This is a genomic window from Hymenobacter norwichensis DSM 15439 (assembly GCF_000420705.1).
In the GTDB taxonomy this organism is placed as follows: domain Bacteria; phylum Bacteroidota; class Bacteroidia; order Cytophagales; family Hymenobacteraceae; genus Hymenobacter; species Hymenobacter norwichensis.
The window spans coordinates 78,251-135,921 of sequence record NZ_ATVL01000013.1 but is presented as its reverse complement, the minus strand read 5'-3'; the positions used below and the strand labels follow the sequence as shown (position 1 = coordinate 135,921).

Genomic DNA, 57,671 nt, shown 5'->3' with positions numbered 1-57,671 from the left:
AGCGAATGGATCACCAAAGAAACCAACTGGCCAATTGCTAATATTTCCGTAATCGTCCAGCGCTAATGGAGTGAGCTTAGATCGGCCTGCCTCAATATCTGTGAAGTAAAGAGCCGCTTGATCGGAATCAAACCCCTTTTCATCCTCAACACCAAATTCAGCCATGCGGCGCTGTAAACGCTGTAACAAGTGTTCTGAATGACTTTCTAAGACAATTTGTAGACGCCGACGCTTAATGGCATCAATAAAAACATCAGCTAAACCAGCTTGGACAGCAGGATGTAGATGAATTTCCGGTTGCTCCAGAATCACAGTGGAACCCTCGGGTACATAAAAAAGCAAAACTAATACTGGCAAAATTTGTGAAATGCCAAAACCTACATCTGTCAGAAACACGCTAGCTGATTCTGCAGTGCGCTGGATACGGACTTCATACTCTTTACGATTAGGCGCTATAGGCTGAACAATAAAAGAATGAATTAACCCTAATTCCTTAAGCCAATAGGCTACGTGCTCCTCTACAGTACGCTTGATATTTTTTTCTTCTATATTAATAGTAGCTCCCCTATTCCTCGAGGCTAATAAAGCGGCAACTGCTTTTTCCCCACGATTACCTACCCCTTCTGGCTGTTCTCCCCCCCATATATATAATCTATTTGGATACTCGCGTAGTGGGCCTAAGTAATATGTTCTAGTAAAGAGAAGTTCGAAATCGAAAATCCATTTTGCAATTTCATCATATTGATCCGAGGGCAAACCAAAGCCAGATGGTAAACCATAGAATTTATTTACTTCAGTAAAGCGCTGTGGGAACTTAATAGCATCATGAATTTCAGTGCCAATGAATCCTTGTGTTGTAAAAGAGTAAACAGGATTATTGCTAATATCCTCTTTACCAGTCATTTTTAATTTTACTGATTTATTTTCTACTTCGTAAGAATAGTTTTGCAAAGAAATATTGTCTCCTCTTTTTCTAATTGTACTGCTAAAGATGCTATCGTAATCTGACCATTTAAACATGCGATTCTGTTTTGTTGAAAACAGCCTCTCTATCATGGATCTCCACTCAATAACGAAATGAATTGTGGATGGATCTTTTCGCATATATATAACATCAAATAGGGTTCCTAAATCAGTGTATGACCTATTATCACCTAAGTTCAATAGTTGTGATCTATCTGATGACTCCACTGTTTGTTTCAACATCAAGAGAAATTGCAGGATACTAGATTTACCAGACGAATTAGTACCAAAGAAACCAGTGAGGTTGCTAAAGTGAATATTACTGGTATCCTGCCAAGATTTAAAATTTTGGATACGAAGATTTTTTAACATAAAAAGGGCGAGTTAATCTGAAACTACAGTTTTCTTCTTAAGTGTTAGGTTATTGGAATTTGTTGCCGTTTAATCAATATGCTACTCTAAGAGCTAAGTAATGCATTTCTGTAAGCAAATATAGGGTAGAGTGTTACGCCTAAGGAATGTCGCTTGAGAAGAAAACTTCAATGGAAGAATTATCGGAATGGGATTGAAAAGATGATAAATTAAGCTCTTTCAATATAATAATGGTGAAAAATCTGGACTCGTTTAATAAAGTCCATCAGCTAGTGTCGGGGTATTCGTATTTAATAAGCGAAGAACAGAGGTTTTGTAGAACGCCTTACCCCGCCGTGTGTGGTACCCGTGAGAATTCAGTTCAGCGGCAATACTCTCCAGCGTGAGACCATCACGCCTTAACAACGTAGCTAGTCGTCGTGCCTGCTTGTTAGCTACGGCTTCAACAGCGTTCTGTTTGACAACCGCCCGTCCCATTGCCCGGGAAACGTCGGTAAAGTTCTCGGGGTTACCTAGCGTAAAGCCCCTCGCTTTCTTGGCGGCTAGTCCCCGCTTGGTTGAATCCGAGATATCCTTGGCGGCCTTCTGGGCCACGGCCGCCAGGATGTTAATGGTAAACTCGTCGGCATGGGGGATGTCACAGGCCTTGAAACGTACTTTCTCCTCCATCAGCTTGGAAGTAAAGTACACACTTCGGGCCAACCGCGACATTTCGGCCACGAGTAGCACCGCCCCCACTGCTTTGCTCTCGGCAATCGCCTCGGCCATCTCGGGCCGGTTGTTCTTGCGCCCACTCTCGATCTCTATGTACTCGGCCACGATGCGGTCCCCGTCCTGCAGGAACCGGTGCGCAATCATTCGTTGCCCTTCCAACCCCAGCCCGCTTACGCCCTGCCGTAAGGTCGATGCCCGTAGATACAACACATAGTCCATAGAGGGAAATCATCTAAAATCCCCCGCAAAATACGGAAGTTACATGTTAAAGACGTTACCCTAAGAACGTTACTTTATATTTATAACAAGTTGATATAAAGCTAATTAACAAACTAATTTTTCGCTCAATACGATGTGCAGTATAGCACTTTCAGCAAAGGGAGGAAGGTGGATCGGGAAAAGTAGCAGAATCCCGTTGAGTGGCTGTCATTCGTCCATTAGGTCTGGAATCTCCTGCACGGGTTGGCGCTGACAGATCGCTTCAATTGCCGCTTCGCCGCTACTAGCTAGGATGCAGAGGTAGTCATCATACCCGCCATACACCTTCCCGGTGTCGTCCATAAAGAGCAACAAGTAATTGGCATAAGCTTGGCCAATAACACACAGGGTCGGGTTACCGAGACGTTGGGCGTAGTTCTGCAACACCCATGAGCTATCTACGTCACCGGCCGCTTTGCGCGCGTGGAAGTGAAACGTGTCGTTGCTTCCCGCTTCAGTACACGAAACCTGTAGCCCGCCAAACGCTTGTAAGAACTGCTCTACCGCCGCAAACCAGGGATAACCTTCTACCGCCAGCGCTAGCCGATAGCCTAGGGTGATGACCCGCCGGCCCGGGTGCCAGCCCGCTGTTGTCAACACCGAATGGGTAGAAGCAGAGAAGGTCGTCATAGAGGTGATGAAAGGAAGCGTGCTTTACTCTGTCGATTGCTGGTATTTATCAAGTCAAAGGCAGCAACCAGTGCTTACCTTATACGAGGGTGCTGCTTTCTACTGTAGGCAGCAAGCGCTTGACGCCCATGGGATGGAAGGCCTTCCCTCGCCTCGTTCGGTACCCCGACTCATTGAGCTTGTTGGCAATCTCGCGCAAGCTCACCCCAGTCGCTCGTAATAGCACGGCTAATTGGGCGGCTTGCCGATTGTTCAGATTGGTCTGGGCATTGTGCTGAAGCGACACCCACGATTTCTCTCGCGCTGCTGTCGTCAGGTTAGCGGGCGTGCCGAGCTGAAAGCCCCGCGCCTTCTTGGCAGCGAGCGCATCCTTGGTTCGGGTAGAAATAGCGGTCGCCTCCTTCTGCGCGACGGCTGCTAGGATGTGCAAGGTAAACTCATCGGCTTCCGGCAAGTCCACGGCTTTGAAGCGAACGTGACTTTCCATCAGCGCAGCTAGGAAGGCCACGTTGCGCGCCAAGCGGTCGAGCTTGGCCACGAGCAGTACGACTCCCTCCTGCTTGGCTCTCGTAATGGCAGCCTGTAACTGTGGCCGACTGTTCTTGCGCCCACTCTCGATTTCAATGTACTCCGCCACGATGCTCGCCTCGGTTCCCACGAAATTCCGCACCGCCGCTTGCTGCGCTTCGAGTCCCAACCCGGACTGCCCTTGGCGGGCAGTGCTCACGCGGAAGTAGGCGACGTAGCACGTCATCGAGTAGAAATCAGAGGAAAACAGTGCAAGATACTGCTTTGTCACATTTCTTAAACGTCCGTTCAACTAATGTGACACGCTAAGATTTGGGTAGTTTTGAGCCGATATCCTGCTTCTGTATAATCGAGACCCGTGCGTATAACGGACAAGCCGTGCTCGTTCTTAACCGCTCGTTTCCTCGGGGGCTAAGCAATAACTGGTGCTCCGGCCACCTGCGCCTTCTTTGCGCAGAATCCCCTTATCGATCAGATCGGCAATGTCGCGTCCGGCCGTGTCCTGGGAGCACTTGGCCATGCGGGCCCATTTCGAGGTAGTGAGTTTGCCCTCAAAGCCGTCCAGTAGCCGCTGCACCAGCCGGCGCTGCCGCTCCGTGAGCGGCGTGAGCCGATGCTGCTCCCAAAACTGGGCCTTGGCCAGCACCTGCGCCAGGGTGTGTTCAGCACTGGTGAGCGCTCTGCCGAGGCACTGCAGAAACCACGTCAGCCAGGGTGTCAGATCGAGCGGGCCGCGCTGGCTGGTTTCCAGCAGGTCATAGTAGGTTTGGCGTTCGGCCTGAATCTGGGCCGACATGCTGTAGCAGCGCTGGGCGGTGCCATCGGCCCGGGCGAGTTGCAGATCAGCAATGGCGCGGGCGATGCGGCCATTGCCGTCGTCAAAGGGATGGATGGTAACAAACCAGAAGTGGGCGAGGGCGGCTTTGAGGACAGGATCTAGCCCCAACGGGGTGTTGAACCAGGTCAGGAACTGCTCCATCTGCGCGGCCAACTCGTCAGCGGCCGGGGCCTCGTAGTGCACGCGTTCCCGCCCCATCGGACCCGAGACGACCTGCATGGGCCCCGTACGCCAGGCGCCTACTCGTAGCGGGTACAAGCCACTGTGCCCCATAGGAAATAAGGCGTGGTGCCAGCCAAACAGGCGTTCGGCGGTTAGCGGCGCCTCGGCCTGCTGCGTGGCGTCGAGCATCATCGCCACCACGCCTTCCACCCGCCGATCAACCGGCGGCAGGCCGGCCTGCTCCAAGCCCAGGCGATAGGCGAGCGAGGAGCGCACGGAGGCGGGGGGGAGCAGTTCCCCTTCAATTTCACTGGACTTGAGCACGTCCAGCGTGAGCGTCTGCAGGGTCGCTTCCGCTCTCACCTCCAGCCCCAGGTTATCGAGTCGGCCCAGTAGACGCCCTTGCTGGTGCCGCACAGCACCCAGCAGGCTTTCCAACGCGGCCGGCTGCCAAGTGAACTGCGGCCACGTCGGCAGTTGATGAATATAAGGCTGTATTCTCCGCATATGATGCGGTAAATATAGCCCCTATTCTCCGCACGAGGTCCCTGGTTTTTATACTATCGCCTGCCTCTGAGGCCTTATAGCAGGTCATAACGAACGTCTGATAGCGCTCTTACTAGTTCGCTAAATCCCTTTTTCTATCTCAAAAAAACGGTCCATTTCATGGACCGACGAGACATACCGACGAAGAGAGGAATGGAGCAATTTTTGCACCGCAAAGCAATACCATTCCATCTTGTTCTATTCCTATTATGAAAGCACGTGTACTCGTTCTCCTGTTCTCGCTCTTCTTCTGCTATACGCTCCCGAGCGCGACGGCCCAAGTTCTGCTCAAGCAGTGGGACCACACCTTTGGCGGCACGGGCTACGACTACTGCTATACCGCGCAGCCCACCAGCGACGGCGGCTATATTCTCGGCGGCGAATCCACCTCGGGCCGCAGTGGCGATAAAACGCAAGCCGGGGCGGGAGACTGGGACTACTGGGTGGTCAAGGTGGATGCCGCCGGCGTCAAGCAGTGGGACCGCACCTTCGGCGGTTCGGCCTGGGACTACCTGCCGGCCGTGCGGCAAACCAGTGACGGCGGCTATATCCTGGGTGGCAGTTCCATCTCGGGCATCAGCGGCGATAAAACGCAACCCAATCTGGGCGCGCATGACTACTGGATCCTCAAGCTCGATGCCAATGGTACGAAGCAATGGGACCGCACCTTCGGGGGCAACAATTCCGACATGGTCTCCGACATCCAGCAAACTAGTGATGGCGGCTATGTGATTGGGGGCTACTCTCACTCCGGCATCAGCGGCGATAAAAGCCAGGCCAATCTGGGCGCCTATGACTACTGGGTGGTAAAGATCACGGCCACTGGCGTCAAGCAGTGGGACCGCACCTTGGGCGGCGGGGGCATCGATTTTCTCAACTGCCTGCAGCAAACCAGTGATGGGGGCTACATTCTAGGCGGCGAATCGCGCACGGATCCGAACCCGGAGATCACGGCAGCCAACCTGCTCTTGTTTAACATGTGGGTCGTCAAGCTCGATGCCAACGGCACCCGGCAATGGGACCGCACCTTCGGGGGCAGTGGCTTTGATGGCGTATCTCGGGTGCAGCAAACGGCCGATGGCGGGTATGTGGTGGGGGGCAATTCCACTTCCGGCATCAGTGCCGATAAAACGCAGCCCAGCCAGGGCAGCACGGATTATTGGGTGCTCAAACTGACGGCGAGCGGGGTAAAGCAATGGGACAAAACGCTGGGCGGCAGCGGCTCGGATGGGCTGAGTGCCCTGCAGCAGACCGCGGATGGCGGGTACCTGCTTGGCGGCACCTCGGCCTCGCCCGCCAGCGGCGACAAGACGCAGGCCAGCCAGGGCACGAACGACTTTTGGCTCGTCAAGCTCGACGGCAACGGCACTACGCAATGGGATCAGGCCGTGGGCGGCAGTGGCTCGGACGCGTTGTGTTCGCTGCAGCCGACGGGCGATGGCGGCTATATTCTGGGGGGACATTCCGACTCGGGCATCGGCGGGGACAAAACTCAAGCCAGCCAGGGGCAGAATGATTACTGGCTCGTTAAACTCGGTGCCGGGCCACTGGCCACCGCGTCCGCGACCAAACCGACCCCGTTAGCGGCGTTTCCCAATCCCATGACCGTGCAGGTAACGGTGCAGGGGCGGGTCGGCACCCCATACCAGCTGCTGAGTCCCGTGGGCCAAGTGGTCCACACGGGGCAGGTGGGGGATCCGCCGCTGAACGTGCACGCCCTGCCGGCGGGCCTGTATCTGGTGCGCGACCAAACCACGGGCCGTCTCAGCAAGCTGGTCAAACAATAAGCCCGGGCCAGGCCACCAGACGAAGGGGCCAGCACGTCTGGAACTGGAAGGGAAACGGATGGTAGCGCCCACCAACCGGTTGTCGGGCGAGGCAATGCCTTCCCGTTCTCTTTCTTGAACCTTCCTCCTTAGCATGTAACTTCCTCCCTCCCCCACCCTTCTTCTGTTGAGTAGCACTTGCGTGATGAAAAGTTGGCCTTGGTTAAGAGTTTGGTTCAAACATTAATCGGCGAGTTTATCCGGGGTCTCCCTGCAAAGTGTCTCCACTGCAGAATCAGGCGTTCAGCAGTATTGGGCAGGTATGTTCAGCAATCACAGTACCGTTAACTCATCTTGATAGATGAGTTAACGGTACTGTGATTGCTGAACAGGTTTTCTGTACCAATTAGGCCTGTTTTCTATGCCATGTGCTGAGGGGCAAGTGATTGACAGAGTTGTTCATTTATAGGGGGGGGTGTGACTGAACAAACAACCGCGCCCGCAGCCGACTGACGAGAGACTTTTTACGCGTTCCCGCAATTTGTGCTGCGTAAACCGCATTTTGAATGGCTTGTAATGGGCTGTGACGGGAGACTTTTGTGGTGGAAGCAGCCGCCCCGCATTCCAATTTTTCTCCGAAGATTTACGCCCATGAACGACTTACTCAGTAGCCTGTCACTCAGCGCGCCGGCCCCGGTTATTTCCGTTAGTCCGGTCGTGATTGCTGCGCCGGGGCGGGGCCAAGAACTGCACGTGCGCGTGTCCGCACCCTTAAGCGGGGGCGAACTACCGGTTATCCTCTTTTCGCACGGCAATGGGTCTTCTTTGCAGGGCTACGGCCCCCTGGTCCAGTTTTGGGCGGCGCACGGCTTCGTCGTAGTGCAGCCCACGCACCTGGATTCGCGCACGCTCGGCCTGCCGCCCGACGATGCCCGCCGGCCGGCTATCTGGCGGCACCGGGTGGCGGACCTGCGCCACATCCTCGACAACCTAGCGACGGTGGAGGATGCCCTCCCAGGCCTGCGCGGCCGCCTCGACCATGCCCGCGTGGCCGTGGCCGGGCACTCCTACGGCGGGCAGACGGCGGGCATGCTGCTGGGGGCCCGCCTGCCCGACCCGGCCGACGGGAAGGAAGTCAACCTGTTGGATGCCCGCGTCAAGGCAGGCATCTTGCTGGCCGCGCCGGGCGGGGGCGGGGCCGATTTAAGCCCGGCGGCCGCCCGCAATCACCCCTTTCTGCAGCCCGACTTTCGCTACCTGACGACCCCCACGCTGGTCGTGGTGGGTGACCACGACGTGTCCAGTATGAGTCCGCGCGGGGCCGACTGGCGGGCCGATGCCTACCAACTGAGTCCACCCGGCGGCAAGTGCCTGCTCACGTTGTTTGGGGCCGAGCACTCGCTGGGCGGCATTGCCGGGTACGAGTCGCGGGAGACCACCGACGAAAGCCCAGCGCGCGTCGCCGCCCTCCAGCAGCTGACCTGGGCCTACCTGCGCAGCACCCTTTACCCCACCGACCCGGCCTGGCCGGCTGCCTGCGCGGCCCTGCGGGCGCAGCCCCAGCCGCTCGGGCAGGTCGAGTGCCGCTAGAGCCGCCCCCTCCCTCCTGGCCAGCGCAAAACGCTAAGCCGGCACTGCAAGGGCCGCCTCCGTGGCCAGTTGCTTGAATTCGGTGGGGGTAAGGCCGGTCTTCTGCTTGAAGAGGCGGCCCAGGTAGGAGGGGCTTTCGAAGCCCAGGCGAAAGGCTACCTCGCGCACGCTCAAGGGCGTGCTCAGTAGCAGTTGCCGGGCTTTTTCGAGCAGCGCGGCGTGCAGGTGCTGCTGCGCATTCTGGCCCGTGTGCCGGCGCAGGACCTCGCCCAGGTAGGCCGGCGCCACGTGCAAGGCTTCCGCCAAGTGCTGCACGGTGGGCAGGGGCTGGTCGGCGGCGTGGTCCTGGTACGTCGCTAGCAGGGCCTCGAAGCGACTGAGCAGGTCGGGGCCGCCCACTGGCTCGGTGGGAAACTGCCGGTGGTAAGCCCGGTTAGCCACTTGCAGCAGCACCTCGAGCTGCGTGCCGAGCAGTTGCTGGCTGAAGGCATCGGCGGGCAGTTCGCTTTCCTGCCGTAGCCCCAGCACGGCGTGGCGGATTCGTTGCTCGTCGGCGGCCGAGAGTGCCAGGGCCTGCCGCACCCGGTAGCTAAAGAAGGGATAGCGGCCCAGCGGTGAGTTGACCGACGGGCGCCCCAGCAAATCAGGGTGAAAGACGACCAGCCAGCCCGCGCCGGCCTGGGTAGCGGCGGGGCAAAACGTCACGGGCTGGCCGGGCGCGTAGAAACCCAGCTCGCCCGGCTGGTAGTCGTACTCCTGCTGCCCGTAGGGGAGCTGCCCGTCGAAGTGCCGCTTGAGCAGGATAACGTAGAGCGCGCGCCAGGCGGGGGCAGCGGCCACCCCAGTAGGTGGGTGCTGGGCTAGGTCCACGACCGTGACCAACGGGTGGGCCGGAACAGGAAAGCCGTAGTGCCGCGTGAAGTCGGCCACGGTGGACAGGGTAGCGAAGGGCGGAGTACTCATGAGGGCTTAAGCTACGAAGAAACCCGTTCTACCCGCCGGCTACCAGGTGGTAGCGAGCGGGTAGAACGGGCACCCGGCCAAGTGGCGGGGTGGTGCGGCGACTACCCAGCGGGGCAGCCTGAACGCGAAGCTACTTAGTGCCCTAGCGCATCCAGAACCCGCATATCCTCCGCCGTAAGGGACAGGTGTAGGGACTGCCTATTCTCGGCCAGGTGCGCGAGGCTGGTCGTGCCCGGTATGGGCAACACGTTGGGGGCGTGGTGGAGCAACCAACTCAGAGCAACTTGCCGGACCGACACCTGGTGCCGGCCGGCGACTTGCTGGAGTGCGTCCGTCTCCTGTACCTGCCCCCCGCCAATGGGGAACCACGGAATAAAGGCAATGCCCTGCGCCCGGCAGTACGCCAGCACGGGCTCGGCCGCCCGGTCGAAGAGGCTGTAGCGGTTCTGCACGGAGGCCACGGGAAAGTGCTGCTGGGCAAGCTTAATCTCCTCTACGGATACTTCCGATAGGCCCAGGTGCCGCACCAAGCCCTGCTGCTGGGCCTGCGCCAAGGCGGCAAACGTGCGTTCGGCGGGCACCCGCGGGTCGAGGCGGTGCAGTTGGTAAAGATCTAGGCGCTCGAGCTTAAGGCGGCGCAGGCTGCCGGCCAGGGCCTCGTGCAGGTGCTGGGGGGTGGCATCGAGCAGCACCTCCTGGCCGGGGCCGTAGCGCACCACGCCGCCTTTGGTGCCCACCACCAGCCCGGCGGGGTAGGGATGCAGCGCCTCGGCAATCAACTCTTCCGAAACGAAAGGGCCGTACATATCGGCCGTATCAATAAACGTCACGCCAAGTTCGACGGCCCGTCTTAGTAGCGCGAGCATTGCCGGCCGGTCGGTGGGGGGGCCATAAAGCCCGGGACCGGTGATGCGCATCGCCCCGAAGCCGAGCCGGCTAATGGGTAAGTCGCCCCCAAGGGCAAAAGTGGTTTCTAGTGGCAAAGAAGTGGTCATGACTGAGGAGAATAGGGGGGGGTGAACTGCGGCGGCGCGGGGCCGAAGAGTACCACAAAGTTCAGCGGCCACCTCAGGCAGCGAGCCATTCAAATGCGCGTTTGACTCGCACAAATTGCGGAACCGGGTGCTTCACTCCCCAGCCATCATCGCGGGTACACGCTACTGGGAGCAGACACTTGACGTCAACCAGCTTGCCCAGTATCTAGGCAACCCGAAGGGCACGCGCGACGAAGTAGCTAAGGCAATGCAGCCTAGTAACGCACAGCCACCAGAATGCGGGGGGCTGGATGAAGGCCACTACTGGAGTCCTTCTATCACGAAGTGCAGCGCATCAGTGAGCGCGCTATTCATCCTGAATTGGGAAACCGCTGCATGCTTAGAGATGGTCTCTTACTTGTTTGGCTGGGGGCTGCTCATTAGCTGGCGGGGCTTGCTTGGCCGAAGTGCTCCTGGAGCACCTGGTTGACTTTGTCGCGGGTGAGGGGCTTGATGAGGTAGCCGGCGATGGGCAGGCCCTGCATCTGCTCGACGTCGTTGGGGTTGAGGGAGGTAGTGAGCATGATGATGACCACCGAGGGGTTTTCCCGTTCGGGCCGTTGGGCGTAGGCCTGCAGGAACTCGAAGCCGTTCATGCGCGGCATTTTCATGTCGAGCAGGATGAGGGCCGGGCAGGTGGGCGAGGTGGGCAGCTCGCAGTGCTGGTGCAGCAGGTCCAGCGCCTGCTGGCCGTTTTGGGCTACCAAGACGGTGTCGCTGATGGCCATGCGCCGGAGCAGGGTTTGGTTGAGGTAATTGGTCGTGTCGTCGTCGTCGACGAGCAGCGTGCAGGAAACGGCGGCCATATAGTTAGGAGGGGAGGTAAGCGGGGAAAGGGAGCGCGCCGGCAGTAGGTGCGTCGTGGGGCAGGAAGACGAAAAAGGTGGTACCGGCGCCGAGCTGGGAGTGCACCTCAATGCGGCCCCCGGCGTTCTCGACCATGCGCTTGACCATGTAGAGGCCGATGCCCGTGCCCTCGACGTGGTCGTGCAAGCGCTGGAACATGCCGAAGAGCTTGGGCAACTGCGCTTCGGCAATGCCGAGGCCGTTGTCGTGCACTTCGAGCACGGTGTGGCCCTCGCGCACGTGGCCCCGCACGTCGACGCGCGGCGGCCGGTCGGGCGAGTGGTACTTGACGGCGTTGCTGAGCAGGTTGTAGACGATGCTGCGCAGGTTCTTTTCAGAAAACTGGATGGGCGGCAGGGCGTTCACGTCAACGAACAGCTTGGCCCCGGCACCCTCCAGCAGCGGCGCCAGGTCCAGGCGCACGTCCTCAATGACGGCGGCCAGGTCGACTCGGGTGGTGGCCGGGGCGTGCTCTTTCTGCAGCTTGGACACGTCGGTGAGGTGGTCGATGGTGCGCGTGAAGCGCTCCACCGCGTCGTGCATGCGCGTGAGCGTGGGGCCCACTTCCTCGTCTTGGGCCACGGCCGGGGGCAGCCCTTCCTGCAGCAGGTAGAGCAGGCCTTCGATGTTGGAGATGGGCGCTTTGAGGTCGTGGCTGGCCGTGTAGATGAAGTTGTCCAGGTCGACGTTGGTGCGCGTGAGCTGCTGGTTACTGTCGCTCAACTCCGCGTTGGTGGACTGCAACGCTTGGTTGAGGACGTCGACCTGCTGGCGGGCCCGGACCTGGGCGGTGACGTCCAGGGCCACGCAGGAGATGCGCGTCACCTGCCCGTGCTCGTCGCGCAGGGGCTGGAAGGCAAAGGTGAAGTAGCCCACCTCGTCCGGCGCCTGGGGGTCCAGCTGCGCGGCAAACTCTTCGACGAACAGGGACTCGCCCTGTTCCCACACCCGCCGCAGCAGTTCGGGCACGCCCTGGCTGGTCAACTCCGGCAGCACCTCGAAGTAGGGCCGCCCCAGGCACTGCTCCGCGGTGCGCTTAATAACGTGCGTCATGGTCGGGTTGATGACCTCAAACACGTAGTCCGGGCCGCGCACCACCCAAATGCCGGCGGGGGCCTGCGCAAAGACGTCCGTGAGCAGCTGCCGCTGGATTTCGCGCTCCCGGCGGGCGAGCACCTGCTCGGTGACCTCGAAGGCAAAGATGCTGACGCCCGCTATCTGCTCGTTTTCGCGGTAGGCTTGGTAGGTAAAGTTGAAGTACAGAGTGCGGGGGGGCTCACCGTTCACCGGCACGGGCGCAAAGGGCGCCTCGGCCCCGAAGTAGGTTTCGCCGGTGTGGTAGACACGGTCCAGCAGCGCCTCAAAGCCTTGCGCGGCCAATTCAGGCGCGGCGTCCGCCACCTCGCGGCCCGCCAGTGGCCCCGCGGAAAACAAGGCCTGGTAGGCGGCGTTGACGTACTCAAAGCGGTGGCCGGGGCCGCGCAGCAAGGCAATGGGGGCCGGGGTTTGCGCGAACACCTCGTAGAGCAGGGTTTGCTGGTCGGCCTGCCGCCGGGCGGCGGCGAGCAGGTCAGCCTGCAGGATGAAGGCTTCCTGGGTGCGCGCCTGCACGCGGGTCTCCAAGTCCTGGTTGAGCTGCTGCAGCTGCTGGCGGGCGCGGACTTGCTCGGTGACGTCGGTGCCCACGGACCGAATGCCGATGACGCGGCCGTCCGGCAGGAATTCGGACTGGAACACGAAGTTCCAGTACACTTCCTGCCGCTGCCCGTGCCGGACGAGGGTGGTGGGCTGCTCGTGGGCCGTGTGGGCGGTGCCGGTGGCGTAGACCCGGTCGAAGAGGGCCACCACCTCGGGGGTAGCTGCCTCGGGCAGCACCTCGAACACCGGCCGGCCGAGCACGTCGGGGAGCGGGCGGTCCCAAATGGCCAGCGTGGCGGCGTTGGCCAGCTCCACGCGGTGCTGCGGCCCGCGGTACACGGCCACCGCCACGGGAGCCTGCTCTACGAAGCTGCGCAGGGAGTTGCGCTGCTCCTCGGCCTCGGAGCGCAGCGCTTGCTCGCGGGCCTGGCTGTCGCGCAGGGCCAGCTCGACGGCGCTGCGGTCCTGGTCAGACGTGTCGGTGAAGCTGACGACGAGCCAGTCGCCGGAGCGCCGGGCGGCCAAGCGGAAGTAGTTGTCGAGCCCGTCGGCCTGGTAGTTGACGTCGTAGGGGCCGGCGGTCTCGTCGGCGTAGGCGCGCCGGTAATAGGCGAGAATGCCCGCGGCCAGGGTGGCGGGGAAGCGGGTGAGCAGCGTGCCGCCGGGACGCTCGGCCAGGCCGGTCATGCGCTGGCCGGCGGGGTTGACGTACTCGAGGGCAAAGTCTTCGATTTCCCCGGCCGGGTCGTACACCGGGCGCAGCACGTTGACGCCGGTGAGCGAAATGTCCAGCAGGTCATGCAGGAGGCTGTCGGGAAAGGGCAGGGAAGTTGAGGCGGGGGAACCGGGAGCCATGAAGCGACGGGGAAGGCGGGAAGAAAGGACAGCGCAACGTAAAGGTTACCAGCAGTCATTTAACAATCAGGAAGTACGGAAGCTGGGCTGCAGCAACCGGACTAGCCAGGAAAGAAAACGAGAGAACCAGTCCAAAGCTCGGCCGTTTAACTTTTGTGCCAAACTTTTAACCGAGGCCAAGCTTGCGCAGGCCTAGCGTTTCCGCCACCCGCAGGTACTGGGCGGCCGACAGCGTAGCCGCGACCTCCACATGCAAGGGCCAGCGGCCGTCGAGGTCCGCAAACACCTCCTCGCGGTGTTGGGCGTGGATGACGCTGAGCACGGGCACGTCGGGCGCTAGCTGCCGGTGCAACGCATAGAAGTGCGAGAGGCAGGAGACATCCCCCAGGAACACGTGCGCGGGGGCCGCGGGGTTCAGCAGGAACTGACCTCCCGGGCCGTAGAAATGCACCGTATCGCCCGGCCGGCACTGCGCCGCCCAGTGGGCCCCCGGCCCGTCGGAGAAGGTGCAGACGGCCAGTTCCACCTCTTGCCGGGCGGGGTCGTAGCCCCACACGGAATACGTGCGTTTACGCAGGCTGGTCTCGGCGGCTGCCAGCCCGAAGAAGACGTTCAGCGTCTGACCTGGCGTATACGTCCAGTGCTGTAGGGCCAGCCCGGCGAGGGTGATCCGGTAGGCGTGCGCGGCCAAGCGCGCAGCCCCCACGACGGTCGCTTGCTGCATTACCTGCCGGGCCAGAGAAGTAAGGAGGCTCATAGAATACAACCCGTGAATCAAGGTAGTCGCATAGTGAGGCCCAATACTTTAAGGGTACACACCGCAACCGCCTAACTGGGCTGAATTTCACCGCCGCCTGGGCTCTCATGTACCGCCAGGGTAAGCAACGCATCCTCGCCGCTGACCGCTGCCTTTCGGGTCGTGCCGTAAGGGCAGGGCCACTACCGCTAGTTCACCCCCCTGGCTGCACGATCCCGCTTACTTTCGGATGAAACAGATACTACCCGCGTTCGAGAGGAGATGAGCGGAACTCCTAGAAAGCCATACAGAGGAACCTAGCACCGCATAGATTTTAGTAGAGAATGTATGTCGGCATGACGACCGAAACCAGTTGGTGTACTTCCGTAGTAATCCTAGCTGCTTCCCACGGGATGCTACCGTTCTACGGTATTTTATTTTAATTGCTTGATGCTCCCTGCCCTGCGCCCCCTGCTGCTCACCGGTTTGCTGGCCCTGTTGCCGCTGCTTTTTGGCCTCGTCATCAACACCGCGGCCCCGCACCCGCCCACTGCGGCCCGCACCCCCACACACTGCACCCGCTATTGCCACAACCACGCCTGCCCGCATGCGACGCCGGCCAACAGCCCAGCATACTTCCAACTGCGTCCGCTCTACGGATCTATTGTCCGGGCGCTGGCAACTGGCGGCGGCGGAACAACCTATATACTGGCTAATCTGCTGGTGTTTCTGGTAGCCATCCCGCTACTGCTACTGCGTCTGACTTACGCCGTCTTGCGCGATGCACGCACCATTCGCCGCCTGCAATCTACCCTACCTCATGCCTGACCTGTTTCTCTCCCTGCTGTACCGCCTGGGCCGGCTGACGTACTGGTACTGCGTGGATTTCATGGTAAACCTGGCTAACCTCACCGGCACGAGTTATCCTGAAGCCAATACATGGGTACTGCTCCTGTTTATTCCTGGGCTGCTGTGCCTGTTGGTGCTCGTGCGCCTGTGGCAGGGCCACCGCCTGCGTCACTTGCGTCGTCGGGTAGCAGCTACCACGGCCCCCGAATAGCCTCACTTCGTTCCAATCACCATTTGGTTACTGCCAGATAACTACCTCAAGCGGAGGCAGTCATCTCACGCAGAATAGAGTGGGCCTCTAACACCACGAATTCTTGCTCCTGGTGTTAAAGACCCAGGCTTTGAGCGGCATTGTAGGACACGACGTTGTTGAGCTGGGTATAGCGCTCAATCATGGCATCGGTCTTTTGCTTAGTCTGGTTCTTGATGGCCTTGTGCGATTGCCCGTTGAGCACGGCCGTCGTCACAAAGGACACCCGCAGTGAGTGGGCCGAATAGCCAGACCCCAGCCGCTTTTGCACCAGCTTGTTAATCGAAATATCCGAGAGCCGCTTGCCCGACGGAGCCGCCATTAGCCCCGGTGTGGTGCGCGGAATCTTGACAAACAGCGGCCCGGTGGTGCGACCCAGCAGGTTCAGCCACGCCCGCAAGCAGCGGACGGGGCAGAAATCCAGCGTGGGCGCGTAGAACAGGGCTTTGTCCTCTACTGCACCATATTGGTTGGTTTTGCTTTTAGCCAGATGCACGAGCAAGGCTCGCTCGGTAAACTCCAGCTGCTCAATGTTGAGGTCCACCAGTTCCGAGCGGCGGAAAGCTCCGGCGAAGCCCAGCAGCAGCAGGGCACGGTCGCGGATGCCGGCGGACGTGTCTAGGTCAATGCGCCGAATGGCCTGCTTCAGCTCTTCGACCGTAAACGCCTGCGCTTGGACTTGCCGCTTGCCCAGCGTGCGGGTAATGCCTTCCATCACGAGGTTGAGCGCATCCAGGGTAGCTGGCAGTTTGTAGCCCGCGAGTTGGTGGGCTTTGCGGATGGCCGCCAAGTGCCGCTTGATGGTAGCCAGCGCGTGTGGCCCGGTGAGCGGTTGTTGTCCCTTCTTCTTCCCTCTCCCCTCTCTGGGTGCAGACTCGGGTTTCTCGGAGGCCAGGTGGGCAACGTACTCGGTCAGGGTATCCACGTCGGCCGGCACGGCTTGCAAGCCATGCTGCTCGCAGAAGGTCACGTAGCTTTTCAAGTCCGAGGTGTACGCCCGCTCGGTGTTGGCCGCCCCTTGCAGGCCGACTTCCAAGAAGCCCGCCACCTTGGCGGAGGCCCGCGCGAGTTGCGCGCTGACCGATTGGTTGGTGTTGGTCGACGGGACGAGCGACAGGTCTTCGTTCATAGAGGAGGTCGAGGCGTTACTTGGACGAGCGATTCAGAAAATCAGTCTGACCAAGTCTCCACACTTTATAGAAAGGAGTGGAAACCGGTGGAAAAGCCCCCGATTTCGTGAGCTAAATATGAGTTATGATAAGTAAAGGTTATCATAACTTATATCATAGCCTACTAAATGACTTCTTTCGAGTTGCTAAAGAAGCAGCATCCTTGTATTACAGACTGCCTATCTGCTTGGCCCAACTGCCGCCGCGGATTTGCTGCTTCATCTCCTCTCGTTGGCGAGGCTAGTACTTATCACTAGCGCAAGTCAGCTACCTTGCCCGCTGCCTAGACTAGTACGCCGCACCCCCACTACCTCAGAGGTCCGGGTACTGCGCTCTGACCTACTCGTCAATGCCCGGCTCTTACTAGGTGGCGAACGATGATAAACGCCACTAGGAGGCCTACCGCTGCTCGTCGAGTTATTGGCTGACGCAACTAGTAGCGTAATTGATCGTGGCCCTTTCCCTCAACCAACGCCAAATCGCAGTGGCACGCCAACGCTCGCCTTATCCCCCTCGTTCTGCAAAAGCACAGGCACCGCGTGATCATCATACGAGCCAGGCCTACACCATCGCTGTAGCAGCCTTCGTCAGGGTCGCCTTGCGGTTGTCCTACTCATGCCATCGTTCATCTTGTAGCGAGGTCACCTCAACTGACAAGTTAATGCGCCACCTCAGGAGTTGCTTTAACTAAACAAGTAGCACAAACGGGAACGCGTAGAACATACCCCAGCACCGCCTCTGCGCTACGCGCAGTAAGTTTTCTGGGCATGGCCACCCCGCATGCCTACACGAGTAGACATGCGTCATAAAGCAGCTTATCCTCTCCTACATTCCTTCTTTCCCGAGCCCAACCAAGCAGAAGAACTTGTTGTTAACCCTCAAGCATGCCGGCGAAACGGGGTAACTCTTTTTACCATGCTAGATGCCCGTCTATGCGTCATGGTAAAGTACTGAATGCGTCCGTGGACACTCCTAACCCTGGGCGGTTGCTCTCCAGCAGAGCCGCTTGCGTTTCAGAGCGTATACAAATGTAGTACTTTTTCACTAAAACGCCACTATCCGAGCTGCTTTTTTTATAGAAATTTATATGCTTTTCTGCTCGTCCTGAAAGGTGGTTGCCGGGTGTCGTTAGTGCAGAGATGGTCGGCGGGCATGCGGGGTGGCTATGCCCAGAAAACTCACTGCGCGCAGCGCAGAGGTGGCGCTGGGGCCTTTCTTGGTGGAACGGATCCGGGGCCAGCTGTCGGCGCGTGTACAGGCACTAAATGGGCCTGTATCGCTCTGTATTCTGCCTTTTTCGCTCGCGAGGTGAGCCGTTAGGATATCCCGTTAGTGTGGTATTTAAACTCCGGGGGCGCCGCAGGCGTCACCGAATCGGAAGGTAAATGTGTTGGGTGTTGGTAAAGGAAGAAAGAAAACCCAATGAGAGGCGAGACCGGCGCTAGTGGGTCGGCGCACCCAACCCAACCGCCGGTCCGGCCGGGTCGAGATGCAATGGTATTTATCTAATAATACTGCTGCCACCAGATACTGGAATCAATGACGGACCAAGTCAGGTGGCACCCAGGGGACTTTTAGGAGGGCAGCCCACCGTCTCGCCTAGGCGACGACTGTGCTGGTACCAACGGCTCAGCTCTGGTTTAAGGACGAAGCAGCAAAAAGTCCAAGTGCTTGACAGCAACAATACTCAAAGGTAAAAAGCCGGTTTCATGTACCGTATGTCCTACTAAATATCGTTTTACCTGTTTCTCAGCTAATTGCCTGGTTGTCAAGGGAATTATTTTTCATCTGTTTTCAATACTATCAGCCTACATGCTAGTGAAGGTGAACAACTAGGTATCTGCATAACCAAGCCGGAGTCGCGTCCAAGTTTGGACGTGGCTCCGGGCAGGATGACAATGAATGGTTTATTCGTAAGCGGGACTTAGTTGAACCCGGACCAAAGGACTATCCATTGTAATAGTTATATAATAAGGAATAGGCTTGTTGCTACCCGGCTCTTGTTTGCAAGAACTGAGCGCGAAAAAAATTAAAAATTTTTATACATCAGGGCTGGGGTCACCCCCAGTACCTCTCCCCGGCTAGGAGCAAAGGGGAAACTGCCTCCCGAAAAGGACGCTGGGGAAATTTCCATTTTCTCGTGCCATTGCGTTTTTTACGAGAAAATGTGATCTACACACCATTAGTTTTCCGGCGGTGCTGCGGCTCCATAAGCGCAAAAGACAGAGCAAGAATAAGAGCCCATTTAGGGATGTAGACCTTCTTCTAGCAGGCGTTCTAAGTCTGTGACGACTACACCTAGATTTACCTGGTAATAGCGGCAGAGTACGGCGACCGTCAGCAAAGCAACGTTCCGCCGGCCAGACTCGAGCCGACTGACGTGTACGCCCGTAGCATCATACACCTCTTGCAAGGTAAGGCGGCGTTCCTCCCGGACGGCTTTTAGGCGACGGGCAAGTTCGCGCAAAAAAAGAGACTGTTGCTGTACCGGCATGCCGCGACAAAGGCCGGGATTGCCCAAACGAAGCACAAGGACCGAACGGTCCTTATTTTATTGCCTTTTGTACATTTGCCTCCATTCATCTCTCTACAGTCTATCGCTATGCTCACAAGCGCATCTGTTTTTCATTTTTCTCCTCCTGCCACCCCTTCAGAAGGGGCATGGTGCCTAGCCGTCATCCTGATTGCTCGAGCGAATCTACGTGTGCCTTCCACGTATGAAACCGCCTTGGATACTGTCTTTGACTTAAGTGCAAATAGCCTCGCGCCTAATCTAAAGCGAGAAAGTATCCTTTTGCTTACCAGTTTCAAGTTCAGCACGTTCGTGCTAGATGAGGATGTGCCAGAATACTTTGACGAGATGGGGCCCTTCACCTCCATGTTGTTATTTAGTGTAGTAGAATTTGATGGGGGCTATCCTGGTAGCATCAAGGTCAGCCTTCAGGCAAGTGCTTTGCCATTCCTACGACAGTTGCAGCGCGGCATTCACGAGCTTTTGCAACAAGATGCCCTCTCCCCTACTGCCTTGATAACGCACATGCAAAATAGTGCTCCACTTACGGTGCTAGAGCTACCTGGGGCTCCTCCCTACCAACTGGGTTTCTTTGACCGATTTATCTATCGCCTAGGACTGCCACAACGCTGGGCCAGTGCGCATGAGGCACAGAATACCCAGCAGCAAGCGCTGCCATCCAGAAAAGTTCTGCGTTCCCTTCCAAGACCATAGGTCAACTATGAGGCTCTCTAGCACTCATTCCTCTTATGCTTCCGCTTTGCGCGGCAGTCAGTGGGCCTGCCCACTTGGCTGGGGCTTCATCCCTTGCATTCATAGGCCACTGGTCACCTAGGGAAGGGACTGCTTGGTGGTGCTCTGCTTCCGGTGCGCTGGGCCCAACGCACCGAAAGCAGGGAATTTTCCTCCCCCTGGTGGGGCTCGCCTATTCGGCACCATACAACGATGCCTTGGCATAGCCAAGTGCGAGTAGGCTGCCACTAGCCTCCTAGGCCGTTCCTCGTTGACGAGAGCCCTATGGCATCACGTCAGCCAGGCTGAGGTAATACCCTGCTCCTATCGACTTGTGCAGGTTAGGGACACTGGCCACCAACTAACCCACATACCGTATCCATATCTGACCCCGGCAGCTGAACGGCCTGCCTTTGGGAGAGACCAACCAAGCTGCCTATCTGATGGCTGGGCCTCTTGCCTTTCGTAGAGCTGGGACTGCATCCTATCGCCTTTGGAGAGTGAGCAGCTAATGCCTTTCGGAGAGTTGGGCCTAGCCTGTCGGGGAGTGAGGCAGTTGGCCTTCCGGAGAGCAGGGCCCGCGGCCTGCCCAGAAGTATGGTCTCCTGTGTGTTGGGGAGGGAGGCAGCCCTGCATCCCCTCTTTTCGCCGCCTAAGCTCGTACTTGAACCGGAGCAGTGCATAGCTGCCCGCGTAGCGGGCATGAGTGCTGCGATTGCCCCTTTGCACGCCGATGCTCCCTTCTGTTGTTCCCCGTTGCGCCTACGCCTTTCGCCAGGGCAGGATAGACCAAGTTCATGAGCGAGGAATAGCATCTGACTGAGCTAAAAAAGGAGACTTAGCCCAATGAAAGGCGAAGGCAACTCCTGTATATATACTAGATAAGAGAAGCGACTTGCCAGACTGCTGATTATTAATTTGTTACAATAAACATCTGCACACCTTAAGGAGTGTGCAGATCTGCCTATTTCTAGGGTGTGCAGATAGGCACAGTGCTAGGGTGTGCAGATCTGCACACTGTAGGGAGTGTGCAGACACCCTCTTCTTAGTTGGTAGTTTAGCCAGCCTTTCTTATTTTTGTGCAGTTAACATTGTTTCCTTTTCTAATGGGACTCGCTATAAATACTGCTACTTTTCCTATTACTGCTTCTGATTCCGCTGATTTGCATTTGTATCTCCAGTGGTACAAAGCGTACCTATCCATTATGCGCGAAATGGTCACCGATAATCCCCGAGCGCTGGAGGTGTTGTTACTGCTAATGGAAAAGTGCGACAAGACCAACACGTACGTGGGGAACCAGGCCCAGCTGGCCAAAAGCTTAGGTAAGCATCGCAATACTGTCTCCAAGGCAGTGGAGTACCTACAGGCCCACCAGTTGATTCAGCTCTTCAAGCTAGGCACGACGAATGGCTACCGGCTCAACGCGCAGTTGGTGTGGCAGGGTAGTGTGAGCGAGCGTAGTAAAGCAAAGTTCTCCGAGGAGCCGTTACCGGTAGGTCGCAAGAAATTGGTGCAGCACTTCAAGCAGGTGCCGGCCCGCGCTCAAAAAGCCGCGCAGGTGGCTGCTTCGGAAGGCAAGCAGAAGCGCCGCGTTAAGGTCACGCCGATTGCTACGAGCGAGCCGCCTACGTTCAACGCTAAGAGAGTGGCCGCGCTTTTATAGTAAGTACGCAAACTCTTGCCTATATAGGTCTAGTCCTACAAACCAGGAACTAATGGTATATGGGTTACTACCGCTAAGGCATCTAAGCACAGTACTGGCCGGTTTTGCACAGAGAGCGTGTATACTCCAGCACGTTCGGTTAATCATCGTATTACGACTTTCTTGATAAAGGAGCAACATCACCGCGGCAAATGCTCACCCAACACGATGAAGAATTGCTGCGATAAGAGCTCTAGCTACCTTGAATGCTGCATGTGTGGATATCTGACAGCATTGCTTGACATACTCGTATAATAGCTGTTACTGCTAGCTTGGCGTGCGCTCTTACCGTTTCCCCACGCTTTCTTAGCTATGAGCGCCGCCTTAGTCCGTTGGAAAAAGTCTAGCACTCGTGTTGGGTAATGAAGATGGGAATGTCGGCCGTAAGGATATTAGCATCGGCGTATTACTGTAAGTAAAGTCTACTCAACTTTCCCGAAGTACTGAAATAAAGCCTGTATTCCGTGAGACGGGTCGACTTTGCCCATAAGCAAGGTGGCTTGGTGTTGGCAGGAAGTCAGTAGTTGAGGCAGCTGATTAGGAGCTTGTTGCTCTACACTTCCACAAGCTCCTAATCAACTTTATTGCAAAATATACAGAGTTTACATAAATCTATGTATAACATTAATTCTGATCATTCTCAGAATTCTGAGAATGATCAGAATTAATGTTATACATAGATTTATGTATTTGCTAGATATTATCATAATGTGTATTATTACACATATTATAAAAATTCCTCATGCAAATAATCTCCTTTGCCAACCACAAGGGTGGTGTGGGTAAGACGACTTCAACTCTTGCAGTCGCACAGTGCTTAGCGAGTCAGGGCAAGCAAGTATTGCTGTTGGATTGTGATGCCCAGTGCAACCTATCCATGTCTTTTTCTCCAAGCCATGATAAGCACATAGGTCACTTGCTGACTGGTCAAAGTGGCCTAGATCAAGTGGTGCAGCAAGTGGGAGCGGGGCTGTATTTAGTTTCCTCAATGCCCAAGCTTCATGACTTGGAGCGCGAACTAGCAGGACAGCCTGGAAGCGACTTCGTGCTTCGTGAAATTCTGGAATCAGTGGAGGGGATCGACTATTGTCTAATCGACACGCCACCTAACCTCTTCACTCTTACTCACGCGGCTCTTACTGCCAGCGATGCAGTTTTTATTCCTACCCAACCAGAATACTATTCCTTTGAAGGGCTGGCTACCTTATTGGAAACTTGCACCATGATCCGTAAAAGGGTAAATCCAAAGCTGATTCTAGGAGGGGTTTTTTTTACCAAATATTCGCCCACTTATCGCAAAAAGCTTCACCATGATATGGTAGGAGTGATGCAGCAGCACCCAGAACTGGGGAAGCTCTTGATGCAAACCTCGATTCGGGAAAACGTCTCTCTGGCCGAAGCACAAATTCAAAAGGAGAGTGTCTATGACTACGCCCCAAACAGCAACGGGGCCCGCGATTATTTCTCTCTCACAACAGAAATTCTCTCCCGACTATGAGTAAGCCAAAATTCGGCAGCAATCTACTCTCAGTAAATGAGAAACTAAGAAGTTTGCAGCCAGAAGAACCTAAGCTAGCATTGGAATCACCTACTGATGCTACGCCAATAATAATCGCCGAGAAATCAGATAAAGATCAGGACCCTTGGGTTTCGTTCACCGTGCATATCAAGCGCTCAACCTATATGCAGATAAAGCAGGCGGAATTCTGGGTATCTGGCTTTGGTGAAATGCGCGAACACGCGGATGTTGCTTGGCAAGAGTATCTATTGAAACTTCCTGAATCTCAGAAAGCACTCCCAGAAAAGGTACTGGATAAGTTATTGAAGACAAGCAAAAAGCTACAATAAATAGTATTAAAAAGTAATAAATGTCGTTAAAAACAACCTTGTGATATACTTTATTATACTATTTTAAGTTACCTGGATGACCTATCTCCCGGTTAAGCGTTTTTCTCTAAGGTTTAATACCCCATTGCTTATAAGAGTTATGGGGTATTATGTATATACATGATTCGCCTAACCTATTTCGCTCACCTAAATCGAAAAGCTCACAGATTGTCCTTTGGTTTACAATGATTTATATGGTGTATTTAAATAAATTGAGATAGCTCAAATAGGAAGCCATTACCTCTGAGATAGGAGCCCGTTACCTTCATGAGATAATTTCAGATAGGAAGCCGTTACCTTTTGAGATAGTTTTTTTATCTCATATCAAATTTTAAAACCCTGAGTCTTATTTCAACTTTTAATATTAACACTTATTATAATATTAAGAGCGGTGCAACCAACTGATCATCAAGAAATTACAACCACTAAACAGGAGCCGGTTACCTCTGAGATAGGAGGCCGTTACCTCTGAGATAGGAGGCCGTTACCTCTGAGATAGGAGGCCGTTACCTCTGAGATAGGAGGCCGTTACCTCTGAGATAGGAGATGAGATAATTTGTTTTACTATCTGAAATTGCTACTTTAGCTGCTGATTATTTTTTGGATCATGGCTAAGAATCAGTATCCTGGTACAACCTTCGAAAAAAGCCGGAATCGATGGAAGGCACAAGTACGTATCAACGGTAAAACCAAGAGCATCGGCTATTTCGATACGCAGCCTGAAGCTTACGCAGCAGTAGTCACTGCCAAGCGAGACACGGCTGCCGCTATTGAACAGGGGCAGTTACAGCAGCCGGAGAGTGCCACTTATCGCTTGGAGATTCAGGATAACCGGCGGACGACCACTGTTGCTCAGAGTAACGTGCTGATCGAACACCCCTGGGCGATGACCTTACTTGAGGCTCGCATCTTTGTACTGCTATTGCGTGGCCTACGCCGCGACGAGGCTGACAGTAAGCGTATCGTTATTCCTCTGTCCGATTTAGTGGGTGACCAGCCTATCGGTGGACGCGGCTATCAGTATCTGCATGTAGCCATGGACGGACTCGATGCCATTCGCATTGATCTACCCATGCCGAACCGCAAGAAGGACTATCACAAAGTACCGTTAGTTCACTCTCTTAAACTCGACAGCGGGCAGGGGACCATTTCCGGTTACTTTTCCAACGATGTTATTCCTTACCTAACAAACCTGACTGAGAACTTCACGTTGGGCCAAGTCGCAGACCTTCTTAGTATCAAAAGCCCCAATACCCACAAATTCTACTGGATTATGCAGATGTGGAAGTTTAAGAGTCCACATACCGTTGATGTTGAGACGCTGCGAGATTTAACTACCGGAGAAGCCTATCCTCAGTTTGCTGACTACCGAAAATACGTACTCAAACCGTCGCTGGAAGAACTCAACACGCTCAACTTCGACATCTCCTATATAGAGAAGAAGAAAGGTCGCAGTGTAGATTCCATTGAATTTCATATTAATTACAACGGTCCTAGTAAACTACAGCCTAAACAGTTACAACTTCAATTGGGTGATGCTACTTTACCTGTGGAGACCCCACAACAACCTCAACTGACAACAACTTCAACTGACTTTCGTGGCCGAGTAGCTGGGCGCATGCGCAAGTTTAAGTTGGAAGAGTACCAAATTGACCGGATACTCACGCTTACTGAGAACGAACTGCAAAAGATGATGAAAGACACGCATCAATTGCTAAAGGAATACGAGGCCGGTACCAAAGTTTTCGATAACATCGCTGCCTCCGCTATGAGCAAGATTAACAGCTTGTTCCCACGACTATACCCTAAGGCTAAATGAAGAGCACCACTTTCAACAGGCTAACTAGTGGACGTGCATGTAGCCGAAAATTTCTTCTTAACGGGTCAGAAAGTTGGGGCCAGAAAGACAAACCATGTTTTCTTTCTGGTCCTACTTCTTAGCCCTGTTTTTAAGCACCTTTCCAGGGAATTAGTAGAACTAGACTATAGGCTCAGAAATCTATGACTAAATGGACGGCCTTTACTAAAGGCCCAAGCGCGTTTTTACTTGACTGCCTCCATCAGCCATTGCGGTAGTCGATGCGGCGTTCTATCCCCCTTTCGTGTCATAGCGCGGGGCACCTGGGGGTGCTACCTTTGGCGTATGCAAACGCGCCTGCCCCTGGCCATTATCGAAGACCAGACGCCCATCCGGGAAATGCTGCACCAGTACCTGAGTGCGCAGCCGGAGTTTGAGTGCGTGCTGACGGCGGCGTCGATGGAGGATTTCTTTCGGCAGCTACCCGCGCTCGGCACCCCGCCGGTGTTGGTGCTCTCTGATATTGGGCTGCCGGGGCGCTCGGGCATCGAAGGGTTGCCCCTTATTCTGGCCCGGTTGCCCGCGGCGCAGGTACTCATGCTGAGCGTATACACCGACGCGGCCCGCGTGTTCGAGGCCATTTGCGCCGGGGCGGTAGGCTACCTGGTCAAAAACACGCCGCTGCCCCTCCTAAAAGCCCACCTGCTGGAGGTGGCCGCCGGCGGTTCGCCCATGTCGCCGGCCGTGGCCCGGCACGTGCTGCAGGCGTTTCGGCGGCAGCCACCGGTGGCAGTGGCGGCTACGGCCGAGGCCCGCCTCACGCTCCGCGAGCAGGAAATCGTGACGGCCGTAGAGGAAGGCCTCAGCTACAAGCTCATTGCCGATGCCTGCGGCATCAGCCTCGACACGGTGAAAAATCACCTGCGGGCCGTCTACCGCAAGCTGCACATCAACTCCAAGGGCGAGCTGCTGGCTCTGGCCCTGAAGCGACAGAAGTAAGCGGCCTAGCACCAGATAGTACTACACTTTCGTGTCATTGTGCCGCAAGGAAAGAAGGGCGTGCTTTGGAGCGTTCCACGGCGATGGCCGTTGCACGCCATTTCTTCACCCCCTTTCCCCCTACTCTTATGCGCCTTCCTTTACTCAATTGGTTGAAACGCGCGGGGTGGTGTCTGGCCCTGCTGCTGCCGCTAGCCGCTCACGCCCAAGCGCCCGCCAACGACAACCCCAGCGGGGCCATTGCTCTGCCGCTGGCCACCAGCTGCACCCCCTCCAGCGGCACGAACGTGGGGGCTACCCCCACCGTTGCCAACGGCTACGCCAACCCGGGCTGCGGCATTGCCACCACCCCGCTGGACGTGTGGTTCCGGTTCACGACCGATGCCACCGGCCCCGGCAGCACGGCGGCGGCTATTACTGTGGCGGGCACCGCCGCCGGTCAGGTGCGGCTGTTTTCCAGCGCGGGTGGGGCAACGGGACCGTTCACTGCCCTTGGCTGTGCGTCCGGTGGATCCAACAACGCCCAAGCGGCCCGACTGGTGGTGGTGGGGTTGACGCCCGCCACCACGTACTACGTGTCCGTAGCAGGCTACGGCTCGACCGATACGCAGGGGGCCTTTACTATCTGCGCCACGGTGCCGGTGGCCAACGACGCGGCCGTGGAGTCCGTGCTCACGCTCGCCCAGCTGCCTATTCCGCCGGGCGCCCCCCACGTCGTGCGGGCCGTGGTGAGCAACCAGGGCAGTAGCGTCCAAACCAACCTGCCCGTGACGCTGACCGTGACGGGCGCCAATGCCTTCACCAACACCCTGATTGTGGCCACACTGGCCCCCGGGGCCTCGGCCACGGTGAGCTTCGCTGCCTTCACGCCCACGGCCACCGGCACCAACACTCTGGCTGTAACGACTCCCGCCGACGACACCAATACCAACAACAGCCGCAGCGTGCTGCAAGAGGTGAACACCACCACTTACTCTTATGCCAGCCCCGGCGTGGCTACGGGGGCTTTTCAACTGGGATTAGACGCAATCGACCGGGCCTTTGCCTGCCGCTACCGCGTCAACAGCCCGGTCAGCGTGGTGCAGGTACGCTCCTATGTCGTCAATTTTGGGGGTTTGCCCGCCGGGCAAGCCGGCAGCAGCATTGGCAAAACGGTGTACGGGGTGCTGCTCGATTTCGCCACCGGCACCCTGCTAGCCCGCTCGCCCGATTACGTGCTAACGGCCGCCGACATCAACACCTATGTGACCCTACCCCTCACCACGTCCGTCGCGCTGCCGGCGGGCACGGACGTGCTGGTGGGCATGGTGGCGTTGTACCCAGCCGGCCCAACGGCCAACTACGCGCCCTTCGGTACGCAGGTGGATGAGCCCGGCCGAACGGATGCCTTCTACAACGTTTCCGCCATTTCCCTCGTTTCCCCCCAGCCCGTAAATAGCAATACCGGGGGCTACAAGCGGCTGATGCTGGAAGCCGTGACGGCCCCGGCCATCGCCTGCCCCGGCCCCACCACCCTGACGGCTACCGGCATCACCCCGACCGGGGCCACGCTCGCCTTCACGCCGCCCGTCGGTGCCAGCGGCAGCTACTCCCTGACCTACTTTGCCAATGGTGTCTCCGCCACGACGGTGGCCGTCACCACTTCACCGGTTACGCTCAGCGGCCTTACCCCCGGTACTACCTACACGGTGAGCCTATCAGCCAGCTGCGGCGGTGGTCAGGCTTCGTACCCCACGTTTACCACCTTTACTACCCCGCTGCCCGCCCAGGACGCCGCCGTGGAGGCGGTGCAAGCGCTGACCCAGCTGCCCATTCCGGCGGGGGCGCCCCACGTCGTGCGGGCCGTGGTGAGCAACCGCGGTACGGCGGCCCTGGCTAACCTGCCCGTGACGCTGACCGTGACGGGCGCCAATGCCTTCACCAACACCCAGACCCTGGCCACGCTGGCACCGGGGGCTACCACAACGGTGAGCTTCGCGGGCTTCACGCCCGCGGCCACCGGCGCCAACACGCTCACGGTGACCGTGCCAGCCGACGGCCTCAACACCAATAACAACCGCAGCGCGACGCAGGTAGTGAACACGACCACCTTCTCCTACACCGACCCCGGCGTGGGGGCACAAGTTGGCTTGGGCTTCGGGCCGACCAGTGTCAATAATGCGGGGGTTGTGCGCCTCCAGACCAGTACCTCCCTGCGTGTGACGCAGGTGCGGGCCTACCTGCGAACGGCCGCCGCGGCCCCCGCGCCCAGCGCTACCGTGGGCAAAACGGTGTACGGGGTGCTGCTTGACGCGGCCGGGGCCGTGCTGGCCCGCTCACCCGACTATGTGGTGGTGGCCAGCGACCTGAATACCTATGTGACGTTTACGCTGACTACTCCCCCAATCCTGCCTGCCGGCAGCGACTTCTACGTGGGGGCCGCCCAAACCTACCAATTGGGCCAGAATACCGGCTACTCCCCTTTGGGGGGGCAGGCCAATGGGCCCGGTCAGCCCAACACCTTTTACAGCGCCTCCACCAACCAGGTCGTGGCACCCACCGACTTGATTACGTCGGGACCCTACAAGCTGATGATAGAGGCCGTTACCCAGGTGGTGCTGGCGACCCACAACGAGGTGCTGGCCGCCACGGTGGTCCTCTACCCCAACCCGGCCCACCAAGCCTTCACCCTGGTGGTGCCGGCCGGCTCGCTTGGCTCGGCTTCGGCCACGCTGATGAACGCGCTAGGGCAGGTGGTACAGACCCGGCAGCTGCACCTGCCCGCTGCTGGCGGCACCACCGAGTTTGACGTGCGCGGCCTGGCCGCCGGCGTGTACTCGCTGCAACTCCAGACCGGCGAAACCCGCGTAGTGAAGCGGGTAGTTATTAACTAAACATACGCTACTGGATGGCAATCAAAAGGGCTGACCCGTGTGGGTCAGCCCTTTTGGTTAGCGCGGGTCGTAACTGTTTCCGCATTGGTTGCAAGCGGTGGTCGAGTCGTAAGATGGCCGGAAAACAAGCTGGTTTCAGCAAGCGAAACAGATCTAGCAGCCCACGTCTCGGCAGTAGGTCCGCAAACGTTGAAGCTCAGTAGTTAATGGGCGCACCAGCCAACCCAAAATTGACTATCTATACACCGTTGGGATTATATATTAAAGTGGTAGTATTGCCAAGAAATGTATTATTTATTCTTGTGAAGATGAAAGTAGTGGCTACGTTGTTTGTGGTTCCGGCTCCTCCGGCTACTAGTTGCCCTGATCACGAAAGTACTATAGCGCCGCGCGCAGCCACTTCTCCTCCTTACCGCCTGATGCTACTGGATGCCCCTGCTGGGTGTTCTGGATTCTTCTCTGTTCTTACCCGCCCGGCATGTGCTTGAAGCACCCTAGCCTCTTGGGGTGGCTGATAGGGTGCTGGCTGCTCGTAGCGAGCCCGGGAGCGTACGCCCAGCAACTGGAACAGCAACCGGACCACGTGCTAAGTACGGTCGGTATCCGCGCCGTAAGCAGCGACCCGGTGGGCTTTGCCTGGGTGGCCACCCGACAGGGCATGTTTCGCTACGACGGCCGGCAACTCGTTTCCCTCAACCAGCTGGTGCGGCAGGGCCCGCCCCTGCGTGGTGAGGCCTACCGGGTGGTGGCCGATTCCTCCGGCACAGTGTGGATCGGCATGCACGACGGTCTCTACGCCTTTGTGCCCGCCACCGGCGAGCTGCGCCAAGTGCCGCTGCCCCCGCTCATCGGACGGCACAGCCACATCAACGCCTTGCTGCTGCATCGGGGCGCGCTCTGGTTTGGCCGGGGAATAGACCCGTGCCAGCTGTTTCAACTCGCGCTGCGGCGGCCCCGGCAGCCTCCCCGGCTGGTGTGGCAGTACCCGCAGGGCCTGATCATGGCCATCGAGCCCGATAAGGTGGGGCAGTTGCTACTCTTTAGCTTCGAACGCAGCTGGCGGCTAACGCCCAGTGGCCGGGTGTACCCCTTAGCCGACCATAGCCACCGCTACCGCGTGCAGCAGGCCAACCAAGCGCGCCGTACGCAGCTGGCCGACCAGCCGCTGCGCTTGCCCCACGGCCCTTACTCGTTAACCGACAGTACCCTCCTCGAGCAGCGGCCTGGGCAGCGCCCGCGGGTGCTGGCCCGCTGGGCGCGCCACCGATCCTCCGCCGCAGTGCCCCACCTGGACGTGCTGGAGCTCGACAGCACCTGGTACTGGCTGGGGCAGGGGGAGCTGCTGGCCTTGTCCATTCGGCGGCAACAACAGCCGCCTGGGCTCATACACCATCCAGCCCCTTTAGCCCCGGAGTGGAACGCGTGGCTGAGCTTCAACCGGGCCCGGACAGGCCTGTGGGCGTTTGCCGAGGGCATGCCGGGCCTGCTCCAGTTGCGGCCCCGACCGGTGCCCATTCAGGCCCTGCCCGTGGCCGGCGGGCCCCGCCTGAGCACCCGCACCATCAACCGGCTGCCTGATGGCCGGCTGGTGGTGGGCAGCTACGCGGGCACTTTCACGCAAGCGGCCGACAGCCCGCTGGCGATGCTGCGCCGCTGGCAGGGGCCAGAACCCGGACCGGTCTGGTTTTGCAGCCTGCGCCTGCCCGATGCTCGTCTGGTTATTGGGCTGGAAAACTACGGTATTGTGCTGCTGACCGGGCGGCAGTTCACGGAAATCACCTGGGTGGGCCCGCATCCTGACCCGTCAGGCAAATCCACCTTCTGCTTGCTGCGCGACCGGGCAAGGCGGGTGTGGGCCGGAGGGCAGCAAGGCCTGTTTCAGCTTGACCTCGCGCGCCGCACCCGCCGACGCTACCGCGAAGGTGACCCCACCTGGCCGCTGCACCGCTGCGAGATAGAAGCCCTGAGCGAAGGAGCGCACGGCGAACTGTGGCTGGCCACCAACCAGGGGCTGTATTGCCTGCAGCCCGCTACCGGCCGGCTGCGCCACTACGGCCCCGACGAGCCGCCGTCCTACCGCTTGCCCACCAGCTTGGTGCGCACGGTGCTGGTTGCCCACCCCGACAGCATATGGGTGGGCACGCTCGATGCCGGCCTGCTGCTGCTGCACCCGCGGCGGGGCGTGCAGCGGCAGCTCACGCTGGGCCAGGGGCTACCCAGCGAAGCAGTGGCGTTTGTGCTGGCCCCTCGGCCAGGCCGGGTGCTGTGGGTGGGCACCCACAACGGGCTGGTGCGCTACGAGCCCCGCACCGGCCGGCGCAGCGACCTGACCACCACCGAAGGGCTGGCTACCAACGAGCTGAACCGCCAATCGGCCTGGTACGACGCGGCGCAGCAGCGCCTGTACATCGGTGGGGTAGGGGGGCTGAGCTTTCTGGCCCCCTCGATCTTGGCCAAAGCCGGGCACGCGCCCCGGTTGCTGCTCACCAGCCTTACTCAGCACCATGCCCAGCCGGACACCATCCGCACCGAGTATCTGACTGGCACGTTGCCGCAGGGGCTGACGCTGGCCCCTGGCGACGCCTTTGCCGACCTGACGCTGGGCGTGAGTGACGAGGTGGGCCCAGAACTTGGGCGCTTCACGTATCGCCTGTTGGGGGCCGGCTCCGCGCTCTGGCAGGAGCTGGACGCGGGCAACCGTCTGCGCCTGCAAGGGCTGGAGCCGGGCGACTACACGCTTGAAATTCGCGGCGAAACCGGGCTGGGCACTTCTACTTGCAACGGGCTGCGCGTGCCGGTGCGGGCGCGCACTTACTGGTGGCGCCGACCTGGCGTGTGGGTCACCCTGACGGGCCTGCTGGTGGTGGTGGCCGCCGGCGTGGTGTACCTGTGGCAGCAGCGTCGCGCTCGGCAGCGCGAGCAGGCCTGGCGAGCGGAGCAAGCTTTGCGCCAGCGCTTGGCGGCTGACTTGCACGACGACGTGGGTAACCTGCTTACCCAGATCAGCTTGCACAGCAGTTTGCTGCGCGAAACGCCCCACAGCCCGGCCCAGACCGCGGCCCGGCTCGACGCATTAGCCGCCGCCTCACGTCAGGCCGCTCAGCAGATGAGCGACGTGGTATGGGGCCTGGAGGTGGCGGACCTGCGCCTGCGCCAGCTGCTGGATCGGATGCGTGACCACGCGCAGGAGGTACTGCCCCCGGCGGGCCTGGACGTGCGCTTCCAGGTGCCCGCCGATTTGCCCGACCCCGAACTAGCAGCCGACCTGCGGCACCACCTCTACTTGATCTACAAAGAGGCCCTGCACAACGTAGTTAAGCACGCCCGAGCTACCACCGTGACGGTGCAGCTGGCGGCTACCACTGCCGGCCTAGCCCTGACTGTAACCGATGATGGCCGGGGCCACGATGGCCACTGCCGCCCCGGTGGTCACGGCTTACCTAACATGCAGGCCCGGGCCCGGGCCGTAGGTGGCACTGTGTGCTACACACCGCAGCCAGCGGGCTTTGCGGTGGTGATAACTGTGCCACTTGGCTAAGCGGAGCAAGCCACTGTGCGAGCATAAAGGCTCTAGCCATACTCAGCCTCCAGGCATTGGTGTGTGCATGGCGGCCATCTCTGGCTTTTTTCCAGAACCAGCAACTGTAGTGTGGGCTACTGCTGCCCTGCTCGGCTGATGCAAGTTGGGTAGTGGTCGCTGTGGGCAGTGCCGATCAGCAGTTCTACACCCAGGGGGTAGGTTGCATAGGGCAGTAGCGTGCTGGCTCCTTTCCAAAAAAGGAAGCCGTCGTCCCAAGTGGGGTGGCGGCTTTCTCTCTTCAGTATGGGTCCTTACCTGCTTGATACGCTATTCTCAATATGACACTTTCGTGTCATAGCGCGGCATTACCAAATACGATAGGTTTGTAGAATTAGTGGATGCGATTGTACTTAACAAGTGCCTCCACTTGCGAAAGGGGCCATCTAGTGAATGGCTATGGCACTATTCATCCAATACCCTGCTTCGTGCACGCCTAACCCAGCCTTCATCTGGATCTCGCTCAACAAGAATTTGACTGACAGGTAGTTGGCTAAGTACGACGTGAAAGGGGGCCGGCGGAGCAAATACACTGCTTGTTTACCGGTTCGCCCTAATGGCTAGCGTGCATCCCTATTTTACCTGACCTCTGCTCTTTCTATTATTCACGCTGCCCTTTTACGCTATGAAAGCCCAAATCCAGCACTTTTCGGAGCCTAAGAATTCCATGATTCAGTCGGCGGTTAACGAGCGGCTCAACCTCACCAAAAACAGCCAAGGACTAAACTCGCAACATCCTCACATTCATGTGCTTAATAAGGTATTAGAGTTGAGGCAGGAAGGTAGTGAGGCCGGTGAGACCCACGAAAGCTTGGTGCAGCGGGCGCTGAATTGGGTAAAAGACTTGGTGGAGAAAGTCGAACTGACGGTTGAACATTCCAACTACACGCAAGGCTTTGCCATTTTAGAACAATATGTTGCCGCCTTATTAACTGGCGATACGGGCTTGGCCTCCCAGAAGCGGGATGAATTGAAATTTTCAGGATGTGACCCTAAGTGGGTAGAGTCCATGGTGGTGTGGTTCAACTCTTATAAGGTCAAGATGGATAAACCACAATATGTGGCGTATACCTCCCTCGACGACTATGCCTACGAGTTGCCGCCCACAGCCACCGGCACTTTGCGGGTAGGCATTATAGGCGACTGGGGCACCGGCGAGCACCGCGCTGTGGACGTGCTCACGCGGTTATTTGCGCTCAAGCCGGACCTGATCATCCACCTAGGTGACATATACTACTCGGGTACCGAGCACGAGTATGAGGTCAACTTCCACGCTATTATCAACCAAGCCCGCCAAGCGGCGGGTTCTGCCGTTCCGGTCTACAACCTGCCGGGCAACCACGATTATTATTCTGGTGGCCACGCGTTTTACGAGTCGTTGCAAACAATTAATACCGATGCAACTCCTGGTACGCCCGTGCAGCAAGCCAGCTATTTTGCTTTATATAACAACGCTTGGCAGATCCAAGGTATGGATACGGGCCTCTTTGATAACGACGTGCTGAAAGTAAGCCGTGATACCACGCATTTAAAGGAGAAAGAAGTGGTCTGGCATCAGCATCAGTTGGATAAAGCGCAGAGCGCCGGCCGTAAGGTCATTCTCTTATCGCATCACCAGCTTTTTTCACGCTATCAAGCCATTGCCAACCGAGCTTATAATGCAGCGCTGCTGAGCTCTTTTCAGAGCTACCTTCAGAACGACAGCATTTGCGCTTGGTTTTGGGGCCACGAGCATATAGCAGCGATTTACAAACCCTATAAAGGGCTAGCGAAAGGACGTTGCTTAGGGCACGGGGGAGTGCCGGTCCTTTACGATGCCGGGGCTCCGTATGCTGAAAAAGCATCGGTTAAGGGAGTGGTCCTCCCCGACCTACCGGAGGTGCTAGTAGACCCAGAGCTGTTCAAGAACAATGGGGAGGTGTATTATCAAGGATTTGCCTTGTTGGAATTGCACGCCGATAAGACAGGAACAGCCCATTACTATACTACGGATCAAGACAAGCCAATATACGAAGAGGACCTCTGCTAAGAACGGGTGACTTAGCACAAGCAGTTGTGCCCTCTCTTTTGCCGGTATTTGCTGAAGTTCAATCTGTACTTTCTCTCTTGAAACCGTGCCTGATACTCCTCTTGATACTACTACTCCTATAAGTGGTTCCGCTACTCCTTCGGATCGGCTCTCACCAGTTGCCACTCATTCTGCTGTGGGGGATGAACAGACTGCACGAGGGACAACTGCTAGACAAGCTACCAGTTTGAATGGTCCAACCCAACCTAATTTCAAACAGCACGAGTTATCGAGTGAGATACTCAAATGGGTAGGTCCGGCCAGTATCTGTCTGGCCGTGGTACTCATCACCACGCTTGTAACAGAACCCAATACCAGTGCTGTTGCCTCTATTGCCTTTATTTCGGGGGCCGCAATTGGTATTGAGCGGGTTATTGAAGGGTTCTGGAATGCGCTCGGCTCTCGCATTGGCGTGTATTGGCCGATGACCTCGATCAGCCGGCAAGTGCATGAATTGGAGCTCGAATTAAATGATGCGCTCAAGCCGTTTCATGGCCACTTAAGCCAGGCCCTGGGGGAGAGCACGGCCATTCCCTCGTATTTGGCAAATGCGCAGAAAGATTTGGACACGATGCAGCGACGCTTCGACGACATTCGCACGCATGGTCCTTCCAACCAGCGGATGCAGTTGCTGGCCGCCTGCGCGGCGCAAAGTGTGAATTTTCTGGTGACCAAATACCAAACCGTATTACCTAAACTGAGTGAGGGCGTGCCCCTAGCGAACACGGCGATTAGCGGGATGCAGGATTTCCTGGCCACGTTTAAGGACAATCCCGGCCGGCGACTTCTAAGCCTGTATTTAGGGGCTCTGTTAGGCTTGGGTTTGGCCGCTGTCTTCAAACTCGACGTGTTTGCGGTAGTTAATGGCGCCACGGATCTGCCCGCCACGGCAGGACTACGGATCGTGCTGACGGGGCTGCTCATCGGGCTTGGCTCTAATCCTACTCACGAGGTTATTCAGTTGCTGCAAGAGCATAAGAAGAAGCAACGAGGCAAGAACACGTCCAATCCCAAATTGGCCGCCGATGCTTCCGTTCCCAAAGGCTAACCGATGCTACATCGCTGATTAGGAACCGTCTTCTCAACCAACCCCTTAGCTGCAAAGAGGCAATCTCCCCTATACCATGTTGCAAGGCGCTTTTTCACACTATGGGTTTTCAGCCCGCTACGACGAGAGCGGACAAGCGGGTTTTTTCCGCCGCATCCTCAGTGACCACCTGGTAACTGGCCCCCTGCTCATCAGCCACACCCACAACGATAACGCTGTGGGCATGATGTACCCGCTCTCCTCGCGCGTTGCGGGCCAGGTAGGCCAAGCCATTGGCGACGCCAGCAGTATATATGGAGGTATGGGCAGCAACGGGGCGCAAAAGACGTCGGAAGCCATCGACCTCCAGTTAGAAGATGTTGGGTTCTCCTACGCCTTTACCCCGGGTGGGGTGTACAATCTGTTGGCGGACAACTATATCCACGCGCATTCCGATATCTGTCACCCGCAGACTGCCTACGCTTTTCTGCAAGCAGTAGCGACGACCTAGTACAATCACTTGCCCATTGTGCACCCAGGCCACGTTCCCTGACCCAGAGTTTCAACCGGTCTGCCAGTTGCTTCAACGGGTAAGTTCCCTTACGACCTGATCGGCTGATGCGCATATAAAGGTGCGCTGTAGACAACCGCCAGCTTTTTCTAACCTTTTCTTTTCACTAGGTCACTTCGACCACAACCCTAAACCCATGGTAAACAACCTAACCGTCGACGCCGCAGGGCGAGCCTTCATCAGCCATGAAGAAGATGAAAAATTAGCGGAGTACGCCGACGTAGGAGGCGTAAAAACGATTGGCGTTGGCCATACCGGCCGAGATGTTTTTAACGGAGAGCAAATCACGGAGAGCCAAAGCCAGGCCTTATTGAGCAAAGACTTAACCGGTTGTGAAGCTGCTGTTAACCGGCTCGTCACGGTGCCGCTCAATCAGCATCAGTTTAACGCGCTGGTGTCATTTGCCTTCAACCTCGGCCCAGGAGCCCTGGAAAAGTCTTCTCTGCTGAGGTTCATTAACGACAAACAAACAGACCCCATTGTTCTAAAGGACCACTTTAAGATGTGGTGCAACGTGAATAACAAGCCTAATGATAGCATCAGGGCGCGACGGGGCCGAGAGGCAGATCTTTTTCTCGGGCACTGATCTTGGGGCTAACGTCCTATCTGCAAGTAACAAGGTACCTGCTCATATCTAGCCCCAAGTGCTTATTGCGCTATTCTACCCCTAGCTTCTCATGGCACATCAGGGTAAGGAAGATACGGTTTTTCTGATCTCAGTAGTATCATCCATGAGCTTTTACGCAGTCAGATTACTGACGTGCTGACCGGCGAGTAGAGGAGTCACACTACACGGGTTGCTGATTAAAAATGAGAGTAGATGTAGCGCGAACGGTGCAGTAAACCCTGGTTGACTTAGGCCAGCACTTACAAGAAACTAGTACGGGAGAAAGCCGAAAATCCCTTGAAGAGTAGGCAATGATTTTTACTTCAATAATAATTCTTATGGCAGCGGATGTTTTTAAAATACTAAAAGATCTTGAGTACAAGGCCGTGGGTGTGAAACCGGATACTCAGGATATGTCGACAGGCTTTTTTGTGTCCTTTCGGCCGATAGGCCTCCCCATTCCAACACAGGATTATCAAAACCCTTGGAGTCCTACTGGCTCGGATCTCCAAAGTATCCTATCCTCTGAGATGAAGCCGGGCACCTCGCCACCGGCCCCCCAGGACCCCGCCAGTGTAAAGCCTATTGCAGGCAGCAATCAGCTTACCCAATCTGAGCTGGACCAGTTAACCTTGGCGGGTGTCGGGGCATCTGAGCAGGCCTATGTCAACACCTTTGCGTTGACAGACGATAAGCTGGCAATGAGTAATGATTACCTGGTCCTACCAGGCACTGGCAAAATAAGTGATGCTTGGTGGGCTATTACTAGAGGGGCTAATATCATTGATACCAGCAAGGACTTAAGCGCTGAGATAAAACAAGACATTGCCACTGCAACGGCAGTGTTGATGACTCCGGTTGGGGATCCTACCCCACATCACAACGCTTATACGGACTACGAGTCAAAGTACAAAGACGCCGTCAAAAAACGTGATAATAAGTATGCTGATGCAATGTCCGACCCTACGGCTCTGCAGATGTGGCCTATACAAGGAAAGGACTATCAGGATGATATCGATGAAGCCATGCAGAATTGGGAAAGCTTTGGCTTTAAGAACGAGATAGAGCAGGCCTTGGCCGTTTTGAGTGCACAGGGCACTGACCCAGCCCTCTTGTTTATCAATCGGGCGAGGAACACTTACCAAAACAGCCTCGTGCAGCCCGACCCTAAGGTGCCTGAGACTCCTTACACCTTTATGTTGCCCAACGACTGGTACAGTTCTGATAGCGACGGCTGGAACCACTACACGCAGGATGACTTCCATTCTGAAACACATGTGGAGACAACCTCATCGCACATGGACGGCAGTGGCAGTGTGAACTATGGCTTCTTCAGCATAGGGGGCAGTGGCAGCAGCGAAACTTCCCAAAAATCACTCAATCTTCAGACTAATAATTTGTCGATTGAGTTTCATTATACAATAGTCGACATCAAGCGGCCATGGCTGGACACCAGCTTGCTCAATCTTAGTAATTGGTTTTTGGTGGGCGACTATTCGAAAAATTGCATCTCGGATGGTACCTACGGCCAACAGCTAAAAGGGACAGAGCTGACGTTTTTGCCATCTATTGTGACTAGTCTTTTGCTTGTCAGCAATCTGAAGATGCATTTTGAGGTGACCCAGGAACACCGTGACACCTTAGACCAGGCTAGTAGCGGGGGGGGCAGCGTTGGTTACGGGCCCTTCAATATCTTTTCGGGCAGTGGTAATCATTCTACAACAAGCCATGACGACAACCTTACGTATAACTTAACCAGCCAAGGCTTATCTGTTGATGGTGTGCAATTGATTGGCTATGTATCAACGATCCTACCCGCATCTCCCAAGCAAGACTCTAAGCCATACATGGCCTCTGCACCAGCCGCACCAGCTGCCACTGCATAGCCTTTTATAACCCACTTGGTATGTATTTGTCTAACAATAGCACTTTGTTACAGACACCTATTCACCTAAGCCGTCATGTAGGATGCAACTCGTTGCATCCTACATGACGGCTTAGGTGAATAGGTGTCTGAGAGCAGATATATCGTAGGTAAACCTACAGGAGCGCTCTTCCCCCATATAGTTTAGCATCATACATATGGACGACTTGTTCCAGCAGATTCAGACCTTTTTCCTAGAAAAATATTTAAATGGTTTAAGTAACCCACGCACGTTTCTAGCCTTCGAGCCGCTGGGTTGTATTATAGACCCAGAAGAGTATAAAGACCCAAACACAAATCAGTTTGTTGCGATTAAAGCAGAGGAAGCAATATCTGGGCTAGTTGACCGTGTTCCAAGTATTGGTGACATATTTCTGGCAGACCTAAATCATGTCAGCACCCAGTATATTTCTCTAGTTAATGGTGCAACGTTCAACGAAGCCGCCTTTAATGTAAACGACCCATCTGCCTACCTGGCCCGGTTAAATGAATTAACAAACGCGGCTAAAGAAACGCTTCATGATGCCAGTAGAATGTCGATAAGAGATGTTGGCGTGAGGTATTTTCCAGCCGACACTCAGCCGAGCACTTGGTACGACGCGCAAAGTCCCATCTGGATCGGCCAAGAGTTTCAAGCCAACAAGCAGGTTTTGCCTTCTGAAAACCCACTCGTAGCAGAGTATTCTGTTCGATTGCAGGCTGCTGCTCCGCCGCTACCATCACCAACTAGATTCACTTGGCGATGGTGGCGGCGGAGAAAAAACAATGCCCCCACCACGAATAGCTTAGCCGATAAACGCGTGGTAACTCCAGAAACTGCTCCTGAGCCAGTAGAGGGAGCATTGCCGTCGATGCCTACCCAACCTGTTGCCAAAAAGTTAGAGGAAGCGCGTCCTGCGGAAAATCAGCCACTCGTCCTCGGGGATGATTCCCCAGGCCAAGCTATGTCAGTAGAAGCTATATCCTTTAGCTATTGCATAGTGCAAGTTTCTCGGACTTGGCTTGATACAGGTTTAATCGATAATGCTAGGCTGTGGTATTCTCTGGCGCAACCCATGGGATCTTTCTCTTCTGGTAGTAAGGACACTACCAACTCCGGCACGCTACGAGCCATTCCTACAGCATTCATTATCATTAAAGATTTGAAAATAACTTCTTCTTCTTGGTCAGTGAATGACCTGCAGAATGCCCAAAACAGCACTGGCCTTGGCGCTTTCAACTTACTACACAGTGTAATCGATGATACCAATGCTTTAGTGAACCCTTCCCTGCAAATCATTGGCTGGCTTTGCGAGGTTTCGCCCCAAATGCCCCTTACCTCCGACCCCAACCTTAGATCTTAGTTATAATTCCAGTAGTTAAACTGCGCTAAAAAGCAAGGTAGCTTTACCACGGAGCTAGTCTTACAGCCGTGTGGGGCCTGTCGTTAATGTCGGTAAAGCTTTCCAGCAGAATCTTCTTGCTTCGCCGAACTGCTGAGTACAAGCTGATAATCGAGAACGTCGGTCTCGATAACTATAAACACGCAGAAATAAAAAACGAATATCCTTTTAATAAAACTAGAATTCTCGGATAAAGCGTGCGGAACTTGTCTTGAAGTTACCCCTGCACTTGCCGGGCGGTTAGGTTAATGTATTTAAAGGTGAAATCTGATAGTTCACTGGTGGTGTAGTATGGGGCTCAGCAAGTTGATAGCTGTGAATGAAACATCTATGCCGTGTGGCACTTCGTGGATGGCAGAGAGATAGGCGTGCCCTACCGCGGCAGAAGAAACCATAGGTAGGAGAAAGACGAGAGCTTTGGCCTAAGGCACCACCTCAATTCTAACGTATAGTGCAGGTAAAGTCGAGTGGTCAGACGAAGTGAAACAGCGTTAGGCGTCATCCTAGCAGAAACGTTTCGTGGCGAACCGTTTGCTTATAACTTCTCAATAGAAGGGGTACTTCTTCCAAAAGGGCGGATTTACACGCTAAGCATTAATGCATTGATTTACAATACTATGTAAGCTACGCTTGATTGTGCTATCAAAAAGGAAATCCTTCTCGATGAGCAAGACACACCCACTTGATTGCTTAGAATCGCCATTTTTGATAAAACGCTGCTGAAGGGCTTAGCGTGTAAATCCGCCCTTTTGGAAGAAGTACCCCTCTTATTACCAGGTAGCTAGCACGAGCTAGTATACGGGTTCCACTTGCTACTAAGCGGAGCAATAGTTACCGGATAAACAAGGCGTGTTACTGCCCAACAACATGAAGAAGGTAATCCGGATATATAGTAGGCAAACCCCAGAACACCGCAAATGGGCGAGCATGCGTGCCCTTATACTAGGGCAAAAAGACGCCGATAAGATGGTGGAACTCCTGCATCACTGCATGGCGTCTTTGGTTCTTCGACGGATCATGCCCTATATCAGCCTCGGACGGGTCGGCTTGAGACTACCCGGTTCGACACCCCTACAGCCACGGTTTGAAGAGAATTCGCCGTGTTTCTGTTTTTATAACAGCCAGTTCACGGTGTCAAGCTACGACAATGAGACGCAGTGGCGTTTTGCAACCGCCGTGGAGGCGATTACCTTCGCGGAACGACATCCGACTGCTATTCTCGCTTTTTAGGGGCAGAAAACAGGCTGTCAAGCGCTATAGGCAGTACAAGCTTTTCAAGCTGTAATTCACCGTTCTTTAAACGTTACGCAGCCCATGCGAGAGGTGGTCTCTAGGTGACAAGCCCTTCGCAGGTCACGCTACAGGCTGCTAGCGGTCGTTTGTACTGCCTTTATCCAAGGTAGTAACGAGAGTGGTGCTCCCCTATTTGCCCGAGGTAAGAGCACTTAACTGATAGCTGAGTTGCGCTTGCCACGTGCGATTGCGGGCCAGCACCAGTGGGCTAAGGGTACTATAGTTGTCAAGGTCAACGATCCGCGGTTTGTAGAACCTAGTCAACCCCGCTGCATAGCGTACCTCCAAGGCAAGCCGCGCCCCCAACTGATACCCCACGCCGGCTGTATAGCCCAACTCCCAATGCCGAAACTCGTCGGTAGTGGACACGGTTTCTGTCGCGGGATAGGGCAAGCTCAGGCGAGGGGATAACGGGTTTAGCTCATACTGTGTGTTCGCCTGCTGCCGTGCCGCCAGCAAATAGCTGACATGAGGGCCTGCCAGGCCGAAGAAGTGACCGAGCTGCCCCCGCACAAGCAGAGGGAGACTCGCGTAGTGGAGGCGAGTCCGTTCCCGGCGGGTGTATGTTCCATTTACTCCTTCCCAGCCTAACCGCCCGTCCTGTGTGGTCTTCACCCCGCGCGGCTCATACAGTACTTCCGCTTGCAGGCTTACTGGCTTGCTGAGGGGATAGCGGAGCCAGCCGCCCGCCACCCCACCTGTGCGGGCCGTGCGAGCGGAAGGCTCGGTAGTCGTACTAGCCAGCCAGCCGGCTTTCAGGCCCACTTGCAGCCGTTGTGCCTGGCTAGGGCAAATGGCAGCCAGCACCAACACACTCAGCAGCAGAGTAGAGGAACGCATACGCGAGGCCCGAGGGAATAGCTCGGGAGAAGAGGAGTCAGCAAACAGGCGACCGGTTGCAAGGAAGAGGTTGGCAATAGGAAAGGCGATGAGGAATCCCCTCAAAATACCACAGCGAAAGTATTATGCCCATGAGCGCTTAGTATCCTTATTTTGAGATCAGTCTGAGAACTATTAATATGTTAATGACTGATTCCGAGAAGTAGAAAATCAAACCACACCTTTCTTATATACCTAAAGTGCCTTTTTTACCGGAGACTTTTTCTGCTGAGTTTTTTGGAGATGATAAAGATTTTTTCTAGCTAAGCTATTTCCCAATTCTATAGCTTTCTCATAAAGAGTAATTGCCTCTTCAATTTTTCCATCCGCCTCGTATATAGTTGCAAGGCTATTACAAGCGTCTGCGATATTGCCTTTGCAAGATTTTTGATACCAGTATGAAACTCTGGCTTTACAGTATTCTTTATTTACGCCGAAGTAGTTATGTTCTTCATAATGAAGCGCTAGCTCTAATTGGGCCTTATGGTTGCCTAAATAAGCAGAAGCCCTGATTAAGGTGAGATAAGCATTATACAGATCAACTTTATCAGCTTGCGAAAATTGTGGCGAGTTATATAATGCATCTAAAATTTCAGATGCTCGCCTATACTTCTTTTCTCCCCTCATTTTAACTTTCTATTTAACTATTCTTGCTAGCGTTTGGGTCTGCCATTGCCCGAGGAGAGGAACCTTAGTGTTCTAACTGTCTCATTTTAGGCAAAGACGTAGGCGAATACTTCGGCAAATGACTTTTAACCAGTGCACCGAAGCAAGTCCAATAAGTAAACGTTATGTTTAATAGGATCTCACGCAATCGTTGGGCTCGGTGCCTTACCCGCCAATGGAATTACGAAAGAAATGGAAGCACTCATGGCGCGTTAGATCGATGGAGATATTAAAGTAGTCTTTGCCCCCATCGACCACTTGCACCAAGCGTTGCTGCCAGTCGGCATGGTTCTTATACTCCGTGACGGTGCGTTGCGCAAAGCCATTGAGCCACACAACCGTCTGTCCCGTCGCCGTACGATAGCCAGAGTATTGCCGATAATACTGGGCCAACGGGTACAACAAGCGGGGTTCGATGCGGGGCTCGGTGCCGCGCGTGTTGCCGCTGGCGACGCACGCCTGGAGGATGGCTTCGGCTGCGAGGACCTGCGCGGGGGTGAGCGGGATTGGCTTCAAGCCGGCGGGAGGCGAGGAGTCCGTACGGGGATCGAGCAGCACGCCGGTAAAGTAGGCAGTGCGCAGCAGCTGATTGGGTGACCCATCTACTGGCGTCAAAGAATAGGAGGCCGGAGTCGGGAGCAGGTGCCGGGTCGTCGTACCCTGCCAAAAGGCAAACCCGAAGAGCAGATAGAGCAGGACGGCCGCGAAGAGGAAATGGGAGCGCATAGACAAGGACGCAGAAATGAAAGCGGTGTAAGAACGGAAGGTTGCCCTCCAACAAAGGCTCGATTTACGTGTCCTTCATGACACCCCTCTGGCGGCCTGAAAAACGCGATTTTCTTGGACTGTTTCTCTACCCCTTTATTGAACAGCCTAACTGGGTTGTAAATGAGCCATGCTTCTGCTATCCTTAATCTGATCTCAACCGATTTACTTATGCAACAACGCAACTGCTTAAATGACAAGCGACTTGCTAAACAACAAGTCCACGAGTTGATCGCCCGTGAAGGGCAGCTTCATAGCCAGTACACCGCGTTTTTCGAAGAGACCTACCCAAGCGGGCATGTAAAGCGCGATCTAGTATACGAATTACCGGGCAACCGATTCTTATATGTATTTGACCAACAGGACCTATCCACACCCGGCAAAGGAGACCTCTACGAGGGGGCCTACTTTTTACAATGGATGCAGTGGGTGCAACGGGTAAGAGATGACTATGCTAATCATCGGGGTAGCTCTATCGACCATTGGCGTTTCTATTCTCGCTATCAGCATACCTTAGTTGACCGAGTACCAGAATTAGAGGACGAGCTAGCTCGAGTCTTGCAACTTGATCGGCCGCTACTCGACAAGAGCTATGCTAGTCTTGATCTGCTCTCCACCGCGTGTGAAACAGTAGGGACAGACCAGCTAGTAGAGCAACTCTATGACCACGTAGTAGCCTACGCAGGAGAAGTCATCCGACAGCGTGTCAAAGGCTGGTGGGAAATAAATGCTACCCATGCAGGGGGCAACTACCCGTTCATCAACATTGGCTTTGAAAGCGTACAGTACATGCCCATTAACGTCGCCTGGCTGGCACTGCATGGAATAGGCCCTATCGACTTGCGCAAAGCGGCAGCGAATGAGGTAAGGCGATGGGCTCCGAAAGCAAAATTCGAAAAAGTACGGGCCGCAAGAGATCATACCCCCAGACGGGATCCTTTCACCGAGCCGGGTGAATAAGACTTTCCTAGGCAGCAAAAAGCTTGACTAAAGCAGCCACTTTCTGGCAGTTGAACAACTAAACACCAGCTGTTGCTGAGGCCAGCCTGAATGGGTATCGACTTTTGCAACAGCCACTACTATTTACGTTAAGCGACTTTTCCCAGGAATAGAAGCTCGGTATAAGGATTTAGCTAACGGGGAAAAATTCTGTTTGCTGGCCTTTCAGGGTAAGCTAATACGACGATATAGTGTCTGCGCTTTTCCTGATGGAGCTAGATCCGCTGGCATTTCGGCTTGTAGACAGAGTTGTTGATTCGTCTGCCAAAAGAGCCGTTGCGGGTTCCACCTTGTTTCCTTGTGCTCCCACTGCAGGACGAGTCGGCCCTGCACAACTTGAAATAGCTGGATGCCTGTAGGCATCATATCATATTCCAGATTGCCGGCATAGGTGACTAGTTTCGTACGATCGGGAGAGCTAAGGGGCTCGCTCCACAACACAAGCGTGTTGCCTTGCTCTGATATCAAGAGCCACTCGCCGGTTTCATAATATTCCGCCAAGACTAAGTGCTGTTTGAAATCCAGCAAGTAGCCCCGGTAAGTATAGCGCACCTGATCATCCTCATCGGTGTTAAGGTGCTTGTCAGCCAGGATTTTGTGATGCCTGTTCCGGAGAGGAATCTGTAATATGCCATGCTGTTTGGTCAGGCCCTTGTGAAGCCGGAGGGGAGCGGAAGGCGCTTGTCGCGCCTGTTGCAGGAAAGCTTGCTGCGTCAAGGACGTCAAGTGAAAGGGCGGCTCCTCGGCAGGAAGAGCGGCGCTCAGCAGCAAACCAGTTACTAGGAGAATAAGACGCATAGCAATGAGAGATAGTAAAGCACAAAAGAGCGTTGCAATGCGTGCCCGTGAAGTAAATGTGGCTGTTGCAAAAGTCGGTGCCCACTCAAGATGGGCTCGGAAAGAGCTAGTAGTTGGCTATTTAATGATCGGAAAGTGGCTGCCTCAACAGAGTCTTTTGCTAACTGCTAGACTTTTGCAACAGCCACTAAATACTATATTAAGCAGAACCAACGGTAAGCAAGGCTGCATGGAAGCCGCTATTTCAATTATACGGTAAGTCTTTTTCTAGTTAAACTAGACCGCTCAATCTTGGCACTATTTCAGCGAAAACTACCCTACATGCTAGTACATCCAGATAACGACTAGCGAGTATGAGTTGCTGAGTAAGGAGGCAATGAGAAAACTGTACCTTTGAAATACTCCAAAAAGGAGTGTATCCGGCATTGCCAGCACCCGAAAAAGACACGCGCAAACACATAGTAGAGGTAACACAACGCATTACCTTCAGCAGGGGCGTGTCAGTACTGCGCATGGAGAAGCTGGCATCTGAGCTAGGCATGAGCACCAAGACGCTCTATACTCACTACCGCAGCAAAGAAGAAGTGCTAGACGCCGCCATGGCGGCTCATCAAGCGCATTACCAAGCCGCTTTTCGGGCTTTGCTTGAAAGCCCTAACCTAGATTTTCTGCGCCGTCTGCGTCAGACGATGCATCTGGGCTGGGAAGCAAACAGCAAAATGACGTCGGAGGCGGCTCAGGATTTTCGCCGTAACGCCCCGGCCCTGTGGCACAAGTATGAGCAACAGAAGCACCAGAGCATTCAGCAGCACTTCGAGCGTTTGCTGGCTGAAGGGCAGGAACAGGCATTCTTGCGGGAAGATCTGCGTCTGGATATCGTTATGGATATTCTTATGGATGTGATGACCTACCAGCTCAGCCCGAGCGCCCTGTACCAGAGAAGCTACTCGGTGCAACAAGCTCAGGAAACCTTCTATCGGCTGATGTTCGAAGGGGTTCTCAATGAGCGTGCTCGTCAGCAGTACGCTCGGCTAGCCTAAGTGCAGCCAATGTGTATGCCTACCTCCCGCGGGTGGTGCGGTGAGCTTGGGGTGGGCATTTTTTCAAATACATGGAAAATGAAAACAACGTTTCATTTTCCTGAGCGTAAGTGAAACCCACTCGCTGGTAGTGTTCTTTTGTATGCCCGCTGTCCAAGGAGTGCCTCGTAGTTATCACTTCCGAAGAGCGAGGCTTGAAGTCTGATTTCACCCCGCTATTTTATTGCTTATTCGTCTGCAATTGTGTGCGCCGATACACTCTACCTGCCCGGTAATCTGAGCGCCCAATGTTGCCTATTATTCTTTCATGAAGGCTAGTAGAGTAAGAAACCATAAGGTCATTCCAGTCATTGCCTGGGCATCGGTGGCCGTGCTTTTTTCGGAGCAAGTTCGGGCGCAAGGCTCGCCACCAGCACCCGGCTCGACTACTCAGCCGGCGGGCAGTAACCAACAGGGCTTTGGCGGTCCTCCGGCGGGCCAGCAGCAGCAACAGGAACTGCAACGGCGGCGCCAGCAGATGCAACAAACCAGTGAGCAGCCCCAGCCAACCCAGCCTAGTTCCGCACCTGCTACTCCTGTCTCGGCGGGCCAACCAGGAGCGCCCCCCATGGCGCCGTCTGCGGCTGGCACGGGCGGGGCGGGCTCGCCCGGCGAGCCCAGGGGCGCTACTACACCGCGGGCACAGGTGGGCGGAAACTTCCGCGGCATGAGTGCCCCCAGTGCCACTGGGGCGGCGCGCACGCTAGCTACTGCCCCGGAGCGCCTGAATCTGGCCGAAGCCATAACCATTGGGCTGGAAAATAATCTCACCACATTGCTCGCCAGCGAACGGGCCGAAGAAACCCGGGCTCTCAGCCAGCAGGTCCGCTCCTTTCTATTGCCCAACATCACGGGCAGCGCCTACCAGCAGAACCGCACGCTCAACTTGGCCGCGCAAGGCTTAGGCGGGAGTGAGGAAATGGCGGGCGGTGGGGGTATGGGCGGCGGGGCACCCCCTATTCCCTCCTTTGTCGGCCCGTTCAATACCTTCGATGCCCGGCTTAACTTCTCGCAAACCATCCTCAACTTGGCCGCCTTGCGCGAATACAAAAGCAGCAAAGCGGCCGTAGAAGTGGCGGATTTGACGTCCCAACTGGCGCGGGAACAGGTGGCTACCTTCGTGGCCTTGGCGTATCTGACGGCACAGCGCGGCAACCTGGAAGTGCAGGCCGCCCGGGCCGATTACCGCCTCGCAGAATCGTTGCGCGAGCTAGCCGTGAAGCAGCGCAACGCCGGCGTCGCCAACGGTATCGATGTGGTGCGGGCCGAATCCAGAGCGGCCCAGGAACGGCTACGCGTAGTGCAAGCCGAAGCCAATGTCGAGCAAACCCGCCTTGACTTAGAGCGCGCCATCGGCCTACCCCAAGGCAGCGCCACCCTTCTCAGCGACACCTTGGGAATGCGAACCGAACCTGTGCCGACACTTGAACAAGCGCTGCCTCAGGCCCTGACGGCGCGGCTTGATACGCGCATCGCCGAGCAGACCATTGCCCAACGCGCCCTGGACCGAAAGGCCCGCGCCGCCGCCCGTTACCCCATCGTGAATGCCGTTGGCGACTATGGGCAGTCGGCCAACACACCGTTCAAAAACGACCGGGCCACACGCACTTACGGCGTGCAACTGAGCGTGCCCGTGTTTGATGGCGGCTATACCCGGGGCCGTATCAATGCCGCGCTCAGCAAGCAACGCCAAGCCGAGTGGGAACTGGGCAACAGTCGGGGCCAAGTGGAGCAGGACGTGCGCACGGCGCTGGTCGGCTGGCGGCTGGCGGCCGAGCAGGTGCGGGCCAGCGACGAGCAGTTTGGACTGGCTACCCGCGAGTTGGCCTTGGCCACGCAACGCTTCCGGGCCGGGGTGGCTGACAATACCGAAGTATTGGAGGCGCAAGCGGGGCTGGCCAACGCCCGGGCCCTGCGGGTGCAGGCGCTGGCCCAGTACGGGGCGGCGCGGCTCAATTTCGCGGCAGCTACGGGCACGGCTCAGGCCTTTCGTTTGTAACCCGACAACGCCTCAACTCAACGAATTTATCCAGCCGGCTAGCCTGTGCGGCGGCTCTGGTTATCCTCTTCCCAACTAAGTGCCTTATGGCCGACTCTACTTCTCCCTCCGCAAACCGCCGGCAAATGGCCGACTCTACTTCTCCCTCCGCAAACCGCCGGCAAATGGCCGACCCCTCTGACGCCCCGGACGTCAGCGCCCGTGGGCGGCGTACCGTGCAGCAGCAGCCCGGCGATGCCCCCGACGAAACCACCCAGACCCCGGTTTACAAGCGGCCGTGGTTTGTCATTGGAGCGCTTGTCCTGCTATTAGCAGTACTATTTTTCGGGATTCGCTATTACCTGCACGCCCGGGCTCATGAGTCCACTGATAATGCGTTCATTGAAGGGGATGCGGTGCGGGTGAGCCCCCGAGCGGCAGGTACCGTGCTCCGGGTGTACGTGCGTGACAACCAGTTGGTAAAAGCCGGCACTTTGCTGCTGGAGTTGGACCCGCGCGATTATCAAGCCCGGCTGCAACAGGCACAGTCCAGTGTGGTAAGTGCCCAGGCGCAACGGGCGGCATCCGCCCGGGCGGCCACTTCGCGGCGCAGCGTAATCAACCAGCAGCGCGCGCAATTGAATGCGGCATTGGCTTCGCTGGAACAAGCCCAGGCCGAAGCCCAAGCCGCGCAGGCCCAAGCCGACCGGGACGCCCGCGACGAACAGCGCTACGCTGAACTCTACAAGACCGACGCCGTTTCGCGCCAGCGCTACGACCAGGCCCTTACGGCGGCCCGCACCACCGCCGCGCAGGCTGCCGCCGCCCGCAAGCGCACCCAAACGGTGGCAGCCCAAGCCGAGCAGGCCCGGGCTGCTGTAACTCAGGCGGAAAACGATTACCAACAAGCCACCGAGCAAATCAGCGTAGCGGCGGCGCAGATCGGCGAAGCACAGGCCATTGCCGACCAAGCGCGGCTGCAATTGTCTTACGCTAAAATCTACGCCGCCGAAACGGGCCGCGTCACGCGCAAAGCCGTGGACGAAGGCCAGACGGTAGCCGTGGGGCAACAGCTGATGGCCCTCACGTACGGGCAGCTGTGGGTGACGGCCAATTTCAAGGAAACGCAGCTGGAAAAGATGCGCGCCGGCCAGCCGGTAGAGCTGGAAGTGGACGCTTATTCCGGCGAGAAATTCTACGGGAAAGTGGAGAGTTTCCAGCGGGGAACCGGGGCCCGGTTCAGTTTGCTGCCCGCCGAAAATGCCACTGGCAACTACGTGAAAGTAGTCCAACGCATCCCCGTGAAAATTGTCTTCAACGACCAACCCAACCTGCACCTGCTGGCTCCTGGCATGTCGGTGGTGCCAGAGGTAGACATTAGCGTGGAGCCCCAGCAGCAGCCCGCCACCCCTGACAATGAAGCTCGTACGCCGCGGACAGCCGTCACGCGCTAAGCGTTGTGCACTTGCTGACTGCGGTGGTAAGCCACTATATCCAGGCGCATTCTTCCTACTCCACGCTGGACTTCCAGTTTCGCTCTTTTCTACCATCTTATGGCACCCCAACCTACTTTAGCGGACCGCTGGCAAGCGGAACTGAACGATTTCTTTGCTACCGTAGACCGCGAAAACGAAGCGTACAGCCGTAACATCACGCGGCAAAACGCCTTCTATAGCGAAGTGGCGCAACCGGCATTAGAAGCCGCCGCCGAAGCGCTGAAGCAGCACGGCCGCACCTGCGAAACTGGCCTCGACCAAAGCCGCATCTACCTCATCGTGCACCGCCCCGATGGGCCGGTAGAGTTTCAATACGCCGTGCTGGCCGAACCTCGGGTGGAAGGCGTGACGCCCTACATCCACTGCTGGTTTGAAGAAAATCCACTGGCCCTCAAGCCCGCCGACGACTCTCAGCAAGAGGGGGAGGAAGGCAAGCCGGCCCAAACCGAAGACGAGGCGGAAGGGGAGGAGGGAGAAGAGGCCGGCGAAGAAGGCAAAGACGAGAAGAAGGACGATAAAAAGCCGGCCCGTACCAAAACCATTGAACTGCTTGGCACCTGGGCTGAAGGGCGCGAAATCGAGAGCGTCACCCGCGAGGAAATCCTGGCCGACTTCGTGGCGCATTACAAAGAGGCCGTCACGCGGCTGCGCACCCATTTGCACACCACACCTCATTAGCGGGCGGCCCGATTAGGAATTCATGAGCCAGACCAAGACGCAGAAAAAGCCAGCCGACAGCGCAACCCATAGCGCCGGCAATGCCAAGTGGGCCATTGCCGTGACAGTGGCCATGGCCACGTTCATGGAAGTGCTCGACGATACCAGCGTATCGGTGGCCCTGTCGCAGATTGGCGGTAACCTGAGCGCCGCCCAAGATGAGGTAACCTGGGTGGTTACGGCGCAGTTGGTGGCCAAGGGCGTCGTGCTGCCCATTGCGGGATTCATGGCTACGGTCGTGGGGCGCAAGCGCCTGTTTTCCATCTGCTTGCTGGCTTACGGGGCTACCTCGCTGCTGTGCGGCTTATCACCAACCATTGGGGTTCTGGTGTTTATGCGGGTGGTGCAAGGGCTTTGCGGGGGCATGCTCTCACCCATGGCTCAAGCCATCCTCACCGATACGTTTCCGCCGGCACAACGCGGGCTGGCTTTTGCGGCTTACGGCGTGGCAACGGTAGTTGCGCCCACGGTGGGTCCCACGCTCGGCGGCTACCTCGTGGACAATGCCAGCTGGAACTGGGTGTTTTTCGTGAACGTGCCGGTGGCGCTGGTCACTGCTTTTCTGGTTTCCATTCTGGTAAAAGACCCACCGGCCCTAATAAAAGAGAAAGCCGCGCTGTGGAAAGGCGGCCTGCGGGTGGATTACATTGGCCTCAGCTTGCTGGCAGTAGGGCTCAGTGCTCTGCAATTCGTGTTGAGTCGTGGCGAGCGGGAAGAGTGGTTCACTTCGGGCCTGATTTCGGCGTTGAGCGTGGTGGCCGCCGTGGCGCTGATAGCAGGCATCGTGTGGGAACTGCGCGTCAAAGACCCGGTTATCGACCTGAAATTGCTGCGGCACCGCAACTTTGCCGCGGCGGTGCTTATCATGTTTGCGGTAGGAGCCGTGCTTTTCAGCAGTTCCACGCAGTTGCCGTTGTTTTTGCAGAGCTTGCTGGGCTATACGGCCATAAAAAGTGGATTGGCTATTTCGCCCGGGGGGCTGGCGGTGTTGCTGCTCATGCCCGTGGTGGGCGTGCTATCGGGCAAAGTGCAGGCCCGCTGGATGATTCTATTTGGCTTGATTATCAGCACGCTTGCGCTCTTCAATTACGCCTACGTGCTGAGCTCGGACATTGATTTCTTTAGCGTGGCCAAAGCCCGGGTGTACCAGAGCATGGGGCTGGCGTTCTTGTTTGTGCCCATCAGTGTGGCGGCCTACGTGGGTATTGCCAAAAATAAAACCAACCAGGCCGCCACGCTCATCAACTTGGCTCAGTCCTTGGGCGGCAGCTTTGGTATTGCAGCCATTACCACCTTGATTTCGCGGCGGGCGCAGTTTCATCAGAGCCGCCTAATTGATGGCCTCAACTTTTCTAATCCCGGCTACGAAACCAGCCTGCAAGACCTGACCCTCAGCCAAGCCGCCGCCGATGGGAGTATGGTAGATGCTGCGCAACGAGCTCAGGCCGCCATTTACGGGGCGGTACAGCTGCAATCCAACGTGCTATCGTACATCGATTCCTTCTACCTGCTGGGTTTCGCGTGTCTGCTGTCAATTCCCCTAGTGTTCCTGATGCGTGCCAACAAGCCAGGCCATGACGGGGAAGCGGCCGCCGCTGGGTAAGACTCAGCTGCTGGATTGCGGACGTTGCGGCTGCCATTGAACATGGTCCTACCTATCAACCTTGATGTTTGCTGATAGTCAAAGTAGGAGCAGGTCTTTATCTTAACTACCAGCAAACAAGCTCTTATCCTAGCTGCGGTGGAGCTAGTTGCAGCTAATTAACATCAACTGAAAGGAGTAGTACCTCATCGACTTTACAGCAACTGTTACCCAATTAATCATAGCGCTTCTAAAAAGAGAATTACAACTAGTAAAAAACCTGAATTCAACCGATGAGCTTTGGTTGATAGGATTTATGGAATAGTTGATTAGCATAATGTTAGATTTAAGACAAAATAACTTACTGATTTTAAGTAATTTGCCTTTCAATCTCCTGCCGGTAACGCTTGACGCTGGCGCGGCTAATGCCGGTGAGGGTTACAATTTCAGCCACCGATAAGCCCCGCTCTAAGGCCGTGGCTACCTTGGCCAGCTTCTCGGCATCGCGCCCAGCGGGCCGGCCCAGGTGCTTCCCCTGCTGCTTGGCTAGCTCAATGCCGGCCAAGCTCTTCTGTCGGTTGTTCTCCCGCTCGTACTGATTGAAGGAGCTGAACACCCCGATAATCATCTTGCCTGCTGGGGTGCGCGAGTCGATGCCCAGGTCGAGCGCCCGAAAATGCACCTCACGTCGGTTAAATTCTTCCACCAACTGAATCGTGTGCACGGTATTGCGGCCAAGTCGCGCCAAGCGGTTCACCACCACCACGTCGCCTTCCCGCACGGTGGCTAGCAACTCATCGAGGGCTAGGCTATGGGTCCGTGTGCCGGAAACCTTCTCCTGAAAAATGCGCGTGCAGCCCGCCTGGGTAAGGTCCTCCACCTGCGTGGCCAGGTTCTGGTCGGTGGCGGAAACGCGGGCGTAGCCGAAAGGGTGTTGCATGGCTCAGGAAGTATGGGTCACAAATTTACCTTACGAAACCCACTTCTTGAGCCATCTAAATAGCCGGTTCAGCGACGAATCGCTACGCTGGCTTAGTGGCTCAAAAAGGTGCATCTTGCTGAGCCAGCCGCCGCGCACTAGGATGCGTTAACACGTCCACCGAGTGACTGCCCGTTAACCAAGGCCGTCTGTAGAGAAGACCCGCCAAGTCAAGGGCGCAAATGCGAATTTTAAACCAAACTTTCAACCGGGGCCAACCTTTCGCTTGGCCCCCACGAATATCAATTAAAAGCTTTTGTCGTGCGCCTGTTCCTCCTTTACCTGCCTGCGCTGCTGGGCAGCGCTGCCCCGGCACTGGCCCAGGGGCAGTACAACCCTTCCGAATTGCCTAAGGAGTTTGTCATCCTGCAAAGCACGCACGACTACGCCATCGCGCTGGCGAGCGCTCGGCAAGCTGCCACCCGGCTGGCGCGGCCCCTCAACCTACACGGCTACCGGCCTAATAAAACTACGGGCTTGAGTGCCAGTCAGGAAGAATGTGAGAAAAGCGGCTGCCGCTACCCCTGCTACTGGCCCCGGGGGCAGGACCTGAACGAGCAGAGCGACGATATTTCTATCGAGTTTTCTACCAGCCACGCGGGGTTAGCCAAAGGCTACTATATCGTCGTGGCAGCGTCGGGTGTGCCCCACTCGGCGGCCTTGCGTCGAACGCTAGCCCGCGTGCAGCGCCTCTACCCTACTGCCTATGCTAAGACTACGGCCGTTGGGTTTGGCTGCGTCCAGACTAAAAAATAGTTTAAGCGCGTGGCTTTCCCTATATAAGGCCCAGGACAAATAGAAATTCACTATACCCTAAATAGCACAACAAGACACCCGGCACCCTCCAGCGAGGAAGCTGGGTGTCTTGTTTTAATCTCTTTACATAATCGCTTGTTGTAAGCGGGTCCTTGGAATAAGTGCAGTTTTTACCCCACCGCTCCTGCCCTAGAATTATAGAATTTTGGCGAGTACAAGGCTCTTTCAAGTCAAGAGGCTCCACCTGACTAATGAGTTTTCACCATAGTGAAATTCAGCAACGGCTTTGAGGCTTTTGACAGGATCAATAACTAGCTTTTCAGCTAAAGCCTGCTCAATTTCAGCGTGCCTTAATCTGTCTTCTGGCAAAACTGGATGCGTTTCTTGTGTTGTCTCTCCTTTATCAAAAGCGGCTTTCCAACGCAGCCACATTGACCAGTCTTCTAAGGCGAACTGTAGTGTTTCCGTATCAATAAGACTAAGCAAATAGGTGTCTGACCAATTGTAGGCCGCTTCGTCCCAAATACATTCATAATAATGAGGCTGGCCTCTAAAATCAGCCACACCTATACGTGCACCATCATACCAATCCGTGATGGTGTAAACCGTTTCTAAGCCTTGAGACTCGGTGTGCATTACTGTTTATGATGATGGTGCTACAAGTTCCCTGACTTGTTAAGCGCAGTTTAAGAAATAGGTGGGTTAAGCAAGGTCTGGACTGGCTTTCACATGCTTATCACACATTCTCGGCTGTGCTGCTGCTCAAGCATTCCTATTGATGTGGCATTTTACAAAAGGTGAATTAAAGCTCGTAAAATGGGTTAGCACGGTTTTCATTGACGACTCGTCAGGCTTTCGCCCGCAAGGCCGCATCATAGTGGCAGCGTTTGATAAGTTGGGGACTGTTTTTCCTGACAAGGAAAACAGTAGCCCCTATCTGTCCAGATTTACCCGATCACCTTACCCGCCACGAGGCGTTATTACTTGGCCTATTACAACGCCGAACGCTGGCATTTTCGCCTTCGGCTATCAATTATCTGATCACTTTGAGTTCCACTTTCAAACTGCCCCCCAACTCTGAGTGGCCTAATTAAACCACCTCAAACCGCCTACAAAACAATCTTCAAAAAGGAAATCGAAAGCATGAATAGTTTATTTCTAACAAAAGACTTCTACTTAAATGCAGCCCCTTCGCCTACTGAGTTGCAAAGAATTAGACAAGCGAGAAATGTTGCTTACTCAGTAGATTATATAGAATTCATTCAGAAAGCCGATGGAGGTGAAGGGAAGATTGGCGAGTCAGCGTATTTGGCTATCTGGACTATTGACGACTGTTTGCAGGTTAATGAACAAAACGAAGCACAAGACTCGATTCCTGTTCAAGACTTCTGGATTTTTGGTTCAAGCGGAGGTACTTTTCATTACGGCTTTCACAAGGGTAGCAAGGGCATTTACGAATTAGATATGTATGAAGATGAGTACAAGGTCTACGTTGGCTCTAGCTTGGATGAGCTAGTTAAGTTTGTATACAATAAGAACGAAGAATAAAGTTTATCGGAGCATCGGTAGGTGGGATGCAGTTTACATACTCCGCCCTACAAGGTGATACTACGTGGGTGGCACAGGGCCGCAACCTTGGTGCTAACAGTACAACACGATAGGACGTTGGGAACTCGAAGGACTGGAAGGTAGTGCACCCGGTAAACTTTAGAACGGGAAAACGGCTAAAAAATCCTTAACACATATTCGCAGTCCATGAAACGCATCCTCTTTCTTTTCGGAAAAGAAGATGGTGAACGTATAAATGATCTCGATGCCTTTTTCTTCCCCTTATCAGTTCTTTTCCAGAATTTGATAAATGAGTATTATAGTAAAAATAAATTAAACGAAATTATTATAAGGTTTTATCCCGAAAATTACTATCGCAATTTTCCTATTGTTCCACAAGGCCAGTATCAGCATACTAAAGGGTATTATTCTTACTACGATACCATTGATTTGGATCTTCTTTCTTCTTTTGACAAAACAAGTAAGTATGTATATCTATGGAGAAGGGCCTGTTCCATTATGAAAGGGGGTGCCGGGCGAATAGACGACGAACTTCCGGCAGTTATTGACAACGTACTGGAGCGGGGGTTGGCGTTAAACTTAAATCCAGATTTCAACCTTATTGAAAAAAGATTTTACGTTAAGGGTAGTGAGTATAAGGTTTATTTGAGAATCCATTTTAATGAATTTACTATGGACTCGTTATTTTGCATTGAATACAACGATAAGTTACTGCTCAATATGCAGTTGGAAGAAGCGGCAAACGGTGCTGGATTTTTCTTGGTAATGTATAAGAATATATTACTGGATTCAGAGAATAAAAATTTTGTTTTGACCGGGTCTAAAGAAGTGGACTATTTGCCTTTGAGAGTACGTATTCCGGATTTAGTTTCATCCTAACTAGTCACTGATTACTTTCGGCTATTTACTCATTGGCGGTGGGAAAACTCGTCTACGATTCATCGTTTACAAACTATTGCGCAGCGGTGCCTAGCGTAACGACCCCACCCTTGCCGCCGCCGACTAACCACTAGGTGTCGGGGTGATTCTCAATGATTACATGGTGCGAAGTCTTACCCCGTTGGTACCTTCTCCACCCTCTATTTAGCTTAGCCCGCATGAGTTGGACCGTCATCGTAGAGGACGAGAACAAACACCCGATCGCTTCGCTAGGTGAAGAGTTTACAACGGGGGTGAGCTTGCACGACGAGGCCTTTCGGATGCTGCGTTATCTGGACCCCTACGGGGATACTACGTTCAACCACCTGCAACAACCGGCGTTGTTAACTGACTTGCGCCTATTGCTGACGTTGGAACCCTCCCCGCTGCTGGAGGAACTCCTTGCGCTGATCACCCGAAGCCAAGAGCAGGTGCATACCTATGTGTGTTTCTACGGCGACTAGGTACGTCTCGCTTCTGAACGGAACAAGGGAGATGCAATGCGCTATAATTTCAGAGACAGGACCAACCTCCGTAACGTTTAAGCCACGGTGAATTGCAGGGTGTAAAAAGGCTTTTTCTTTAGTTAAATCACACTTTTCTTGCACGTTCATCCGTCTATCGGGGCTGAGGGGTGACAGGTGGTGTAGGGGGCCGCCACTGAGCCGGCAACTGAACCCGTTGCCCACTACCATTGGGCAGCGTTGAGTCCGCCCCAAACTGCAACAACAGCCCCAGCACGCGTTGCTGGGCCGCCGGCAGCCGGGCGGCGTAGAACAAGACGGGGGTCGAATTCATGAAAGCACTGCTCCGCCCGTTCGGGTCGGCGC

Annotated in this window: 47 protein-coding genes (1 of these 47 cut by a window edge); 28 read left to right on the top strand and 19 right to left on the bottom strand. The window is 55.7% G+C overall.

Features of this window, described 5'->3' with window-relative positions; translation table 11 throughout:
• The 5 genes from G536_RS0124710 to G536_RS0124690 all read right to left on the bottom strand — a co-directional run.
• A protein-coding gene (locus tag G536_RS0124710; protein WP_022826293.1) for a DUF3696 domain-containing protein crosses the window boundary here: on the bottom strand, positions 1–1,335 show its 5' portion. 57 nt of this gene lie to the left of the window's left edge; the window shows 1,335 of its 1,392 coding nt (coding positions 1–1,335); the start codon lies at positions 1,333–1,335; its stop codon lies beyond the left edge, outside the window.
• A gap of 252 nt (positions 1,336–1,587) precedes the next feature.
• Positions 1,588–2,268 carry a recombinase family protein gene (locus G536_RS0124705; protein ID WP_022826292.1) on the bottom strand — a complete coding sequence of 227 codons (681 nt, stop codon included), beginning with the start codon at positions 2,266–2,268 and terminating at the stop codon, positions 1,588–1,590.
• Positions 2,269–2,475: 207 nt separating this feature from the next.
• Positions 2,476–2,937 (bottom strand): SUKH-3 domain-containing protein, encoded by a 462-nt coding sequence (locus G536_RS0124700; RefSeq protein ID WP_084708867.1) that lies wholly within the window; start codon positions 2,935–2,937, stop codon positions 2,476–2,478.
• 79 nt (positions 2,938–3,016) lie between these two features.
• Positions 3,017–3,691, bottom strand: a complete 675-nt coding sequence (locus tag G536_RS0124695; protein WP_022826290.1) for a recombinase family protein — start codon at positions 3,689–3,691, stop codon at positions 3,017–3,019.
• Between the two features lie 162 nt (positions 3,692–3,853).
• The gene (locus G536_RS0124690; protein ID WP_026880563.1) at positions 3,854–4,972 is read right to left on the bottom strand and encodes a Fic family protein; all 1,119 of its coding nucleotides are present in this window, start codon (positions 4,970–4,972) and stop codon (positions 3,854–3,856) included.
• Positions 4,973–5,220: 248 nt separating this feature from the next.
• On the opposite strand from G536_RS0124690, the gene G536_RS0124685 reads away from it, so the two are divergent.
• A complete protein-coding gene (locus tag G536_RS0124685; RefSeq protein WP_022826288.1) occupies positions 5,221–6,798 on the top strand; it encodes a T9SS type A sorting domain-containing protein in 1,578 nt (525 codons plus the stop codon).
• Between the two features lie 630 nt (positions 6,799–7,428).
• Positions 7,429–8,367: an alpha/beta hydrolase family protein gene (locus tag G536_RS0124680; protein ID WP_022826287.1), complete on the top strand. Its 939-nt coding sequence runs from the start codon at positions 7,429–7,431 to the stop codon at positions 8,365–8,367.
• Positions 8,368–8,400: 33 nt separating this feature from the next.
• Here G536_RS0124680 and G536_RS29770 read toward each other — a convergent pair whose 3' ends face one another.
• The 5 genes from G536_RS29770 to G536_RS31210 all read right to left on the bottom strand — a co-directional run bounded on the left by G536_RS29770 (position 8,401) and on the right by G536_RS31210 (position 14,460).
• Positions 8,401–9,330 (bottom strand): helix-turn-helix transcriptional regulator, encoded by a 930-nt coding sequence (locus G536_RS29770; protein WP_022826286.1) that lies wholly within the window; start codon positions 9,328–9,330, stop codon positions 8,401–8,403.
• Positions 9,331–9,464: 134 nt separating this feature from the next.
• Positions 9,465–10,325: an aldo/keto reductase gene (locus tag G536_RS0124670; protein WP_022826285.1), complete on the bottom strand. Its 861-nt coding sequence runs from the start codon at positions 10,323–10,325 to the stop codon at positions 9,465–9,467.
• 419 nt (positions 10,326–10,744) lie between these two features.
• The gene (locus G536_RS0124665; protein WP_022826284.1) at positions 10,745–11,170 is read right to left on the bottom strand and encodes a response regulator; all 426 of its coding nucleotides are present in this window, start codon (positions 11,168–11,170) and stop codon (positions 10,745–10,747) included.
• 4 nt (positions 11,171–11,174) lie between these two features.
• Positions 11,175–13,703: a PAS domain-containing sensor histidine kinase gene (locus G536_RS31215; protein ID WP_022826283.1), complete on the bottom strand. Its 2,529-nt coding sequence runs from the start codon at positions 13,701–13,703 to the stop codon at positions 11,175–11,177.
• Between the two features lie 166 nt (positions 13,704–13,869).
• A complete protein-coding gene (locus tag G536_RS31210) occupies positions 13,870–14,460 on the bottom strand; it encodes a siderophore-interacting protein (RefSeq protein WP_022826282.1) in 591 nt (196 codons plus the stop codon).
• Positions 14,461–14,889: 429 nt separating this feature from the next.
• Between G536_RS31210 and G536_RS0124650 the strand changes: the two genes are divergently transcribed.
• Together G536_RS0124650 and G536_RS0124645 are read left to right on the top strand one after the other, a co-directional pair.
• The gene (locus G536_RS0124650) at positions 14,890–15,267 is read left to right on the top strand and encodes a hypothetical protein (RefSeq protein WP_022826281.1); all 378 of its coding nucleotides are present in this window, start codon (positions 14,890–14,892) and stop codon (positions 15,265–15,267) included.
• On the top strand, positions 15,260–15,499 hold the full coding sequence (locus G536_RS0124645) for a hypothetical protein (protein ID WP_022826280.1): 240 nt from the start codon (positions 15,260–15,262) through the stop codon (positions 15,497–15,499). The genes G536_RS0124650 and G536_RS0124645 overlap by 8 nt, the downstream gene beginning before the upstream one ends.
• A 115-nt stretch (positions 15,500–15,614) precedes the next feature.
• Here the strand turns inward: G536_RS0124645 and G536_RS0124640 are convergent, their stop codons facing one another.
• A complete protein-coding gene (locus tag G536_RS0124640) occupies positions 15,615–16,667 on the bottom strand; it encodes a tyrosine-type recombinase/integrase (protein WP_022826279.1) in 1,053 nt (350 codons plus the stop codon).
• A gap of 2,285 nt (positions 16,668–18,952) precedes the next feature.
• Entirely contained in the window at positions 18,953–19,201 is a 249-nt protein-coding gene (locus G536_RS33120) for a helix-turn-helix domain-containing protein (protein ID WP_071837824.1), read from the bottom strand.
• 108 nt (positions 19,202–19,309) lie between these two features.
• On the opposite strand from G536_RS33120, the gene G536_RS0124635 reads away from it, so the two are divergent.
• From G536_RS0124635 to G536_RS0124570, 14 genes are all read left to right on the top strand, one after another.
• Positions 19,310–19,933 (top strand): hypothetical protein, encoded by a 624-nt coding sequence (locus tag G536_RS0124635; RefSeq protein ID WP_022826278.1) that lies wholly within the window; start codon positions 19,310–19,312, stop codon positions 19,931–19,933.
• Positions 19,934–21,057: 1,124 nt separating this feature from the next.
• Entirely contained in the window at positions 21,058–21,615 is a 558-nt protein-coding gene (locus G536_RS0124630) for a helix-turn-helix domain-containing protein (protein ID WP_033370777.1), read from the top strand.
• Between the two features lie 781 nt (positions 21,616–22,396).
• Positions 22,397–23,152, top strand: a complete 756-nt coding sequence (locus tag G536_RS0124625; protein WP_022826276.1) for a ParA family protein — start codon at positions 22,397–22,399, stop codon at positions 23,150–23,152.
• Positions 23,149–23,502: a hypothetical protein gene (locus G536_RS0124620; protein ID WP_033370776.1), complete on the top strand. Its 354-nt coding sequence runs from the start codon at positions 23,149–23,151 to the stop codon at positions 23,500–23,502. Before G536_RS0124625 ends, G536_RS0124620 begins: the two co-directional genes overlap by 4 nt.
• 646 nt (positions 23,503–24,148) lie before the next feature.
• Positions 24,149–25,360 carry a RepB family plasmid replication initiator protein gene (locus tag G536_RS29755; RefSeq protein WP_022826274.1) on the top strand — a complete coding sequence of 404 codons (1,212 nt, stop codon included), beginning with the start codon at positions 24,149–24,151 and terminating at the stop codon, positions 25,358–25,360.
• A 324-nt stretch (positions 25,361–25,684) separates the two neighbouring features.
• Positions 25,685–26,338 (top strand): response regulator, encoded by a 654-nt coding sequence (locus G536_RS0124610; RefSeq protein ID WP_022826273.1) that lies wholly within the window; start codon positions 25,685–25,687, stop codon positions 26,336–26,338.
• Between the two features lie 128 nt (positions 26,339–26,466).
• The gene (locus G536_RS0124605) at positions 26,467–29,211 is read left to right on the top strand and encodes a T9SS type A sorting domain-containing protein (RefSeq protein WP_022826272.1); all 2,745 of its coding nucleotides are present in this window, start codon (positions 26,467–26,469) and stop codon (positions 29,209–29,211) included.
• Between the two features lie 583 nt (positions 29,212–29,794).
• Positions 29,795–32,749, top strand: coding sequence for a sensor histidine kinase (locus tag G536_RS0124600; protein ID WP_169515162.1), 2,955 nt, complete (start codon positions 29,795–29,797; stop codon positions 32,747–32,749).
• Between the two features lie 664 nt (positions 32,750–33,413).
• Positions 33,414–34,817 (top strand): metallophosphoesterase family protein, encoded by a 1,404-nt coding sequence (locus G536_RS31205; RefSeq protein WP_022826270.1) that lies wholly within the window; start codon positions 33,414–33,416, stop codon positions 34,815–34,817.
• A gap of 316 nt (positions 34,818–35,133) precedes the next feature.
• Positions 35,134–35,904 (top strand): hypothetical protein, encoded by a 771-nt coding sequence (locus G536_RS0124590; protein ID WP_026880559.1) that lies wholly within the window; start codon positions 35,134–35,136, stop codon positions 35,902–35,904.
• A gap of 76 nt (positions 35,905–35,980) precedes the next feature.
• A complete protein-coding gene (locus G536_RS0124585; protein WP_022826268.1) occupies positions 35,981–36,394 on the top strand; it encodes a hypothetical protein in 414 nt (137 codons plus the stop codon).
• 196 nt (positions 36,395–36,590) lie between these two features.
• Entirely contained in the window at positions 36,591–37,040 is a 450-nt protein-coding gene (locus tag G536_RS0124580) for a lysozyme (protein WP_022826267.1), read from the top strand.
• A gap of 359 nt (positions 37,041–37,399) precedes the next feature.
• Positions 37,400–38,947: a hypothetical protein gene (locus tag G536_RS0124575; RefSeq protein ID WP_022826266.1), complete on the top strand. Its 1,548-nt coding sequence runs from the start codon at positions 37,400–37,402 to the stop codon at positions 38,945–38,947.
• Between the two features lie 196 nt (positions 38,948–39,143).
• Complete coding sequence (locus G536_RS0124570; protein WP_022826265.1) at positions 39,144–40,328, top strand: hypothetical protein; 1,185 nt, start codon at positions 39,144–39,146, stop codon at positions 40,326–40,328.
• Positions 40,329–41,789: 1,461 nt separating this feature from the next.
• Here G536_RS0124570 and G536_RS0124560 read toward each other — a convergent pair.
• From G536_RS0124560 to G536_RS0124550, 3 genes are all read right to left on the bottom strand, one after another.
• Positions 41,790–42,500, bottom strand: coding sequence for a porin family protein (locus G536_RS0124560; protein ID WP_022826263.1), 711 nt, complete (start codon positions 42,498–42,500; stop codon positions 41,790–41,792).
• Positions 42,501–42,734: 234 nt separating this feature from the next.
• Complete coding sequence (locus G536_RS0124555; RefSeq protein ID WP_022826262.1) at positions 42,735–43,166, bottom strand: SEL1-like repeat protein; 432 nt, start codon at positions 43,164–43,166, stop codon at positions 42,735–42,737.
• A gap of 204 nt (positions 43,167–43,370) precedes the next feature.
• Positions 43,371–43,931 (bottom strand): hypothetical protein, encoded by a 561-nt coding sequence (locus G536_RS0124550; RefSeq protein ID WP_157530935.1) that lies wholly within the window; start codon positions 43,929–43,931, stop codon positions 43,371–43,373.
• A gap of 162 nt (positions 43,932–44,093) precedes the next feature.
• On the opposite strand from G536_RS0124550, the gene G536_RS0124545 reads away from it, so the two are divergent.
• Positions 44,094–44,930: a hypothetical protein gene (locus G536_RS0124545; RefSeq protein ID WP_022826260.1), complete on the top strand. Its 837-nt coding sequence runs from the start codon at positions 44,094–44,096 to the stop codon at positions 44,928–44,930.
• 204 nt (positions 44,931–45,134) lie between these two features.
• On the opposite strand, the gene G536_RS0124540 is transcribed toward G536_RS0124545, so the two are convergent.
• Positions 45,135–45,767 (bottom strand): hypothetical protein, encoded by a 633-nt coding sequence (locus G536_RS0124540; protein ID WP_022826259.1) that lies wholly within the window; start codon positions 45,765–45,767, stop codon positions 45,135–45,137.
• Positions 45,768–46,180: 413 nt separating this feature from the next.
• Here G536_RS0124540 and G536_RS0124535 point away from each other — a divergent pair, with 413 nt between their 5' ends.
• The 5 genes from G536_RS0124535 to G536_RS29740 all read left to right on the top strand — a co-directional run bounded on the left by G536_RS0124535 (position 46,181) and on the right by G536_RS29740 (position 52,640).
• A complete protein-coding gene (locus G536_RS0124535) occupies positions 46,181–46,807 on the top strand; it encodes a TetR/AcrR family transcriptional regulator (RefSeq protein ID WP_281170628.1) in 627 nt (208 codons plus the stop codon).
• A gap of 307 nt (positions 46,808–47,114) precedes the next feature.
• On the top strand, positions 47,115–48,845 hold the full coding sequence (locus G536_RS0124530) for a TolC family protein (protein ID WP_084708863.1): 1,731 nt from the start codon (positions 47,115–47,117) through the stop codon (positions 48,843–48,845).
• Between the two features lie 86 nt (positions 48,846–48,931).
• On the top strand, positions 48,932–50,278 hold the full coding sequence (locus G536_RS29745) for an HlyD family secretion protein (RefSeq protein WP_157530933.1): 1,347 nt from the start codon (positions 48,932–48,934) through the stop codon (positions 50,276–50,278).
• Between the two features lie 99 nt (positions 50,279–50,377).
• Positions 50,378–50,998 (top strand): hypothetical protein, encoded by a 621-nt coding sequence (locus G536_RS0124520; RefSeq protein ID WP_022826255.1) that lies wholly within the window; start codon positions 50,378–50,380, stop codon positions 50,996–50,998.
• 22 nt (positions 50,999–51,020) lie between these two features.
• Positions 51,021–52,640 (top strand): DHA2 family efflux MFS transporter permease subunit, encoded by a 1,620-nt coding sequence (locus G536_RS29740; protein ID WP_022826254.1) that lies wholly within the window; start codon positions 51,021–51,023, stop codon positions 52,638–52,640.
• A gap of 349 nt (positions 52,641–52,989) precedes the next feature.
• On the opposite strand, the gene G536_RS0124510 is transcribed toward G536_RS29740, so the two are convergent.
• The gene (locus G536_RS0124510; RefSeq protein WP_022826253.1) at positions 52,990–53,559 is read right to left on the bottom strand and encodes a recombinase family protein; all 570 of its coding nucleotides are present in this window, start codon (positions 53,557–53,559) and stop codon (positions 52,990–52,992) included.
• A 300-nt stretch (positions 53,560–53,859) separates the two neighbouring features.
• Here G536_RS0124510 and G536_RS0124505 point away from each other — a divergent pair, with 300 nt between their 5' ends.
• A complete protein-coding gene (locus tag G536_RS0124505; protein WP_022826252.1) occupies positions 53,860–54,354 on the top strand; it encodes a hypothetical protein in 495 nt (164 codons plus the stop codon).
• Positions 54,355–54,579: 225 nt separating this feature from the next.
• Here G536_RS0124505 and G536_RS29735 read toward each other — a convergent pair whose 3' ends face one another.
• Positions 54,580–54,990, bottom strand: coding sequence for a hypothetical protein (locus tag G536_RS29735; RefSeq protein ID WP_022826251.1), 411 nt, complete (start codon positions 54,988–54,990; stop codon positions 54,580–54,582).
• A 507-nt stretch (positions 54,991–55,497) separates the two neighbouring features.
• On the opposite strand from G536_RS29735, the gene G536_RS31200 reads away from it, so the two are divergent.
• The 3 genes from G536_RS31200 to G536_RS29725 all read left to right on the top strand — a co-directional run bounded on the left by G536_RS31200 (position 55,498) and on the right by G536_RS29725 (position 57,305).
• Positions 55,498–55,902, top strand: coding sequence for an SMI1/KNR4 family protein (locus tag G536_RS31200; RefSeq protein ID WP_157530932.1), 405 nt, complete (start codon positions 55,498–55,500; stop codon positions 55,900–55,902).
• Between the two features lie 207 nt (positions 55,903–56,109).
• Positions 56,110–56,802: a hypothetical protein gene (locus G536_RS0124485; RefSeq protein WP_022826248.1), complete on the top strand. Its 693-nt coding sequence runs from the start codon at positions 56,110–56,112 to the stop codon at positions 56,800–56,802.
• A 218-nt stretch (positions 56,803–57,020) separates the two neighbouring features.
• A complete protein-coding gene (locus G536_RS29725) occupies positions 57,021–57,305 on the top strand; it encodes a hypothetical protein (RefSeq protein WP_022826247.1) in 285 nt (94 codons plus the stop codon).
• Between the two features lie 154 nt (positions 57,306–57,459).
• Here the strand turns inward: G536_RS29725 and G536_RS32395 are convergent.
• A partial coding sequence (locus G536_RS32395) for a hypothetical protein (protein ID WP_211223358.1) occupies positions 57,460–57,671 on the bottom strand: 212 nt, incomplete at its 5' end.

Coding starts and splice junctions, on each gene's coding strand:
- G536_RS29770 (WP_022826286.1), bottom strand. CDS start 9,330: ATGAGTACTCCGCCCTTCGCTACCCTGTCCACCGTGGCCGACTTCACG.
- G536_RS0124610 (WP_022826273.1), top strand. CDS start 25,685: ATGCAAACGCGCCTGCCCCTGGCCATTATCGAAGACCAGACGCCCATC.
- G536_RS0124705 (WP_022826292.1), bottom strand. CDS start 2,268: ATGGACTATGTGTTGTATCTACGGGCATCGACCTTACGGCAGGGCGTA.
- G536_RS29755 (WP_022826274.1), top strand. CDS start 24,149: ATGGCTAAGAATCAGTATCCTGGTACAACCTTCGAAAAAAGCCGGAAT.
- G536_RS31210 (WP_022826282.1), bottom strand. CDS start 14,460: ATGAGCCTCCTTACTTCTCTGGCCCGGCAGGTAATGCAGCAAGCGACC.
- G536_RS29725 (WP_022826247.1), top strand. CDS start 57,021: ATGAGTTGGACCGTCATCGTAGAGGACGAGAACAAACACCCGATCGCT.
- G536_RS29735 (WP_022826251.1), bottom strand. CDS start 54,990: ATGCACACCGAGTCTCAAGGCTTAGAAACGGTTTACACCATCACGGAT.
- G536_RS0124650 (WP_022826281.1), top strand. CDS start 14,890: ATGCTCCCTGCCCTGCGCCCCCTGCTGCTCACCGGTTTGCTGGCCCTG.
- G536_RS0124530 (WP_084708863.1), top strand. CDS start 47,115: ATGAAGGCTAGTAGAGTAAGAAACCATAAGGTCATTCCAGTCATTGCC.
- G536_RS0124620 (WP_033370776.1), top strand. CDS start 23,149: ATGAGTAAGCCAAAATTCGGCAGCAATCTACTCTCAGTAAATGAGAAA.
- G536_RS0124570 (WP_022826265.1), top strand. CDS start 39,144: ATGGACGACTTGTTCCAGCAGATTCAGACCTTTTTCCTAGAAAAATAT.
- G536_RS0124545 (WP_022826260.1), top strand. CDS start 44,094: ATGAGCCATGCTTCTGCTATCCTTAATCTGATCTCAACCGATTTACTT.
- G536_RS29745 (WP_157530933.1), top strand. CDS start 48,932: ATGGCCGACTCTACTTCTCCCTCCGCAAACCGCCGGCAAATGGCCGAC.
- G536_RS31215 (WP_022826283.1), bottom strand. CDS start 13,703: ATGGCTCCCGGTTCCCCCGCCTCAACTTCCCTGCCCTTTCCCGACAGC.
- G536_RS0124690 (WP_026880563.1), bottom strand. CDS start 4,972: ATGCGGAGAATACAGCCTTATATTCATCAACTGCCGACGTGGCCGCAG.
- G536_RS0124575 (WP_022826266.1), top strand. CDS start 37,400: ATGGCAGCGGATGTTTTTAAAATACTAAAAGATCTTGAGTACAAGGCC.
- G536_RS29740 (WP_022826254.1), top strand. CDS start 51,021: ATGAGCCAGACCAAGACGCAGAAAAAGCCAGCCGACAGCGCAACCCAT.
- G536_RS0124625 (WP_022826276.1), top strand. CDS start 22,397: ATGCAAATAATCTCCTTTGCCAACCACAAGGGTGGTGTGGGTAAGACG.
- G536_RS0124630 (WP_033370777.1), top strand. CDS start 21,058: ATGGGACTCGCTATAAATACTGCTACTTTTCCTATTACTGCTTCTGAT.
- G536_RS0124580 (WP_022826267.1), top strand. CDS start 36,591: ATGGTAAACAACCTAACCGTCGACGCCGCAGGGCGAGCCTTCATCAGC.
- G536_RS0124540 (WP_022826259.1), bottom strand. CDS start 45,767: ATGCGTCTTATTCTCCTAGTAACTGGTTTGCTGCTGAGCGCCGCTCTT.
- G536_RS0124695 (WP_022826290.1), bottom strand. CDS start 3,691: ATGACGTGCTACGTCGCCTACTTCCGCGTGAGCACTGCCCGCCAAGGG.
- G536_RS0124640 (WP_022826279.1), bottom strand. CDS start 16,667: ATGAACGAAGACCTGTCGCTCGTCCCGTCGACCAACACCAACCAATCG.
- G536_RS0124550 (WP_157530935.1), bottom strand. CDS start 43,931: ATGCGCTCCCATTTCCTCTTCGCGGCCGTCCTGCTCTATCTGCTCTTC.
- G536_RS0124635 (WP_022826278.1), top strand. CDS start 19,310: ATGCTCACAAGCGCATCTGTTTTTCATTTTTCTCCTCCTGCCACCCCT.
- G536_RS31200 (WP_157530932.1), top strand. CDS start 55,498: ATGAATAGTTTATTTCTAACAAAAGACTTCTACTTAAATGCAGCCCCT.
- G536_RS0124665 (WP_022826284.1), bottom strand. CDS start 11,170: ATGGCCGCCGTTTCCTGCACGCTGCTCGTCGACGACGACGACACGACC.
- G536_RS0124485 (WP_022826248.1), top strand. CDS start 56,110: ATGAAACGCATCCTCTTTCTTTTCGGAAAAGAAGATGGTGAACGTATA.
- G536_RS0124585 (WP_022826268.1), top strand. CDS start 35,981: ATGTTGCAAGGCGCTTTTTCACACTATGGGTTTTCAGCCCGCTACGAC.
- G536_RS0124510 (WP_022826253.1), bottom strand. CDS start 53,559: ATGCAACACCCTTTCGGCTACGCCCGCGTTTCCGCCACCGACCAGAAC.
- G536_RS0124700 (WP_084708867.1), bottom strand. CDS start 2,937: ATGACGACCTTCTCTGCTTCTACCCATTCGGTGTTGACAACAGCGGGC.
- G536_RS0124555 (WP_022826262.1), bottom strand. CDS start 43,166: ATGAGGGGAGAAAAGAAGTATAGGCGAGCATCTGAAATTTTAGATGCA.
- G536_RS0124670 (WP_022826285.1), bottom strand. CDS start 10,325: ATGACCACTTCTTTGCCACTAGAAACCACTTTTGCCCTTGGGGGCGAC.
- G536_RS0124520 (WP_022826255.1), top strand. CDS start 50,378: ATGGCACCCCAACCTACTTTAGCGGACCGCTGGCAAGCGGAACTGAAC.
- G536_RS0124560 (WP_022826263.1), bottom strand. CDS start 42,500: ATGCGTTCCTCTACTCTGCTGCTGAGTGTGTTGGTGCTGGCTGCCATT.
- G536_RS31205 (WP_022826270.1), top strand. CDS start 33,414: ATGAAAGCCCAAATCCAGCACTTTTCGGAGCCTAAGAATTCCATGATT.
- G536_RS0124685 (WP_022826288.1), top strand. CDS start 5,221: ATGAAAGCACGTGTACTCGTTCTCCTGTTCTCGCTCTTCTTCTGCTAT.
- G536_RS0124645 (WP_022826280.1), top strand. CDS start 15,260: ATGCCTGACCTGTTTCTCTCCCTGCTGTACCGCCTGGGCCGGCTGACG.
- G536_RS0124680 (WP_022826287.1), top strand. CDS start 7,429: ATGAACGACTTACTCAGTAGCCTGTCACTCAGCGCGCCGGCCCCGGTT.
- G536_RS0124605 (WP_022826272.1), top strand. CDS start 26,467: ATGCGCCTTCCTTTACTCAATTGGTTGAAACGCGCGGGGTGGTGTCTG.
- G536_RS33120 (WP_071837824.1), bottom strand. CDS start 19,201: ATGCCGGTACAGCAACAGTCTCTTTTTTTGCGCGAACTTGCCCGTCGC.